Origin of the sequence: Sphingomonas sp. Root710 (genome assembly GCF_001429065.1) — a bacterium.
Classification (GTDB): Bacteria; Pseudomonadota; Alphaproteobacteria; order Sphingomonadales; family Sphingomonadaceae; genus Rhizorhabdus.
Genome location: NZ_LMIB01000001.1, coordinates 1 through 56,401, shown reverse-complemented (window position 1 = coordinate 56,401; position 56,401 = coordinate 1). Strand labels below are relative to the sequence as shown.

Here is a 56,401-nt window from a genome sequence, read left to right as displayed (position 1 = left end):
CAAGGCGATCAACAGCGACACTGTGAGCCGGCTGGTCCCCGCCTTTTCCGCGTCGCTCGGCGGGGAGAAGCAGCGCGGCCAGGAAGCGCAGCCGATCGTCTATGACGGCACCATCTACGTCACAGGCAGCTACTCGCGCGTCTTTGCATTCGATGCCCGCACCGGGGAAGAAAAATGGCAATATGATGCGCGCCTTCCCGAAGGGATCATGCCGTGCTGCGATGTCGTCAATCGCGGCGCCGCGATCTATGGCGACAAGATCATCTTTGCGACGCTCGACGCCCATCTGGTCGCGTTGAACCGCGAGACCGGCAAGGTCATCTGGAACAAGAAGGTCGCCGACTATCAGGCCGGCTACAGCGCCACCGCAGCTCCGATCATCGTGAAGGGCAAGGTGATCTACGGCAATTCGGGTGGTGAGTTCGGCATCGTCGGGGCTGTCGAAGCCCGCGACGTCGAAACCGGCGAACTGGTCTGGCGGCGTCCGACGATCGAGGGCCACATGGGCTCGCTCAACGGCAAGGACAATGGCATCACCGGCAAGACCAATGCGAGCTGGCAGGGGGACCTGTGGAAGACCGGCGGCGGCGCGACGTGGCTTGGCGGCACCTATGACCCGGAAACCAACCTGCTCTATTTCGGCACCGGCAACCCGGCGCCTTGGAACAGCCATCTGCGTCCGGGCGACAACCTCTACACGTCCTCCACGCTGGCGATCGATCCCGATACGGGCGTCATCAAGTGGCATTTCCAGACCACGCCGCACGATGGCTGGGACTTTGACGGCGTCAACGAGTTCATTCCGTTCGATGCAGTGATGAACGGCAAGCCGATGAAGCTCGGCGCAAAGGCCGATCGCAATGGCTATTTCTTCGTGCTCGACCGCACCAACGGCAAGTTCATCGGCGCGCACAAGTTCGTCATGCAGACGACCTGGGCCAACGGCTTCAACGCCAAGACCGGCCGGCCAAATTATATCGACGCCAACCGCCCCGGCGCGCCGACCGCCGAAAAGGGCAGCTCCGTTTTCGCATCGCCGAGCTTCCTGGGCGGCAAGAACTGGATGCCGATGGCCTACAGCCAGGACACTGGCCTGTTCTACATCCCCTCCAACGACTGGGGCATGGATATCTGGAACGAGCCGATCGCCTATAAGAAGGGCGCCGCCTATCTGGGCGCCGGCTTCACGATCAAGCCGATCGCCGAGGACCATATCGGCGCGCTGCGGGCGATGGACCCGAAGACCGGCAAGATCGTGTGGGAGTATAAGAACAAGGCTCCGCTGTGGGGCGGCGTCCTCACGACCGCGGGCAACCTCGTCTTCACCGGCACGCCCGAGGGCTATCTGAAGGCTTTCGACGCCAAGACCGGTCAGGAGCTGTGGAAGTTCCAGACGGGCTCGGGCGTGGTCGGCTCCCCCGTCACCTGGGAGCAGGACGGCGAGCAATATGTCGCGGTCATGTCGGGCTGGGGCGGCGCGGTGCCGCTGTGGGGCGGCGAAGTCGCGAAATCCTTCAAGGACATCAATCAGGGCGGCTCGCTCTGGGTGTTCAAGCTGCCCAAGTGAGGAGCGCGGAACGATGATCCATTGGGGGCGCGGCGGGCCCGGCCATCAGCCGGGAGCAGGAGAGCGGCTTGCCGCGCCCCCGATTATGTCGGATCATCGATTACAGGGTAGGCCTATGCAGGACGACATGGTCGCCGAAGCGACAATGGAACGGATATTGATCATCGACGATCACCCGCTGGTCCGCGACGGCCTGCGCAGCGTGATCGCGGTATCGTTCGACGCCTGCGAGATTTTCGAGGCGGCATCGATGGACGAGGCGCTCGCCACCCTGGAGAAACAGAGCAACTTCGACCTGATCCTGCTCGATCTCAACATTCCCGACGTGAGGCGGCTCGACGGTCTCCGCCTGATCCGGTCGCGCTATCCTATCCTGCCGGTCGTCATGGTCTCGGGTGCTTTCGACCGCGCGATCATCCAGGAGGCGCTGAGCGCCGGCGCCGCGGGCTTCATTCCGAAGTCGCTGAAGCGCAGCCTGATCGTCGATGCGCTGCACCGCATCGTCTCCGGCGAGATATATCTCCCCGCCGCGATCGGCGAACCCGCCGAAATCGCCTCGGAGGAAGCGGACATATTGCAGCGCATCGAAAGCCTGACGCCACAGCAGAAGACCGTGCTGGTCCAGCTGGTCAACGGCCGCCTCAACAAGCAGATCGCGCACGATCTCGGCGTCTCGATGACCACCGTCAAGGCGCATGTCTCCGCGATCCTGCAGAAGATGGGCGTGTTCAGCCGCACCCAGGCGGTGATCAAGGCCAACCGGGTGCACTTCACCGGCGAGGAATTCTGACGCTTTCCGCTAGGTCAGCATCGTGCGCAGCAGCGCGCGCAGCTGTGCGGGTTTCACCGGCTTGCTGAGCAGCGGTATCCCAAGGCCCGCCATCCTCGCCTTCAACTCCTCTCCCCGGTCGGCGGAAATCATGATGGCCGGAACGGCGCTGCCGAGATGGTCCTGCAGCCGGGCGACGGTGGCGTCCCCCGTTTCCCCGTCCTTGAGGTGATAATCGACCAGAATGACGTCCGGACGGTGCCCGCCATCCATCTCGGCGACCGCCTCGATATAGCCGTCCGCGGTGGAAACCTCACAGCCCCAGCCCCCCAGAAGCGTGCGCATGCCGCTCTGGATGCTGCGCTCATTGTCTATGATCAGGATTTTCAGGCCGGTCATCGATCGCCCGCGCGCTGCCCCCGCCTCGATCTCCTCGGTCTCGCTGCGTTCGGTGCCGCGCGGCACGACGACGGTGAAGCAGGCCCCCTCTCCCGGCGCCGACTGGAGCAGGACATCGTGCCCCAGCATGTCGGCTGCGCGGCGGACAATGGCGAGGCCCAGCCCCTTGCCGGTCGGACGAACGTCCAGCCGGCGGAACTCCTCGAAAATATACAGCTGCTTGTCGGCCGGGATGCCCGGTCCGGTATCGATCACGTCGATCGCTATCCGATCGCCCTCCTCCCGGCACAGCAGCGTGACCGACCCGGCCGATGTGTAGCGGATCGCGTTCGAGAGCAGGTTCTGCAGCATGCGGCGCAGCAGGCGGATATCGGAGCGCACCCATAGCGGTTGCGCGCCGATTTGCAGATCCAGACCGGTCGACAAGGCGAGAGGCGCGAATTCGACCTGCAGCGTCGCGAGCAGGCGATCGAGCCGGAAATCGCTGATCTCGGGCTGGATCGCTCCCGCGTCGAGGCGGCTGATCTCCAGCAACGCCTCCAGCAGATCTTCCACCGAGTCGAGCGCGGTCGAGGTCTGGCTGACGAGCGCGCGCGTCGGCAAGGCCAGCCGCCGGTCTCCGAGCGCGGCGACGAACAGGCGCGCGGCGTTGAGCGGCTGGAGCAGGTCATGGCTCGCCGCGGCCAGGAAACGTGTCTTGGAAAGATTGGCCTTTTCGGCGACGGTCTTGGCCTCGAGCAGCGCCGCCTCGATAGCGCGGCGTTCCGCGACCTCGCCCTCGAGCCGATGATTGACCTCGACGAGCTCGGCCGTACGCTCGGAGACGCGCCGCTCGAGCGTGTCGGCGGTTTCGCGCAGCGTCGCCTGGGCGTGCAGCATGTCGGTGACGTCGGTGAAGCCGATCACCTGCCCGCCCCGTTCCATCGCCGTGCTGCGCACTTCGAAACGGCGCGCACCTGCGGGGCAGAGGCGACTGATCCGCCCCGCATTTCGGGCATCACCGCGCCAGTCGAGGCACCCCTTGTCGCGCATGCCAAGCCGGGTGCGGCACCAGGCCACCAGTTCGGCATGGGTCGACATGCGCTGGCTCCACCCGTCGGGCAGATCGAGAAGCCGCTGGAGCGCATCGTTCCAGGCGCTGAGACGTCCCTCGTCATCGAACACGCAGACGCCCTCAGAAAGATTGTCCAGCGTTGCCTGCAGGATCAGGTTGCGTTCGGCCAGTTCGCGCGCGCGCTCACGGGCATCTTCGGCCTTCGCCTCGGTAATGTCGGTGTAAATGCCGACGATTCCGCCTTCGCTGGTGCGCAGCTCGTTGATCTGTACCCATCGGCCGTCCGCGAGCGCCTGGACATGCCCGCCATCGGCGACGCCATGGCGCGCCAATCGGTCCGACACCCATCGATCCGGGGCGATCAGCGAGCCGCCCGGCTTTTCGTGCAGGGCGACGAGCCGGACCATGTCCGCGAAACTCATGCCTTCGTGGATCTGGCCGACGATACCCGGCCAGAAACTGAGATAGGCCTCGTTGAACAGCACCAGTCTGTCATCCGCGTCGAACAAAGCGAAGCCTTCGTTGATCGACTCGATCGCATCCCGCAGGCGCATCCGGGCAGCATCCGCCAGCCCATGCGCCTGGGCGAGATCGACATTGGCCTGCGCCAGCTTGCCCAGCGCATCCTCAAGCTCCGAAGTGCGGTCCCGGACCATCGCTTCGAGCGAGATGGCCGTCTCGAACATCGAGAAGGCGTTGCCGGCCATGTCGGAAGATCGCTCGACCCGATCCATCAGCGCCGCGTTGATCTTGCGCAGCTTGCGCACCTCGTTCCGCAGCGCGTCGATATCCGTTTCGTCAGGATCGGGCCTGCTCATCGGCCGATCGCGAGCCCGCTGAAGGTCTGGTTCACGTGCAGCGCGTGATATTGCTCGCCATAGGTGTTGAAGCCGATCACCCCATTGGCACCATAGAGCGCGGACACCTCCCGACTGACCTGCCGCTGCTCCGCATCGATGCGGTTGAGCACGCAATCGAAGGCGATGATCCGGTCGATCTCGCCTATCTTTTCCCGGATGTCGCCGAACAATGCTTCCATGCCGGCGATACGGTCGACCGGCTCGCCCACGGTGAGCACGATGCCCTCGTCGATGGCGCAATAGAAGGTCAGGCTGCCGTCGGGATTGGCACTCTGGATCGAGCGGACATGATATTCACCGCCCGCGCGGACCATCGGCGGATGCGCCGCGAAAAAAGACACGCCCAGCGCCTCGCCGGCATGGCCCGCCAGCCGCAGATATTCCTCGGCCGCGGGCTCGGCGTTGATCTCGGTGACGATGCGCGACTGGGGAATCGCGCCGGTGATCACCATCTTGGCGGCCCCGGGGCGATAATGTTGCGCCTTGAAGACGTGCATCGGGCGGGCCGATGAGAGGATCGCGACCACCGCGGCACGGCCATGAAAGCGGCCGCCATGAAAGACCGCTGTTTCGCGGAAGGCGAGGCCATCGCCCGACGAACCGCCGATCAGCGGAATGTCGCCGAGCGCTTCCTGGATCGTCATGGTGAGCAGCTCTTCACGATGCGACAACCCGTCGACGAGAAACAGCGCGACATGATTGACATCGACTCCCAGCCGCCGGCTGTCGCGTTCCGCCACGGCGGCGAGCTTGCGGACCGCCTCGCGCGCCTCGATCGGGTCGAACGCCTCGAGATCGTCGAAGCAATGGGTGACGAAGTGGAAGGCCCGGCGCGGGAAGCCGATGAAGGTCAGGCTGCCTTCGTCATAGCCGTTGCGGGTCAGCTCGCCCGAACTCGTACAGCCGATCACCGGCACTCCGTCATTGGCGAGATTGATCGCGCGGGCCAGGGCGGCGCGATCATAACGGTGCGAGCAGAAGACAACCGCTCCGGCCAGCGCCTCGTCACCAATCGCCGCGCTGATCTCGCGCATGGCGCCATCGGGCGCTTCAGCATGACTGGCAGCGAAAGAGATCGCCTGTGCCATTATCCTCGTCTCCCCACCCCCATTTACTCTGGGATTCTGTTTTTCTCTGGGATTCTTATGTATCGCCGGAATGGCGTCTGTCATCCGACATCGATGCCTGCCCGGCCATCAGCCGGTGGCGCATCCGGCGAAGCGTCAGGAACACCAGCAGGAGAATGGCCGGCGCGAAAATCCCGAGCAGCGACGTGGCCGAAAAGCCGGGCCGCCATTTTTCGGCGGCCTTGACCGGATAGGCCACCAACCCCAGCAGATAATAGCTGATCGCCACTGCCGAGAGACCTTCCACCAGATGCTGCAGGCGCAGTTGCAGCCGGGCACTTCGATCCATCGACGCGAGCAATCGCGCATTCTGATTTTCGATATGGGTTTCGATCCTGGTGCGCAGCAATGCGGTGAGCTGAGCGGCGCGCTGGTTCAGCAGGGCGACCCGCTCCGTCAGCGCGGCGCAGGTGCGCATCGCGGGATCAAAGCGCCGGATCGTGAACTCGTCGAGCGACTGGAAGCCGGGAATCGGCGTCGCGCGAAGCTCCGCCAGCCGGTCGGCGACGATCAGCGCGTAGGCCTGGGTCGCCTTCATGCGATAATCGCAGGCGGCGGCGAGCGACAGAAGATCCGCCGCCTGCTGGGCGAGATCAGCCAACAGCTCGTCGTCGGTACGGTCGCGCCCCTGCAGCGATCGGCCGGAGGCCGCCAGCGCGCGCTCGATCCGGTCGACATCGCCCCACGCGGCCTGGGCTGCGGGCAGACCCAGCAGCGCGAGGTTGCGGTAATTGCCGAGCTCTTGCACCCTCTGAACCACCCGGATCAGATCTGCCGTCGCCATCCCGTTCGCGGCGACCACGAGGCGGCCGTAGCCGTCGGCGTGGATGCGAAAGTCGCTCCAAAGCCGTGCTCCGCCGGCGATGTGGCACGATACCAGATGCGACGCGCTGAACTCTGCCGCCGCCAACACCGGCTCGGCCGCACAATCATCGGCGACGATGAACAATTGCGACGCGCGGACCGCGCCGCCAGGCAAGCTTTCCGCCCAATCGATCGCAGCAGCTGCAGGGCCCTTGTCCGGACGCGTCCACGGCGCCGCCCCAAGACTGGATCCGGTGAGCGCCACCGTGACGGTACTTGCCTCGCTATGCCTTTCCCAGGCGGTACGGACCTCTGCAGACCAGCGCTGCTCGCGATGCCGCGCGCCGGCCGGCGCGGTCACGCCATCGCGATCCACCGCTGCGATCTCTGCCTCGCGCTGCTCTGGTTCGACCAGCCGGAAAAGCTGGAATATCTGCGCCGGGATGCTGAACGACGGGAAACGGCGCAAGTGCATTTCGCCGACCACCTGACGGCGTAGCGGATGCTCCCGAAAGGCTATCGTCATCGCGGTCCGTCACCGCGCGCCGGTTCGCCCGCGGCCTCGAGCGCGCTGCTCTCCTCGTCGCTGAACACGCGCGAACGAACGATGAAGCGCATGCCCTCCGGGCTTTCGAGCGACATCCCCGCGCCGCGCCCCGGCACGACGTCGATCGTCACCTGGGTATGGCGCCAATATTCGAACTGCGCCGCGCCGATCCAGACGGGCACGTCATCGGCGACATGGCCAAGCAACACGTCCTGCCCGCCGGTCTTGAACTCGCCGAGCGGAAAGCACATCGGGGCCGAACCATCGCAACAGCCGCCGGATTGATGGAACATCAGCGGACCATGGAGCGCGGTGAGCCGCGCGATCAGCGCGTCAGCTTCTGCGGTAGTCATTATGCGCGGCGGGGTGGCCATGCGCCTCTCCTTGAACGAAAAATCGACGGGCACCCGAGAAGGTGCCCGTCGTCAGGAACGCGGCGCGACAGGATCAGGGGAACGTAAAGCGACGCGCCGCCCAGCGACCTCAGAAGAAACCTAGCGCCTTGGGACTGTAGCTGACCAGCAGATTCTTGGTCTGCTGATAATGGTCGAGCATCATCTTGTGGGTCTCGCGCCCGATGCCCGACTGCTTGTAGCCGCCGAACGCCGCGTGCGCGGGATAGGCGTGGTAGCAGTTGGTCCACACGCGGCCGGCATGAATGGCGCGGCCCATGCGATAAGCGGTGGTGCCGTTGCGGCTCCAGACGCCGGCGCCCAGCCCGTAGAGTGTGTCGTTGGCGATGGCGAGAGCCTCCGCTTCGTCCTTAAAGGTCGTGACCGAAAGGACCGGGCCGAAGATCTCCTCCTGGAAGATCCGCATCTTGTTGTGGCCTTCGAGCACCGTCGGGGCGACATAATAGCCCTGTTCCAGCTCGCCGCCGAGATGCGCCCGGCTGCCGCCCGTCAGCACCTTCGCGCCCTCGTCCTTGCCGATGTCGATATAGGACAGGATCTTCTCCAGCTGGTCGTTCGACGCCTGGGCCCCGATCATCGTCGCGGGATCGAGCGGGCTGCCCTGCCGAATCTTCTCCACCCGGGCGACTGCGCGTTCGATGAACCTGTCATAGATCGATTCCTGGATCAGCGCGCGGCTCGGGCAGGTGCAGACCTCGCCCTGGTTCAGCGCGAACATTGCGAAGCCTTCGAGGCATTTGTCGAAGAAGTCGTCGTCTGCCTCCATCACATCGGCGAAGAAGATGTTCGGGCTCTTGCCGCCCAGCTCCAGCGTCACCGGGATCAGATTCTCGGACGCATATTGCATGATGAGGCGGCCGGTCGTGGTCTCGCCGGTGAAGGCGATCTTGCTGATCCGCTTGTTGGTGGCGAGCGGCTTGCCCGCCTCGACGCCGAAACCGTTGACGACATTCAGCACGCCTTCGGGAATCAGGTCGCCGACCAGGTCCATCAGCACCATGATCGACATCGGCGTCTGCTCGGCGGGCTTCAGCACCACGCAATTGCCCGCCGCGAGCGCGGGAGCGAGCTTCCACGCCGCCATCAGGATCGGGAAGTTCCAGGGAATGATCTGCCCGACGACGCCCAGCGGCTCATGGAAATGATAGGCAACGGTATCGTGGTCGATCTCGGCGATCGAGCCTTCCTGAGCGCGGACGCATGCTGCGAAATAGCGGAAATGGTCGACAGCCAGAGGGATATCGGCGGCGGTCGTCTCGCGGATCGGCTTGCCGTTGTCGATCGTCTCGGCCATCGCCAGCAGGTCGAGATTGTCCTCCATCCGCTGGGCGATGCGGTTGAGGATATTGGCGCGCTCGGTCGACGACCGTTGCGCCCAGCCATCCTTCGCCTTGTGGGCGGCATCGAGCGCCAGCTCGATATCCTCCGCAGTGGAGCGGGCGATCTTGCAGACCGGCTGGCCGGTGATTGGCGAGATATTGTCGAAATAGTCACCGCGGACGGGTTTGACCCACTGGCCGCCGATGAAATTGTCATATCGATCGCGGATAAGCGCATTACCGGCGAACCGCGCCATAGCTTCCTGAAGCATCACTTTCTCCCGGGTGAGTTTGTCGACGCGCATCAAGCGCCAATCGGGGAAAGCGGGCAATTGGACCTTAGGTCGGAAAGTCGTCAACGCGTCGGCGATTCGGTCATCGCCCGTAGAATGAAGCCTTGGAGTATTTTCCGCTATCGCTCCGGTCGCGATTTCGCCCTTGCATGGTATCCACCGTCAACCATCGGGACTGGCCAGCTAAAGCGCAGGATCGACCAGCGCTTGATATATCAGCGTACGCGACAGCGAGCGGAGCTCCGGAACCGGATAAGCGACGCCGCCAAAGGGTGCGCTGGCGCCGAGTTGCTGGACCATCCCCACGACAACGACGTCATAGGTCGGATCGACCCAGAACCATGTGCCGTACAGCCCTCCCCAATAGTAGGAGCCTTTGCCGATCGTCCCACCATGATATTGTGCGCGCGCGGGATCGAGCAGCACGCCGACGCCCATCCCATAGCCCACGCCCTCGATCGGCGTCAGCAGCCTTAGCGGCACGCCATCGGGCAGCAGGTTGCCGGTCATCAACGCGACGCTGAGAGGCGACAATATCCGCGCTCCGTCGAGTTCACCCCCATTTGCCAGCATCTGCGCAAAACGCATGAAGTCCCTGGCCGTCGAATAGAGACCGCCGACCGCCAGCAGGAATTTGGGCTTCTCTCCAGCCGCGACTCCGATCAAACACGGAAAGGATGACTGGTTCTCGGCGAGTCTGAGCTCGAGATTGCCGTCGATGACATAGGTCGGAGGGAGCCGTTCGAGCTTGTTCGGCGCGACGTCGAATCCGGTGTCCCGCATATCCAGAGGCTGGAAGATCCGGCTTTCCATGAAGCTATCGAGCCCTTGGCCGGTGATACGCTTGATGATTTCGCCCTGGATCTCCTGCTGGAGGCCGTAGCGAAAACATGTGCCCGGCTGGGCTTCGAGCGGCAGCTTCGCGAGTTTGGAGATCATGTCGTCCAATGTGCTGTCCCAAAGCCGGGCGGCGGCGTACATGGCATCGACCTTCGGATTGTACGCCCCCGCGCCCGACCCCGTCGCGAAACCCGCGGTGGTCCGCATCAGGTCGCGCATGGTGATCGGCCCCCGGAGGGGGACCAATTCGTCGCCTTCCATCACGCGAAGGTCGGCGAACTCCGGAATGAACCGGGTGATCGGATCATCGAGTTGCCACTTGCCCTCTTCATAGAGGATCATCATCGCCACACCGACGACCGGCTTGGTCATCGAGGCGATACGAAAGATCGCGTCCTCCCGCAGCGGGGCGCGCGTCTCCAGGCTTTGAAAGCCATAGCTCTGCGACTTCACCGGCTTGCCATGACGAGCGACCGTCAGGCTGACACCGGCATAGTGGCCCGCGTCGATCTCCGCCTGAAACGCGGCATCGATCAGCTTCAGCCGCTCGGTCGAAAAGCCAACGGTTTCGGGCGACATCATGCATGGCCCCCTGGCAAGGAGAGAGAGTTTCGAGTCCGGGCTCCGGACGATGACGCTCGCGCCCGTCCTTCAGCGGTCACGGCTGCCGCGAGTGTCGATTGCCCGATGGCGTGACGGCCTGTGAACTTCGTCAAGAAAGCCCCTCTCGTCGGCGACGATTCTGGGATGCCGCTGTGGATGACGATGACCGACTACCATCCATATTGAATATTACAATGGACCGCTCGGGCTGCCTTCATCTCACACAGACAATGGCCGCATCGATAGCAAATCTCATAATATATAGAGATAACGGTGTCTTAGACAGGTTCGAAATCATCATTCAAATGACGGAATGCCGAAAACGAATATTGTCTATGATTAAGTAGTAAGGGAAATTATCGGATTCAGTGCTGATCGCCCTGGCAACCCAGCCTCAACTCAATGGACAAAAACCATCGGGTCAGACTTGCGAGAAACCACCGTCCATGACGAATTCGGAGCAGGTTACGAAACTTGCGGCGTCCGAGCACAGATACACCACCCCGCCACTCATCTCGTCGGGACGTCCGAGGCGACCGATCGGATGGGCGGCGATCACCGCCTGTTCGGCGGTCGCGCGTGACGGGGCCGCGCCCAGTTCGACATAGCGATCCATGATTCCGCCTAGCATGGACGTTTCGATGCCGCCGGGGTGAACGCTGTTGCACCGGATATTGTAGCCGAGCGCCGCGAACTCGGCGCCAAGGCATTTTGACAGCATCTTCACCGCCGCCTTGCTGGTGCAATAGGCCGCATTGAAGGGCGCACCGCGAAGCCCGCCGACGCTCGAAAAATTGACGATCGAGGCGCCACCTGGCCGCGCCCGCCCGCCGGCGCGCAGCAAGGGAAGCATGGCCTGCGTGCCGATGATGACGCTGTCGACGTTGATCGCGTTCACGCGGTGAAACTCGGCGAGCGCAGTGTCCTCGAACTTGGTCACGATCGATATCGCCGCCAGATTGACGAGCGCGTCGAGCCGGTCATGGCGGCTTTCGACGAGCGCGGCGACGGCATCCCAGTCGGCGCGGCTGGTGACGTCGTGCCGGAGATATTCATCCTCTCCGGCGCCGGGCGCCCGATCGGTAAGATCGGTCGCGATGACGGTCGCGCCGGCAGCCTTCATCGCCTGGACGACGGCGCGGCCGATGCCGCCCGCCGCGCCGGTTACCACGGCCACCACATCGTTCAGGGCAATCGTCATGCGTCGATCCTCATTGCGCGGTCCAGCCGCCGTCGACGACGACCTCGGCCCCCGTCATGTAGCTGCTGTCGTCGCCGGCCAGGAAAAAGGCTGCACCGGCGAGTTCCGATGGATCTGCGAGGCGGCCGACCGGCGTGGTTGCCGCCATCGTTTCCATCAGATCCTCGGGCCGTTCGGCGAAACCCTTGTCCACCCAGCGCTGGAAGCCCGCCTGCATCAGCGGGGTGACGACGAAGCCGGGATGGATCGAATTGGCGCGGATAGGCATCTTCTTGGTCGCGAACTCGATCGCGATCGCCTTGGTGAAGAGCCGCACCGCCCCCTTGCTGGCATTATAGGCCGAGGTCTCGGCATAGCCGACCAGTCCCATGATCGAGCTGATGTTGATGATGCTCGATCCGCCGCGAACCTCCTTGCCGCTCTCCGCGAGCAACGGCACGAACTCGCGCGTGCCCAGGAAAACGCCGTCGACGTTGATGCCCATGATCCTGCGCCAGTCCGGCAGCGACAGGCTCTCGACCGGTCCGGTCAGGTCGGTGCCGGCATTGTTGACGAGGATGTGGAGCTTTCCATGGCGCTCGCGCACCATGTCGCTGGCGCGCTTCCAGTCGTCCTCGCCCGTGACGTTTGCGGCGATGTAGCTCGCATGATCGCCTAGCCGTTCGATCACCTCGCTCGCGATATTGCTATCGGGCTTGTCGAGGTCCGAGATGACCACCGAGGCACCCTCGGCGACATAACGCTCGACTATGGCGAGGCCGATGCCCCGCAAGCCGCCGGTGACGAACGCGACGCGGCCCTGCATTCGCCGATCATTAGCATTGCTCATACGCCCATGGTCCCTGCCGTGGTGGCGCCGTCGATCACATATTCGCCACCGGAGATGAATGCAGCCTCGTCGGAGGCGAGGAAGGCGACGAGGCCGGTCACCTCCTCCACCTGCGCCATGCGCTTCATCGGCGCCATGCCTTCGAACTGCCTGCGGGCCGCCGCCGGGTCCGGCGCGCGATCGATCACGCCGCGGATCAGGTCGGTTTCAACCACGCCCGGCAGGATCGCGTTCACGCGAATGCGGTAGCCCTGGTTACCGCAATGGACCGCCGCCGATTTGGCGAGCGCGACCACCGCTGCCTTGGTCACCGAATAGGCGACGAAATTGCCCATCGCCCGGAGCGCGTTCATCGATGAATTGACGATGATCGATCCGGTCGGCCCCTCGGGATTGTCGCGCATCACCCGGATCGCATGTTGCAAGGTGAGCATGACGCCGGTCTGGTTGACCCCGACGATCGCGTTCCAGCCGTCGAGGCTGATGTCCTCGACGCTGCCGTCGCCCGCTTCCATCCCGGCATTGGCGAAGGCGATGTCCAGCCGGCCATGATCGCGCCGGATTTCCGCCATCAATTGCGTCCAACCCGCTTCGTCCTGCACACGATGCGGCTTGAAGATCGCACCGGGCGCCGACGCGCAGACATCGCCCGCGGCGCTCTCGTTCGATCCCGTAAAATAGACGATGGCGCCCTCGGCCGCGAGCCGCTTCACCGCGCCCGCCCCGATCCCGGTCGTTCCGCCGGTGACCAGCGCGACCTTGCCGTCCAGCCTCTTGCTCAAGGCGCTCTCCCGCATTGTTCTGGACCTAAGTTTGACCGAATATCGGCAAGCGGCAACCTATGCTTTCGGCAAGGTGACGCGGGCGGCGCGAGACGGCAGAACAGGTCAAAAGCTATATATCCGTGGATGAGGAAGACGATCATGGCAGACCGCGATCCGGGTGCAGGCCGCAGCCCGGGAATCAGCTGGACCGATCTGATGAAGCTCGACTCGCGGCCCGCGCCGGCGTCGCTGACCGAAGAACATTATGAATATCTCGGCTCCGACGCGCTGCCCGCCGAGCGCTACACCAGCGAGGATTTCGCCAGGGCCGAGCGCGAGAAGATGTGGCCGCATGTCTGGCAATTCGCCGCGCGCGAGGAGGACCTGCCCGAGCCCGGCGATTATGTCGTCTACGAAAATGCGGGCCGCTCCTATCTGATCAGCCGCCAGGAAGACGGCACGATCCGCGCCATGCACAATGTCTGTCTGCACCGCGGCCGCAAGCTGCGCACCGAAGATGGCGCTGCCGACCGGTTCGTCTGCCCGTTCCACGGCTTTGCCTGGCACAAGGACGGCAGCTTCGACTCGATGCCCTGCAAATGGGATTTCCCGCACCTGACCGCCGACAGGATGGAGCTGCCGCAGGCCGAGGTCGCCCAATGGCAGGGCTATGTCTTCATCCGCGAGGAAGCCGGCGGCCCGACCATCGAGGAGTTTCTCGCGCCGCTGCCCGAGCATTTCAAACGCTGGCGGCACGAGGAATGCACCACCGTCATCTGGGTCGGCAAGGAGGTTCCGGCCAATTGGAAGGTCACCGCCGAAGCCTTCATGGAGGCCTGGCACACCGTGGTCACCCACCCGCAGTTGCTGCCCTTCACCGGAGACTGCAACAGCGCCTACTGGACCTGGGGCGACAATGTGAACGTCAACCTCGTACCGTTCGGCATCATGTCGCCGCACATCGATGCCGAGGGGAAGACCCAGCAATGGATCGTCGATGAGTTCGTGAAATATAATGGCCGTTCGGCGGACAATTACGAGTCATCCGACAGCCCCTTCGCGGTGCAGGTGCCCGAAGGCATGACGGCGCGCGAGGCGCTCGGCGCGGCAATGCGCGCCGGCTATACCGCGCAGACCGGCTATGACCATGAGGACGCGACCGACTCCGAGCTGCTCGACGCGCTGGTCTATAACGTGTTTCCGAACTTCGCGCCCTGGGGCGGCTACATGCCGAACATCGTCTATCGCTGGCGGCCGGGCAAAACGCCCGACAGCTGCCTGATGGAGGTCCGCGTGCTGTCGCGGGTCAAGAAGGGAGAGCCCATTCCGCGCGGCGTGCCGATGCGCCATCTCGGCCGCGACGAGCCCTGGGCGACCGCTGCCGAACTCGGCATCCTCGGCGACGTGCTCGACCAGGACATGGCCAATCTCCAATTCGTGCAGGAGGGCCTGCACTGCTCGAAGAATGGCAAGGTCCAGCTGGCCGACTATCAGGAGATCCGTATCCGCCAGTTTCACCGGACCCTGGACAAATATCTCGATGGCACGGCGGGCCCTTCCGCATGAGCGACGCGTCTGGGGAGAAGCTTCGCCCGCCGCGGGTCAACTGCGTGCTGATCTGCGGCGGCGTATGGCACGACATGGATTTCGCACGGTTGGAACTGCTCAAGCTCCTCGCCGAAGATCCGGCGATCCGCACGCGGGTGTTCGAGGATTATGAGAATGTCGCCGCCATTGCGGAGGCCGACATCCTCATCACCTACACCTGCGACGTCACCCCGTCGCTAAGGGCGCAGGAAGCACTGCGCGACTGGCTGGCGAAGGGAGGCCGCTGGTACGCTCTGCACGGCACCAACTCGGTCCTGCGCTTGCTGGAGAACGGCCTGTGGGATGCTCCGCGCTGGGCGCCGCTGATGATGGACATGCTCGGTAGCCAGTTCCTGTCGCACCCGCCGATCGCGCCCTACTGCGTCACCGTCGCCGATCCGGCGCATCCGCTAGTCGCGGGTGTCGAGCCGTTCGACACGACCGACGAACTCTATCATCTCGAGACGCACGGGAAGCTTCACGTCCTGCTCGAAACCGAATGCACCGAGCCCGGCACCGGCTTCGTCGAAGCCGCCGGCGCGCCCGGCACCCAACCGGTCTTCTACATCAAGCAGCACGGCAAGGGCGCGGTGCTTTACCTGACCCTGGGCCATTGCCGTGGCCATTATGACCTCCAGCCGATGCTCGAATGGTGGCCGACGGTCGACCGCTGCGCCTGGGACCTGCCAGTGTTCTACGACCTGTTGCGGCGTGGGATCGGCTGGATGCGCGAGCGCGAACCCGCGGCATAGCTGTCCTCCTTAGCGTTCGATACCAGCGAAGCGATCGAGCGCCACGCCCGGATCCTCGGGCCAGCGCGACAGCACCAGCAGCCTTTTATGGCCATGCGCGATCGACAGTTCGTCGGTGACGCCCATGCCGCCATGAAACTGGATCATCTCATGACCCAGTTCGATCGACACGTCGGCGACATAGGCGCGCAGCCCCTTCACCGCAGCGTCGAAATCATCGCTCTCGAAGCAGACCAGTGCGTGATTGAGCAGGCCACGGCTCTGCTCAATCGCAGCATATTGCGCGACCATGCGATGCTGGATTGCCTGGAATGTCGCGAGCGGTGCCCCGAATTGCTGACGGGTCCGCAAATATTCGAGGGTTTCGGCGAAGATGCGCTCCATGATGCCGATCGCTTCCGCAGACCGGGCGAGCGAGGCGAGCGTTTCGACCGAGGCGATCGCCTCCGCGCCGCCATCGAGCGGCTCCGCCGCCACATCGTCCAACGTCAACGACACCGCGGCGCCGCCATCGGCCATCCGCCAGCTGCGGACGCTCAAACCCGCCGCATCGGCGGCGACGAAGTACAGACCCAGGCCATCGGCAGAATTCGGCGCCCCCGCGCTCCGCGCGCTGACGATATAACCGTCGACGCTCGCTCCGGCCGGGACATAAGCCTTCGCGCCCGCGATACGACCGTCGGCATCGGCCGTGGTCTCGACCCAGATTCGGCCCGCACGGCCATTTTCTTCGGCATGCGCGAAGGCGATGCGCCGTTCCCCCGTCACCAGGGCAGGCAGCCAGTCCTCGCGCAAGCGTCCCCGCGCCGCCGCCGCGAACAGGCGTCCGGCCAGAAGAACATTCTCGATCAGCGGCTCGACGACGAGCCCGCGGCCGAGCGCTTCGAAAATAGTGGCTATGCCGGTCGCGTCGAGCGCCAGTCCGCCCGCTGCCTCATCGAACGGCGCGGCGATCAGGCCGAGTTCGCCGAGCAGCGTCCAATTCTCGGCCGAAAAGCCCTGCGGCTCGGCAAGAAACAGACGGCGACGGTCGATATCATAATTGTCCGCGACGAACCGCTCGGCCAGCGCCTTCAACAGCTCTTCATCTTCGCTCAGATCGAAATTCACCGGCAGCCCCTCTCACGCTCTCGTTGTAGCACCAAGCTGCGCGCAGCCACGCTGGGCAAAAGAATAGTCTTTGGTCGAACCGGCTTTTTCGTGGCTGAAATTACTGTACTCTGATGTCGAAGCGAGAGGGACGGAGACAAAGTTGACGATATTGTCTCAGGAGAGAATCGACGCGGTGCGGATAACTGCCGCGGCCGATATCCGCAGCGCCGCGGAGACGCTGCACGTCATCGCCACCGAAGCGGGGATGCGCGCCGCGCCCCAGCACGACATCGCCGACAAGCGTACGCCCGTTGATGCCGAGGGCAACATCCTGGCGCTCGACGTGTTCGGATGGAATGAGGAGCGCGCCTGGTGGCGCAACTCCCGCATCGCGCTGGACTCGCCGCTCACCGCCGCCTGCCGCTTCGAAAGCCAGCCCTTCTGGGTGAGCGCGGAAGGCTTCCGCACCCGCCAGCCCAACGCCTATCTCGATTCGATCGAGATCAGCAATTTCGAGGCGCGCGCCATGACCCGCGCGGCGATCGTCGTTCCGGTCCATCTGCCTTTCGGCCAAATCGGCGTCGTCAGCTTCAACCCGCTCGATCGCGATCGCACCGATCTGGAGGAGGCGTTCCTGAAATTCGGGGACGCTCTGGGGCTCTACGCACGGACCTTCATCGCCACCTATGTCCAGCTGATGGGCTCGACCCAGGCGCTGCCGCCCGGATCGCGGCTGTCGAAGCGCGAAGTCGAGTGCCTCCGCTGGGCGGCCATCGGCAAGACCGATCTGGAAATCAGCATGATCATGTCGCGAAGCCGGGCGACGGTGCGCTTCCACATCCACAACGCGTCGATGAAGCTGAATGCGGTGAACCGCAGCCAGACCGTCTTCAAGGCAGCGCAGCTGGGCTATATCACGCTCCAGAACTAACGCCGGTCCTCCAGCACCATCGCGGCGCCGCGCAGGCCAACCGCCATGGCGGGCGCGTTGGTGTTGCCGGTGACATGGCCGGGCATGACCGAGCAATCGGCGACGCGGACATTCTCCACCCCGTTCACGCGCAGGCGCGGATCGACCACCGCGTCCGCATCGCTCCCCATTCGGCACGACCGGATGCCGTGCAGCCCGCTGCTCGACAGGCGGCGAAACGCGTCCAGCAATTCATCGTCGCTGGTTAGTTGCGATCCCGGCAATTCCTCGGCGCCGATCATGTCGCCGAGTGGCGGCGCGGCCATGAAGCTGCGCATATAGCGCATCAGCCCGATCGCAGAGATGCGATCATGCTCTGTGCTCAGCCAGTTCGGCAGGATCAGCGGCGCGTCGGCTGCCTGTGGACCGGTGATCCGGATGGAGCCCTCGCTCGTGGGACGCAACAATGAACCATAGATGGTGATGCCGGGCCGCGGATCGATCTTGTCGAGCGGGACCGGATTATTGTCGTCGCCGACCTGGAAGGTGTAGCCACCCAGATAGAGTTGCGTATCGGTCCGTCCGTCGGGATGGGCGACGTTGCAGAAGGCGCCTACCTCGAACGGTCCCGTCGCCATGATGCCGTTGCGGAGCGCGAAATAGCGCAACATCGATCCGAACAGGCCGATACCGAAGAACTTCCGGTTCGTGCCGCTGCCACGATCGAGCCGATAGGGCATGGAGATCGATAGATGCTCGATCATCCGTTCGCCGACATCGGGCGAATGGACGATCGGCTCCACCCCGGCCGCCTTCACGCGCGAACCGTCGCCGATGCCCGATCGTTGGAGCAGCAGCGGACTTTCCAGCGCGCCACCCGATAGGATGACCTCGCCGCGGCAATCAAAGCGGGTAAGCTTGCCGTTAACTGTCGCCTCGACGCCGACCGCGCGCTTGCCGTCGAACAGGATCCGCTCGGCGAGCGCGCCGGTCACGATCTTCACGTTGGGCCGCTTGCGGGCTGGCGCCAGGAACGTATGCGCTGCGCTCTGCCGCCGGCCCTTGCGGATATTGTGGCTGTAGAGCCCGACACGCGGCCCGGCTGCAGCGTTGAGATCGCCGACGCGCTCGAGGCCCATCGCCACGCCAGACTCGATCATCCGCTCGGCAAGCGGATAGCTGTAGATGGCGGGATCGACATGAACCCGGCCGCCCGCGCCGCGCATCGGCCCCGGCCCCGCGGCATGATCCTCCAGGGCCATGAAGGCCTCGGTCATCGCCGCGCCGTTCCAGCCGGTCGCTCCCGCCGCCTCCCAGCCGTCATAGTCGGCGGGCTCGCCCCGGCTCCAGATCATGCCGTTGACAGCGGATGAGCCGCCAAGCCCCTTGCCGCGGATCCACACTTCGTTGAGCGGGCCGCCTTCCTCGCGCGGCTGCGCGACCGGATAGGCCCAGATATGCGCCGGATTGGTGACGAGCTTCGCCACGCCTTTCGGCAGCGTGACCCAGAAGCTGCCGTTCTCGCCCCCGGCTTCGAGGACCAGCACCGTCGATCGCCCGTCCGCGCTCAGCCGTTCGGCCATTACGCATCCCGCCGATCCAGCGCCCACGACGATATAGTCCCAGCTTTCGGACATGGCTCTCTCCCTGCCCAGCTACCTCTCACAAGTGTCAGATTTGGCCACCCTAGCGTTTTGGTGAGTCGGAGATCGGCCGACGGCGAGCGTAAACGAAAGAACCGGAATCGAACCGGATTGGGAGTGAGATGCAACCGATCGCCGAGGGCCTGTTCACGCAAGAAGCGCAACCGCGCCTGATCGGCGGCCGCAGCCGCACGTCGGGCCGGATCGTCTTCCCCTGCCCGGCGGATGCCGATCACGAGCCCTATCCGCTCAGCCGCCGCGGCAAGCTCTGGTCCTATACCATCCAGCGCTATCGCCCCAAGACGCCCCCCTATGCGGGGCCGGAAGCCTTCGAGCCCTGGGCGGTCGCCTATGTCGAGCTGCCCGGCGAGGCGATCGTCGAGAGCCGGCTCACCGATGTCGCGTTCGACGACATCGAGATCGGCATGGAGCTGGAATTGACCCAGTTCGCGTTCGCGCGCAGCGGCGGCGGCGGGCCGGTACTGATCCATGCCTTTCGCCCGGTGGAGGCCGCGCAATGAGCGACGTCTGCATCGTCGGCATCGGCATCCACCCGTTCGGCCGCACCGACGGCGTCTCGGGCATCGACCAGGGGGTGTTCGCTGTACGTCAGGCGCTGGCCGACGCGAATGTCGACTGGGCCGACATGCAGTTCGCCTATGGCGGCTCGGATGCGGCGGGCAATCCGGACACGATGGTCGATCGGCTGGGGCTGACCGGCCTGCCCTTCATCAACGTGAAGAACGGCTGCGCCACGGGCGGGTCGGCACTGTCGTCGGCGGCGATGGGGATAGGCTCGGGCGCTTATGACCTTGGGATCGCGGTCGGCTTCGACAAGCATCCGCGCGGGGCCTTCAACGCGCTGCCCGCTGAATATGGCCTGCCCGACTGGTATGGCGAGGCCGGCTATATGATCACCACGCAATTCTTCGCGGTGAAGGCGATGCGCTACATGCACGAGCATGGCATCTCGCCGACGACGCTCGGCCGGGTGGCGGAAAAGGCGTTCCGCAATGCCGTCCACGCTCCCCATGCGTGGCGGCGCGAGGCCGTATCGCTGGATGCGATCATGGAAGCGCCGATCGTCAGCGATCCCTTCACCAAATATATGTTCTGCTCGCCCGCCGAAGGCGGGGTAGCGCTGATCCTTGCCAGCGAGAAGAAGGCGCGCGAGCTGGGCAAGCCGCTCATCCGGCTGAAGGCTGCCGCGATGCGCACCCGCCCGCCCGGTTCGTTCGAGGTCTTCGCCCCCTCGATCGACATCGAACGCGGCGGCACCGCGACGCGGATAGCCTCGACCGACGCCTTCAACATCGCCGGAATCGGCCCCGAGGATATCGACGTCGCCCAACTGCAGGATACCGAGACGGGTGCCGAGATCATGCACATGGCCGAGAACGGCTTCTGCCGCGACGGCGACCAGGAACAATGGCTGGCCGAGGGCCGGACGGAGATAGGCGGCCAGCTGCCGGTCAACACTGATGGCGGCTGCCTGGCCTGCGGCGAGCCGATCGGCGCGTCCGGGCTGCGTCAGGTTTATGAGAATGTCGTGCAGCTGCGCGGCGACGGCGGCGGCCGGCAGGTGCCGAACAATCCCAAGACCGCCTATACCCATGTCTATGGCGCACCCGGCGTGTCCGCGGTGACGATCCTGGAGCGCTGATGGACATCGAGCTCTCCCCCGAAGATGCCGCCTTCCGTGACGAGGTGCGCGCCTTCCTGCGCGACAAGCTGCCCGCCGACGTGAAGGCCGGTGCTACTGCAACCCCATCGGTCTTCGTCGAGCCCGACATCGGCCAGGCATGGAACGCCGTGCTCAACGCGCAGGGCTGGCTCGGCTATCAATGGCCGGCGGAACATGGCGGCACCGGCTGGCGGCCGATGCAGCGCTATATCTTCGAAAAGGAATGCGCGCTGGCCGGGGCGCCGAACCTTACCGTGCTCAGCCTGAAGCTCGTCGCGCCAGTCATTTACACCTTCGGCACCGACGCGCAGAAAGCCTTCTACCTGCCGCGCATCCTGTCGGGCGAGGATTATTGGTGCCAGGGCTTTTCGGAGCCGGGCGCCGGATCGGACCTAGCCTCGCTTCAGTGCCGGGCGGTGCGCGAGGGCGATCGATACATCCTCAACGGCTCGAAGATCTGGACCACCCACGCGCATCACGCCAACCGGATGTTCTGCCTCGTCCGCACCGATGCGAGCGGCCGCAAGCAGGCGGGCATCAGCTTCCTGCTGGTCGACATGGATCAGCCCGGCATCTCGGTTCGTCCGATCCTGACCGCCGCAGGCGATCATGAGGTCAACCAGGTCTTCCTCGAAGATGTGGTCGTGCCGATCGAGGATCTGGTGGGCGAGGAAGGCGACGGCTGGAAGATCGCCAAGTTCCTGCTTGAGAACGAGCGTGGCGGCTCCTGCCACTCGCCCAAGCTCGGCTATGATCTCGACCAGCTCGAAGCGGCGGCCAGGACGCAAACCGATGGCCGCGGCGGCACGATGGCACGGGATTCCGACTGGCGCCGCCGCATCGCACGGACCCGGCTGGAGGTGCAGGCGCTGGAGATGATCGAGATGAAGATCATGTCCGAAATCGCCAAGGGCCGCCCGCCAGGACCACAGACCTCGCTGACCAAGCTGCTCGCGTCGAACCTGCGCCAGCGCATCGACCTGCTCGCGGTGGACCTCTACGGCGCGGCCGGGCTCCAGCTCGAGACCGCCCGGCCGCTTTATGGCGATGGTGCTCCGCCCCCCGTACATTCGCGTGCTGCCCAACTGGCGGCGCCGCGCTATCTTAACAGCCGTGCGTGGACGATCTTCGGCGGCACCAACGAAGTACAAAGTACGATCATCGCACGGTCCGTGCTGGGCCTGTGAACGAGAGTGAGGGAGTAGGATGCAACTGAGCCGCGAAGCGCTGCTGCGCGCCTATCGCCAGATGAAGCTGATCCGCGAATTCGAGGAACGGCTGCATGTGGAGATCCAGACCGGCGAGATCGCCGGCTTCACCCACCTCTATTCCGGCCAGGAAGCGGTCGCCGTCGGTGTCTGTGAGCATCTGACGGTCGAGGACAAGATCGTCTCCACCCATCGCGGCCACGGCCATTGCCTAGCCAAGGGGTGCGACGTGAACGGGATGATGAAGGAAATCTGGGGCAGCCGTGAAGGGCTGTGCAAGGGCAAGGGCGGCTCGATGCACATCGCCGATGTCGAGCAGGGGATGCTCGGCGCGAACGGCATCGTCGGTGCGGGCGCGCCGATTGCGGTGGGTGCGGCGCTTTCGGCCAAGATCGATGGCAACGGCCGCGTCTCGATCGCCTTCTCGGGCGACGGCGCCTGCAACCAGGGCACGACCTTCGAAGCGATGAACCTGGCGGTCGTCACCCAGGCACCCGCAATCTTCGTCTTCGAGAACAACCATTATTCGGAGCATACCGGCGTCGACTATGCGGTCGGCACCGCCGGAGACATTGCGAGCCGGGCGGAAGCGTTCGGGATGAAGGTGTGGCGTGCCGACGGCACCGACTTCTTCGCGGTCCACGACACGATGCGCGAACTGCTCGACTATGTCCGCGCCGGCAACGGCCCTGCGGCGGTCGAATTCGATACCGAGCGCTTCTTCGGCCACTTCGAGGGTGATCCGCAGCGTTACCGCGGCCCCGGCGAGCTCGACCGCATCCGCGAGGAGCGGAATTGCCTCATGAAGTTCCGCGCCAGCGTCACCGGAGCCAAGCTGCTCGACCACGCCGATCTCGACGCGGTCGACGACGAGGTGATGGCCAGCATCGAGGCCGCCGTCGCCGCAGCCCGTGCGGCCGAACGCCCGACCCCCGAAGACGTCCTCGCCGACGTCTACATCTCCTACTGACGGCTGGAGCGGCAGATGGCCAAGATGATGTACCGTGAAGCTGTAGTCTCGACGATCGCCGAGGAGATGGAGCGCGACCCCAATGTGGTGGTGCTGGGCGAGGATGTGGTCGGCGGCATGGGCACCGCGGGCGGCCCCGAGGCGATCGGCGGCATCTGGTCGACCTCGACCGGACTGTTCGGCAAGTTCGGGAAGGACCGGGTGATCGACACGCCGATCTCCGAAAGCGCGATCATGGGCGCGGCCGCCGGCCTGGCCCTGGCTGGCAAGCGGCCGATCGCCGAGCTGATGTTCGCCGACTTCATCGGCGTCAGCCTCGACCAGATATGGAACCAGATCGCCAAGTTCCGCTACATGTTCGGCGGCAAGACCAAATGTCCGGCAGTGATCCGCATGGCCTATGGCGCGGGCTATAACGCCGCTGCGCAGCACAGCCAGTCGGTGCACCAGATCCTGACGGGCTTTCCCGGCCTGAAGGTGGTGATGCCGTCGACCCCGGCCGACGTGAAGGGGCTGCTGCGTACCGCGATCCGCGATGACGATCCCGTCATCTTCCTCGAGCACAAGGCGCTCTATGGCGTCAGCGGTGACGTGCCCGAAGGCGACTTCGCCATTCCCTTCGGCCACGCCCGGCTCGCCCGCGCGGGCGAGGACGTCACGATCGTCTCGTCGGGCATGTTGCTCGGCTTTTGCGAACGTGTCGCCGACAAGCTGGCTGCCGAAGGCATCGGCTGCGACGTGATCGACCTGCGCACCACCAGTCCGCTCGACGAGGAAGCGATATTGGACTCGGTCGAGGTGACCGGCCGCCTGGTCGTGGTGGACGAAGCGCCGCCGCGCTGCGGCCTCGCCGCCGACATCTGCGCGATGGTCGCCGCCAAGGCGTTCGCGAGCCTGAAGGCGCCGCCGATCGGCGTCACCCCACCCCACAGCCCGATCCCGTTCGCCCGCGAACTGGAAAGCGCCTATCTGCCTTCGGACGACAAGATCGAAGCGGCGGTGCGCAAGCTGCTGGCCTGGCGCTGAGGACGGCGACGATGGCCGATATCCGACCTTTCTGCATGCCCAAATGGGGCATCGAGATGACCGAGGGCACGATCGCCGAATGGATGATCAAGGAGGGCGACGCCTTCACCCGCGGCCAGACCATCTGTCTGATCGAGACCGCCAAGATCACCAATGAGGTCGAGGCGGAATATGACGCCGTCGCCCGGCGTATCCTGGTCGGTGCGGGCGGCGAGGCCGAGCCGGTCGGCGCGCTGCTCGCCGTCTTCGCCGAACCGGCGGCGACCGACGCCGAGATCGACGCCTTCATCGCCGCCTTCCGTCCTGCCGATACCTCGGTGGCCGCCAAGGCCGGCGATAGCGCGCCGGCTCCTAACCGGGCGGAGGCCGAGCCGACGCCGGGAAAGATCGTCACCAACCGGCCGATCAGCCCCGAGGCGCTGAAACTCGCCGAGGCCGAGGGCGTCGATATTTCCACTATTGAAGGGTCGGGCCGCGGCGGGCGGATCACCTATCAGGATGTGCATCAGGCGGTATGTCCCGAAGCATCGCCGGCGCTGCGCGGAACCGTGCCGCTCGATATCGAGGCCGCGAAGATCTTCGCCTCGCCGCTCGCCCGGCGGATCGCCGCACGGCACGGCATCGACCTGTCCGCTTTGAAGGGTACCGGCCCGCGCGGCCGCATCTCGAAGCATGACGTGCTCGCGCTGGTGCCCCAGCCTTCCTCGGTTGGCGCGGGGACGCCCGCCTTCGTGGCGGTCGATAACCGCCCGCAGATCGTCCCGTTCGACAAGATCCGCAAGATCGTCGCCCGGCGGCTCACCGACGCGAAGCGCGATATTCCCCATTTCTATCTGCGTGTCAGCGTCAGCGTCGACGCGTTGATTGAATTGCGCCGGACGGCCAATGTCGTGCTCGGCGCGAAGGCGAGCCTCAACGACTATATCGTCAAGGCGACCGCGATGGCGCTGGTCCGCCACCCCGACGTCAACGTCCAGGTCCATGGCGAGGCGGTCCATCGCTTTCCCCATGCCGACGTCGCGATCGCGGTGGCGAGTCCGAAGGGTCTGGTGACGCCGATCATCCGGCAAGCCGATCGCATGCGCATCGACCAGATCGCGGCGGCGACCCGCGCGTTGATCGACAAGGCCAATGCCAGCCGCCTCGCCTTTGAGGACATGGACGGCGGCACCTTTTCGGTTTCCAACCTCGGCATGTTCGGAATCGAGGAGTTCGACGCGATCATCAATCCGCCGCAGGGCGCGATCCTCGCGGTCGGCGGGATCGAGCGTGTCGCGGTAGAAGACGGCGACGGTTTCGCCTTCGAAAGCCGTATGCGTTTGACGCTGTCGGTCGACCATCGCGCAATCGATGGCGCCGCCGGTGCGCAGTTCCTGGCTACACTCAAGGGGCTGATCGAAGCGCCCGAGACATTGTTCGCCTGATCATCGAAAGGAGTCCCCATGCCCGGCATCGGCCCGATCAAGGCGCTCGGCGATATCGTCCAAATGGCCTATCTGCCATCGGACTTCGACGCGGCGTTGCGCCACTGGACCGAGACGGTGGGGGTCGGCCCCTTCTTCATTTTGGAGAATATCCGGCTCGGCGAGATGCGCTATCGCGGCCAGCCGACCGACGCGCGCTTCTCGATCGCGATCGGCTATTGGGGAGATATCCAGATCGAGCTGATCCGGCCCGACAATGACGCCCCGTCAATTTATAGCGGCGAATATGCGGTGAAGGACCGGCTCCACCACATCTGCATCTTCGTAAAGTCGATCGACGAGGCACGCCGCGCCTGTGCGGCGGTCGGCGCGGAAATCCTGGTCGAGGGCAAGGTCGGCGACAGCGGCGAGGTGATCTATGTCGACGCCGGGGGCGGCCCCGGCCATGTCGTCGAGCTGCTTCAGCCGATGGCCGGATCCGAGGGCCTGTTCGACATGATGCGGGAGGCCGCGCGAAATTGGGACGGATCGGAGCCGGTCCGGGTGCTCGGATGACGATCAGGCCGTGATCTCCGCCTTTTTCGCCTCGGCCGCTGCGATCATCGGCGCGGGATCGAAATAATAGGGCTTGATCTCGCACACCTTGCCGTCGCGAAAACGGAACAGTTCGCAAAGCTCGGCAGGCGCGAGGCTCGGATCGGCGAAGCGAAAGGCGACCACGGTGATCGCATAGTCGCCGCCGACGGTGGTCTGGATGCGGTCCAGCCCGGCGACGTCGACCATGCCCATCACCTTGGTGAACAGCTCGCGCAAAGCATTGCGGCCCCGATAGACGCCGGCCATCGGTAGGCCATCGGCCTCCGTGACGAAGAAATCGTCGGTCAGCATCGACGCCGCCTTGTCCCAGTCGCCGGTGCCCGTCGCGGTATAGAGATCGTCGATGAACTGTTCGATCTGCTCAGGGGTCATGCCCATGCGTCAGTCTCCTCTCCCTGCCGGTTCTCCTCCATTTGCCCCGAGGCGGAAGCTAGCGATATGAATAGCCCGGCAGATCAGAGGCCCGCGCTATAGTCGCCATGTGGGCCAAGAACCGAGAGGATAGGCGTGAAGGAAAGCTGGCAACCGCTGATCGCCCAGGATGAATTTCCCGAAGAGGGCAAAGTCGCTGCCAGGCTGGGCGGCTGGCACGTGCTGGTGGTACGCGACGACGACGGCTTCCATGCCGTCAACGATCGCTGCACCCACCAGGCCTCGCGCCTGTCGGGCGGCAAGATCCGGCGCGGCGCGGTGATGTGCCCGCTCCACGGCGCGCGCTTCGAGGTCGCGACAGGGCATTGCATCGGTGGCGCGTACAAGGACCTGCGGCGCTTTCCGGTGCGTGTCGAGGGCGGCATGATCGAAATCGCCGTGCCCGACGCGCCCCCGGCGATGGACGAGATACCGGTCACCGTCTGAACCCCCTCGCCATTCCCACAGGTTCGCATCGACGGCCGCGCGGCTAATCTCCTTGCCATATAGAGGAGAGATGCCATGCCCTTCACCGGCCCCGCCGAGGACCGGCTCGCGATCCGCGAGCTGATCGAGACCTATGCCGACGCGGTGACGCGCAACGACGCCGAAGCCTGGGGCGCGACCTGGGCCGAGGATGGCCAATGGTCGCTGCCCGATTATCCCGAGCTCGGCACCACCCGTGGCCGCCCCGCCATCGTCGCGATGTGGATCGAGGCGATGAAAGGTTATCCGGGCATCCTGTTCCAGGCGTGGCCGGGATCGATCGAGGTCGATGGCGATCGCGCGGTGGTGCGCAGCTACACCTCCGAAGTCTATGATCAGGATGGCGCGACCAAGCGTGACCGTGGCCGCTATGAGGATGTCTGCGTCAAACGCGATGGCCAATGGCTGTTCAAAAGCCGCAGCTTCCGCAACATGCACCGGCAGGGCTGATCGAGCGATGGTCACCAACCGGTTCTGGCGGCTGGACAGCCGTCCGCAAGGCCAGGATTTCGCCGCGGCGCTGAGCCTTCAGCAGGAGGAGTTGCCGCCGCTGGCGGATGGCGAGGTGCGCATCCGCAACCATTATCTGTCGATGGACGCCGGGACCCGCATGTGGATGAGCGCGCGCACCGACGGCTATAATCCGCCGCTGCCGCTCGGCACCAAGATGGTCGGGCTCGGCGTCGGCCGGGTGACGGAGACGCGCGACCCGCACTTTGCCGAAGGCGCGCTGGTGCGCTGTTTCGGGCAATGGGCCGATTACACCACCATCGCCGGCGACGGTTTCGGCATGGCGCTGCTTGACGAGACCGTCGATGACGAGCGCGAGCATATCGGCGCGCTGGGCCTCAACGGCTGGACCGCGCTGCTCGGCATATCCGAGACCGCCGCCGTCCGCCGCGGCGAGTGGGTCGCGGTGTCGGCAGCGGCGGGCGCGACGGGCAGCCTTGCCTGCCAGATCGCCCGCAACCTCGGCGCGCGGGTGATCGGCATCGCCGGCGGCCCCGAGAAGAAGCGCTATCTGGCGGAGGCGCTCGGCGTCGATGTCGCGATCGACTATCGCAATCAGGATGTCTCGGCCGAACTGGCGCGCATCGATGGCGGCGTGGACGTCTATTTCGACAATGTCGGCATGCCCCTGCTCGACCAGGTGATCCCGCACATGGCGCTGCGCGGCCGGATCGCCGTGTGCGGCCTCGTCGCGACTTATGACAGCGAGACGCCGCTGCCCGGCCCCGCCGCCTTCGATCAGGTCCTGATGAAGCGGCTTCGCATCGAGGGTTTCTTCCTGCCGGACTATCTTGATCGCGCCGGGGATTTCTACGCCACGCTGCGCGCCTGGGCCGATGAGGGCCGCCTGTCGCTGCCGTTCGACCAGACCGACGGGCTTGAGAATGTGCTCCTTGCCTATGGGCGGATGCTGAGCGGCAAGAATATCGGCAAGGTCATCGTCAAGCTGGACCACTGATGCAGGTCGTAAGCTGGTGGCATATCGAAAGATGGAGGAAAGCTTGACGGCAGGGCGACCGCGGGTGGCGGCCATGACGCTGGCCTCGATGGCCATCATGGGCAGTGTCGGCGCGGCCGCGATCCAGGATGACGCGGTCTCCGATCCGAATAATTGGGCGGCATTCGGCCGGACGGCTGGCGAACAGCATTTCTCGCCGCTCACCGGGATAAGCGACGCGAATGTGAACCGGCTCGGCCTGGCCTGGTCGATGGACCTGCCGCCGCAGAACTCGGTGTCGACCCCGCTCGCGGTCGATGGCGTCCTCTACACTGCGACCGGCTATAGCGTCGTCCGCGCGATCGACGCGGCGACCGGCAAGCTGATCTGGGAATATGATTCCAGGGCTGCCGAGCTGGCCGGGCGCAAGCTCCGCCAGGGCTGGGGGATACGCGGTCTCGCTTATGGCCAGGGCCGGATCTTCGTCGGCACGCATGACGGACGGCTCGTCGCGCTTGACCGCCGCACTGGCGATGTCGCCTGGGAAGCGCGCACGCTGCCCCTCGACAACGCCAGCTTCATCAGCGGCCCGCCGCGCTATTTCGACGGCAAGGTGATCATCGGCTTCGGCGGCGGCGACGTCAGCGCGGTGCGCGGCTATGTCACGACCTATGACGCGGCGACCGGCCGCCAGCTGTGGCGCTTCCACACCGTACCCGGCAATCCCGCAGACGGCTTCGAGAACGATGCCATGAAGATGGCCGCGAAGACCTGGGCTGGCGAATGGTGGAAATATGGCGGCGGCGGCACGGTGTGGAACGCCATGACCTATGATCGCTCGACCAACTCGATCATCCTGGGCGTCGGCAACGGATCGCCCTGGAACCACAAGATCCGCAGCATGGGCCAGGGGGACAATCTGTTCCTCGCTTCGGTGGTCGCGCTTGATGCCGACAGCGGCGCGTACAAGTGGCACTATCAGGTCAATCCGGGCGAAAGCTGGGACTATAACGCGTCGATGGACATGGAGCTTGCCGATCTGACGATCGACGGCAAGCCGCGTCAGGTGCTTATGACCGCGCCGAAGAACGGCTTCTTCTACGTCATCGACCGCACCAACGGTGAACTGATCTCCGCAGAGCCGTTCGTGAAGGTGAGCTGGGCCAGCCGCATCGACAGGGCGACTGGCCGGCCGATCGAGCATCCCGACGCACGCTATCCCGACGGCAAGACCTTCACCATGTGGCCTTCGCCGGTAGGCGCACACACCTGGCTGCCGATGGCGTTCAGCCCGCAGCATCGCCTCGCCTATATTCCGGCGATCGAGATGGCGACCAGTTACAACGATGTCGGCATCACCCGGCAGAATTGGGTGCGGACCCCCGGCAACGCCGTCGATGGCGCGGCGATTCCCAACTTCGTCGTGAAGGACGCCGGTCCGCTCAACGGTACCAGCTCGCTGCTCGCCTGGGACCCCGTGGCGCAGCGCCCGGCCTGGAAGGTGCCGACGCCGGGACCGTGGAACGGCGGCGTGATGGCGACCGCGGGCAACCTCGTCTTCCAGGGCCGGATCGACGGGACGTTAAACGCCTATGCGGCAGACAGCGGCAAGCGGCTGTGGAGTTTCGCCGCGCAGGCCCCGGTCACCGCGGCGCCAATCAGCTATGGGGTGAAAGGCGTCCAATATGTGACTGTGCTGACCGGCATGGGAACCAGCGGATCGGCCTTTGGCCCCCTCCTCCCGGTCAACATCGATTATCGCACCCAGGCGCGGCGGATCCTGACCTTCCGGATCGGTGGCCGCGCCACCCTGCCCGCCACGCGGCCTGCGCCGATCGCCCCGGCCGAAGACGTTTCGTTCGCCTCGGCGCCTGCCGTCGAGGGCCAGGGAGCGATCGCCTATGCGCAACATTGCGCGGTCTGCCATGGCGTCGATGTGGTGGCGGCGGGCCATGCGCCCGATCTGCGCGCCTCGACGATTCCGCTCGACGACGCGGCGTTCGCCACGGTCGTGCGCGACGGAGTTCTCCAGGCCAACGGCATGCCGCGCTTCGAAGAGTTCGACGACGCGAAGCTCGGCGCGATCCGCCAATATATCCGCAGCATGGGCGCGGCATGGCGTGCCCGGCTGGCCGCCAAACACTGAACTCGAAGGACACGAGATGCGGATCATCGTCGCGGGATGGCTGAGGTTCGATGGCTGCGATTGCGCGGAGATCATCCGCGGCGGCGGCCGCCATATCGCCGAGAGCCGGGCGGAAGAAGGCTGTATCGCCTATGACTGGGCGGTCGACCCGCTTGAGCCGTCGAAGATCAACGTCTTCGAGGCGTGGGGTTCGCCACAGGCGCTGGGCGGTCATTTCCGCCATGCATCCTACCGGGCGATGCGCGCTCATCTCGAGACCTTCCCGATGACCGGCTTCGACGTGAAGCTGTACAGCGTCGCGGGCGTCGAACCCGTCTACACCGCCGAAGGTCAGCCACGCGACGCCATCTTCGGAATATCGATAGCGGCCGGCTAGCGACAAGCCACCTTGCCTACCATTCAGCGGCTCTTCGCTTCGGTCTTTGGCCCGGAGCCTTTTGTCACGCCGGTCGCCAAACAAAAAAAGGGGCGTGTCCGGGAAGGACACGCCCCTCGGGAAATCACCTAAAGGAGGGTGATCAGAAGCGTACACCCAGCGTCGCGCCATAGGTGCGCGGTTCGCGGGCCGAGGCGAAGGAGAAGAGCCCCGCCACCGTGAAGGCCGCGGTGGTGCCGCGATCGTCGAGCAGGTTGCGCCCGAACACGGTGAAATAGGCTTCGGTATTCGCCAGGGTGAAGTTGGCGGTGAGGCTGGCGTCGAGCAGGTTCTGCGTGTCCGTGCGGACGCGCGGATCGTTGCGGCTGACGATGACCGGACCGGTGTTGAAGTTGCCGGTCAGCCCGACCGCCGAGATCTGCTGATCATAGGGGCTGATATGGCGAAGGTTGGTCGACGCCACCACGCTGCCGAAACCGGTCGGCATCTTATATTCGGCACCGAGCGATCCGCTGAACTTTGGCGAGTAGATCGGACGGTTGCGCGAATAGTCGAACGGTACCAGCACGCCGGTCGGCGAGATGTTGCCGGCCAGGAAGGTCTTGAAGTTCGCGTCGAGCAGACCGAGCGTTCCGGTGAGGCGCAGCCCCTCGGTCGGCCGGACCGTCATGTCGACTTCGATGCCCTTGATCGTAGCGCGGCCGACATTCGACGTGATCGTCTGGTTGCCGGTCGGCCCGCCAGGGATCGTCGTGTTCTGCTGCAGATCCTTGTACTTCGACAAGAAGGCGGCGAAGTTGAACTGCACCACGCGGTCGAACAGGTCGAGCTTGGTGCCGACTTCGTAGCTGTCGACCGTCTCCGGGCCGAACGGCGTGCTCGCCGTCGCCGCGGTGGCCGCGCGGGGGCTGAAGCCGCCCGAACGATAGCCGCGCGACCAGCTCGCATAGAGCATCGTGTCGTCATTCGGCCGGAAGTCGACGCCGATCTTGGGCGTGAACTTCTTGAAGCTGCCGCTGCCCGAACCGACGAGGCCGGTGGTGGCGAAGCTGTTCGAGAGCTTCTTATGGTCGTGCGTAAAGCGCCCGCCGAACGACAGGCGCCAGCGGTCGGCGAAGGCCCAGTTGAAGTCACCGAACGCCGCATAGGACTCGACATTGCCGCGGACCGTCTGGGCGTTGGTGTCGAACACGCGCGGGTCGATCGTCGGATTGAGGCCGAAGACGCGGGTCCACTGGGTCAGGCTGTACCGTGAATTGAAGTAAAAGCCGCCGACAACATAGTCGAAGCGATCGCCGATATCGCCCGAGAAGCGGAGCTCCTGGCTCCACTGCCGGTAACGCTGCCCGCGATAGACATAGTAGAGATCGGTCGACGAGCCGTCGAAATCCTGGGTCTGCGCCTCGCGCGACTTGCGCCATCCGGTGATCGAAGTGACCTTTACCGCACCGAGATCATAGTTGAGCTCGAGGGTGGCTGCCGGCGCGCTGTAGCGGCTGGTCGCCGGGCTGCCGAACACGGTGTAGAGGTCGCCGCGGGTGTTGCGATTGCACTCGTTGGCCGGTTCGAAGCCGCAGAACAGTTCGCCCGTCTGGGTGATGTTCGAATTGACGACGTCGAACTTCTGCTTCTGCTTTTCGACGGTCAGCAGCGCGCTGAAATCGCTTTCCGCGGGCTTCAGCAGCACGGAGACGCCGAAATTGTCGTTGTTGACGCCGCCGGCGCGCTTGCCGGTGATGCCGTGGCGGTGGAACCCGTCGGACTCATTGTGGAAGAAGAAGCCCTTGACGCCGAAGGTCTCGCCATTGCCGGCGTTGACAACGGCGCGCGTCGACCATGTGTTGTATTTACCATAGGAGATTTCGGCCTTGCCGCCGAATTCCATGGTCGGCCGGGTGCGGGTGATGTTGATAACGCCACCGATCGTGTTGCGCCCGAACAGCGTGCCTTGCGGACCGCGCAGCACCTCGATCTGTTCGATGTCGAAGAAATCGAGCAGCTGGCCCGTGTTGGTGCCGATGAAAACGCCGTCGATGACGACGCCGACGGTCGGTTCCTGGGACTTTTCGATGTCCGCATAGGTCAGGCCGCGGATCGACAGGTTGGCGGCCTGCGCGCCCGAGTTCTGCTGGGTGATCAGCAGGTTCGGTGCGGCACCCTGAAGATCGCCGATCGTCGTAGAGGCCTTGTTCTCCAGCATCGCCGCGTTGATCGCGGTGATGGCGACCGGTGTTTCCTGAAGCGTTTCCGAACGGCGGCGGGCCGACACGATGATGTCGTTGCCGTCGGTCGTCGCGGCGGCTTCATCGGCTGCCGCGGGCGCAGTAACTTGCGCGAAGGCGGGCATGATCAGCCCGCTCAAAGAAGTCGTAAAAAAAGCAGCCGACATGGCTCGACGCATGGCAGTTCGCCGCATCTTATCCTCCCCATGTATAGGGCATCGCATCTGTGTCGATCCCTCGCAAATCACTCTATACTTTCGGGATAGGAACCATACTGCGACTTTTCACAGGTGCTTTGATTAGGTGCCGCCGCGAGCATGGGATGATTTTGGAGAGGACCATGACAATGAATCGCCGGTACCTGCTCATGCGCCGCCCGCACGGGAACCCCGTGCCCGAAGATTTCAGCCTCGTGGAGGAGCCCGTCCCCGCCCCGCCAGCCGGGGGCTTCGTGGTCCGCAACCATTATGCGTCGCTCGATCCGGCCCAGCGCGGCTGGATGGACGATGCGCCGAGCTACATGCCACCGATCCCGCTCGGCGGTCCGGTGCGCGCGACGACGGTCGGTCAGGTCCATGCTTCGGACAACCCCGATTTCAAGCCCGGCGACTGGGTGCTGGGCATGAACGGGCTGGAGGATTATTCCCCGGTCATGCCCGGCGGCTTCACCGCGCATATCGACATCGCGCTGGCGGATTCGCCGTCGAAATTCCTCTCGGCGATGGGTGCCGTTGGCCTGACCGGCTATTTCGGTTTGCTCGAGGCCGGCAAGCCCAAAGCGGGCGAGACGCTGCTCGTCTCCGGCGCGGCCGGCGCGGTCGGATCGGTGGTCGGCCAGATCGGAAAGATCGTCGGCTGCCGGGTGATCGGCATCGCGGGCGGCGCCGGCAAATGCCGCCGGCTCATCGATGATTACGGCTTCGATGTCGCAATCGATTATAAGGGGAAGACGGTCGAGCAGCTCGCCGGCGAGATCCGCGCCGCCGCCCCCGGCGGTGTCGACATCATCTTCGAAAATGTCGGCGGCGACGTAATGGACGCCGAACTTCTCAATCTCGCCAAGCGCGCGCGCATCGTGCTGTGCGGCCTCATCAGCGAATATAATGCGCCGCAGAAGCTAGGCATCCGCAATCTGTGGCAGGTGCTGGTCCAGGAAGCGACGATCATCGGCTTTCTCGTCATGGACTATGTGCCCCGCTTCGCCGAAGGCGGCGCACAGATCGCCCGCTGGATGGCTGAAGGCAAGCTGCGGATCGACGAGGACGTGCAGGTCGGGCTGGAGAACGCCTATGACGCCTTCATGCGTCTGTTCGCCGGCGCGAACACCGGCAAGCTGGTGCTGAAGATCGCCTGACGGACGCCGTTCGAAAGCCCGCGATCAGATCGGCTTGAGCGCGTCGTTCGGATGGATTTCGATCAGCTCGAACACATTGCCGAACCAGTCGCGGCAATAGGTGGCTGAATAGCCGCTCTTGTTGCCGTCGGCGTCGATTGCGATCGTATTCAGATCGGGCGGTGCATGGAAGGATATGCCCTCGGCAGACAGCCGCTCATAGGTCGCCTGGATGTCGTCTACCTGCAGCGCGAAATGGGTATAGCCGAAATTGTGAACGCCACGCTGCGGGTCTTGCGGCGCAGACCGCGGGGCATGATATTCGAACACCTCGATCTGGACGTTGCCGAGCCGGCAGATGAATTGATCGGCAATACTGTCTTCGAGCCCGATCACCGAGTCGATGAAGGGGTTGTCGCGCCAGCTCAGCGGCGCGACCTCCTCCACCCCGCCGAGCAGGTCGATATAGAAACGCCGCGCCTTGGCAAGGTCGGGTACCGACACTGCAATATGGTGGACGCCCCGGATGCCGCCGATCGCCATTGGCCGGGTCAGAACTGGACGCGCTTGGTGTAGCCACCGTCGACCACGACATTGGTGCCGGTTGTATAGGACGAGGCGGGGCTCGCGAGAAACACGATCGTCTTCGCCACCTCCTCCGGCCCGCCCCAGCGGCCGAGCGCGAACTGCGCCTCGGTGGCATCGTACAGTTCGGGCATCGCGCCCTTGATCGCTTCCCAATTGCCGCCCGGAAAGGCGATCGGGCCCGGCGAGACCGAATTGACGCGGATGCCCTTCGGCCCGAGCGCCTGGCCGAGCTGCTTGGCGTAGACCAGCAGCGCGCCCTTGATGGCGTTATAGGCCTGCGGCACGATGAAGGTCTCGAGGGCCGCGGTGCTCGACATGAACAGGATCGACGCGGCGTCCGACTTCTCCAGATAGGGCTGGAGCGTCTCGCAGCCGATCACGCTGCCCTTCACATCGGCATTGAAGCAGATGTCCCAGTCGCCGGTCGCGCCCGAGCCCGACGAACTGGCACCCGGAATGAAGATATCGCAGCCGCCCAGCCGGTCCGCCGCGGAGGTCAGCCATGCGGGATAGGCGGCGAGATCGGTCATGTCGAAGGCTTCGCCGATCACCTTGCCGCCATGCCTCGACAGCGATTCCACCGTCGCCGCAACCTGATCGGCGTTGCGCGAGAAGAAGGCGACGTCACAGCCCTCCGCCGCGAAGATTTCCAGCGCCGCGCGCCCGATGCCGCGGCTACCGCCGGTCAGGATGACCTTCTTGCCCTTGAGCCCGAGATCCATCGTCATTCCTCTCCAACTTTTTGCCGCCATAGTTTCGCGCGCGGGCCGGGGCAGCGGCCACTCGTCTTTTGAACAGGATTGGCGACGCGCCGGCGGTGCTAGCCAGATGCCGGGACGAGGAGAGTATCATGGCGCGTCTAGCGAACAAGAAGGCCGTCATCCTGGGCGCGAGCAGCCCCGACAATATGGGCCAGCACATCGCCCGCCGCTTCATGGCCGAAGGCGCGTCGGTGCTGGCTGCCGGCCGCAAAGCCGAAGTGCTGGCTGATTTCGCCGCTGAAACCGGCTGCGCCTGGGCGACATGCGACCTGACCGACCCCGCGAGTATCGATGCGCTTGCCGACACCGCCGCGACCGAATTGGGCGGCATAGACATAGCCCTCAACGCCACTGGCTGGGGACTGCTCAAGCCGTTTCTCGAAACGACCCGCGAGGAGATCGAGGCGATCACCGCGCTCCAGTTCATCGGCCCGTTCCAATTCTATCAGGCGATGATCCGCAAGATGGGCACCGAGCATGGCGGCCGCGGCGGATCGATCATCCAGATCAGCTCGGCGACCGCCACGATAATGCTCAACGATCACGCCGCCTATATGGGCACCAAGGCGGGCACCAATCACGTCATCCGCTGCATCGCCCATGAATTCGGCCGGGAAGGCATCAGGGCGAACTCGATCTCGCCCGGGCTGACCGAAACCCCGATGACGTCCGACGCGATGGCCGTTCCCGGACTGAACGAGGCCTTTCTCGCCGGTTATCCGCTCGGCCGGATCGGCACCCCCGCCGACATCGCCGCCGCCGCCGTTTTCCTGGCAAGCGACGAATGCTTCATGACGGGCGAGGACCTGCAGGTGAATGGCGGCCTGACGCTGCGCCGCAATCCCACCAATGACGAGATAGCCGCCAGCATCGCCCGCGCCGCCGCATAAGGTCGGTCAGATCACGGTCGCGTCCGCGCGCTGCTTTGCCTCCTCGCGGAGCTGGTCCTTGCGGACCTTGCCCGAGGCGGTGCGCGGGAAATCGTCGACGAACAGAAACAGCTCGGGAATCTTCTGCCTGGCGAGCCCGCTCGCGGCGACATGTGCGGCCAGCGCCTCGGCGGTCGGCGGCAGCCCATTCGCGATGATGAAGGCGCATACGCCCTCGCCCAGCCGCTCGTGCGGCATGGCAACGACGCTCGCCTCGCGCACCGCGTCATGGGCGTGGAGGACGTCCTCGATCTCCTTGGCGCTGATGTTCTCGCCGCCGCGGATGATCAGGTCCTTCTTGCGGCCGGTGATCGTGATGGCGCCATCGGGCGAAACCACGCCGAGATCGCCGGTGCGGAAATAGCCGTCGGGCGTGATCGCTTCGCGCGTCTGGGCCTCATCGGCATAGCCGAGCAGCATGGCCGGGCCCCGCGCCAATATCTCGCCCTCCTGCCCGGCGGGCAGATCGCGGTCCTCGGCATCGACGATGCGCACGTCATAGTCGACGACCTTGCCGTCGGTGGTCGCGGCGAGCGCGGGATCGTGCGGCCAGCCGAAGGAGACGAGCGGCACTTCGGACGCCCCGAACACGCGGAACGGCTGGCACCGGGCGAAGGCCGCACTCGCCGCCGGGATGAGGTCGGCGGGCACCGCCGCGCCGCCGCAGGCAAAGAAACGGAAGGATGGCAGCCTCGTTCCAGCCGCCCGCGCGGCGTCGGCCAGCTCGACGAGGAACGGAGTAGCGGCGACGGTGCCGATCAGCTGATGGCGATCGATCAGCGTCAATGCGGTGTTCGCGTCCCAGCTTTCCATCAGCACGGTGCGCGTACCCCACACGAGCGGCATCTCCAGCCCGTTGGCATAGCCCGACACATGGGTGACCGGTGACGGCATCAGCGTTGCCTCGGCATGGCCGATCCCCCAAAATTCGGCGCTCCTGCGCAGGATATGCTGGAGGGTGACATGGCTGTGCAGCACGCCCTTGGGGCGGCCCGTCGTGCCCGACGTATAGAGCACCATCTTGACCCCGAGCGGATCGACCCGGGGCCGTGTAAACGCTACTCTGCGGCCCTCCGCGACCAGCGCGGCATAATCGTCATCGCCCTGCCCTCGCACCGTGAAGACATGGGCGAGATCGGGGAGCGCCGGGCGGATGCGGCCGGCCATCGCCGCGAAGTCGTAGTTGCGGAAGCTGGCCGCGACGAAGAGGGCCCGCGCGCGGCAATCGGCGAGCATCAGCGAGACTTCATGATCGCGGTAGATCGGCACGATCGGGTTGACGACCAGCCCAGACAAGGCTGCGGCCAGATTGATCACCGCCGCCTCCCGCCAGTTCGGCACCTGGAAGGCAATGACGTCGCCCGGACGGAGCCCGCGAGCACATAGCGCCACCGACAGCGCCTCGGCATCGGCGAGCAGTTGCTCGCGTGTCATCGTCACGTCGCCGTCTACGACGGCGACGAAGCCGGGATCGGCATAGGTCAGCTCGATAGCCTGATCGGCGATGGTGCGTTCGTCCCACACGCCGCTATTCACGAACGCGTGCTGATGCGAAGCGGGGATTCTCAGCCAGGACCAGGGCGGATCGCGTCTGTCGTTCATCGCGAGAGGGTGCCGTGAGCGAGCCGCCCGGCCAATTGGTCAAAAGGCGAGGAACCTGTCACCTGTCGCAGCTTGCCGCCTCCCCGCCGCTTTGCTCAAATCCGGGCACAATATCTCGGGAGATGGGCCTTGGACCGCGTGCAAAATATCGGCGATGTCGCCGAAACCATGCTCGACTATGTCGAGAACAACAAGACCTACCTTACCGAGAAGACGCTCGCCGTTCCGACGCGCAGCTATACCGATACCGACCAGTGGCGCGCGGAAATGGAGCTGGTGTTCATGCGTGTCCCGCTGATGCTCGCCTTCACCGCCGAGCTGCCCAACCCAGGCGACTACAAGGCGATGGACGCGGTTGGAAAGCCGGTGCTGATCAATCGCGACAAGTCGGGCATTGTGCGCGCCTTCCTCAACGTCTGCTCGCACCGCGGCGCGCCCGTCGCGGCCGAAGGCCATGGCAATTGCCCGCGCTTCACCTGCAAATATCATGGCTGGACCTTCGGGCAGGACGGCAAGCTTCTGGCGGTCGCCGAAGCGAGCAAGTTCGGCGAGGTGAACAAGGCCGAGCGCGGGCTGCGCGAGCTGCCCTGCGAGGAACGGGCGGGCATGATCTTCGTCTGCCTCACCCCGAATGCCCCGATCGATCTCGACGATTTCTTCCGCGGCTATCTGGCCGACTTCGAAGCGCTCGAGTTCGACAAATGGTCGTTCCTAGGCTCGCGCGTGATCGAAGGGGCGAACTGGAAGATCGCGTTCGACGGCTATCTCGAAGGCTATCATTTTGCATCGCTGCACCCGCAGACGATCTTTCCGCGTACCCCGTCCAACTGTACCCATTATGAAGGCTTCGGCCCCAATATCCGCATCGGCTTCCCGCAGCGGCGCATCGCCGAAGCGCTCAGGGACGTGCCGCGCGAGCAGTGGGGAACGCAGGAGAATAACGGCTTCGACTTCGTGCGGATCTTCTTCCCGAACGTGTCGGTCTTCATCGCACCCGAGATAACGCAGGTCGCTCAGCTGTTTCCCGGGCCGACGCCCGATCGCAACCGTACCGTCCTCAACTATCTCCGCCGCGACGCGCCGAAGGACGACGCCGACCGCGAAAGTCTCGAGGCGATGATCAACTTCTTCCGCGATGTGACCTATCAGGAGGATTATGTGATCGGGCTGGAGATCCAGAAGGGTCTGGAAACCGCCGCGCATGACGATCTCGTCTTCGGGCGCAACGAGCGCGGCAATCAATATTTCCACGAATGGCTGAACTGGTATCTGCAGGACGATCCGGATCTTCCTGAACCGACGATGTGAGGCGCGGCGATGAATCCGATCTCGCTGGCGTCGGGCGTGGTGCCGGAATTCGGCCCTGTCGCCACCATTCAGGCTGCGCAGACCGGCGGCTTTGATGCCGTGGGGCTATGGATCGAAAATCGCGACTGGAACGGCGCGCTTCTGCGCGACGCCCGCGCCGCGCTGGCCGACAGCGGGCTGCCGCTGCTCGACGTCGAGGTGATCTGGCTCAAGCCGGACAACGCGATGGACGATCATCGCCGCACGCTCGATATCGGCATCGAGCTGGGTGCCGCCAACGTCCTGTGCGTTTCGTCCGATCCCGACCATGGTGCGACGGCGGCGCGGCTGGCCGAGCTCTGCCGTCATGTCGAGGGCAGCGGGATGCGCGTCGCGCTTGAGTTCGGCATCTTCACCGAGGTCAAGGATCTGGCCTCCGCCTTGGCCATACTCGATCGCGTCGGCCATCCGAACCGCGCCCTGCTGCTCGACCCGATCCATATCGACCGCTCCGGCAGCACTTTGGCGGGCTTGGCGGACATCGATCCCGGCCTGCTGCCATATGCGCAGATCTGCGATGCCCCTGCGGCGCGGCCCGACCCGGCCGATTTCGAAGCCGTCATCATCGACGCGATCGACCTGCGCGAGCAATGCGGCGACGGCGCGCTGCCGCTTCGCACCTTCCATGCCGCGCTGCCGCCGGGCACACCGCTCAGCGTCGAACTACGCTCGAAGAAGCTCCGCGATGCTTATCCCGATGCCGGCGCGCGGGCGCGGGAGGTTGCCGAGGCCACCCGCCGCTGGCTCGGATCGCTTTAGGCGCGACCGATAGCCGCCTCACCAGGCGTGCGGTCGGCCGTCCCAATTGTAGAAATCGCCCGACTGTTCGAGCATCCAGCCCTCGGCGAGTTTGCGGATGCCGCTCGCGCTCTGCTCCGCGGTGATGTCGGCGCCGGCGCCGCCCATGTCGGTCTGTACCCAGCCCGGATGGACGAGCCCGATCACGATCCCGCGCTCCTTCAGGTCGATCGCGACCGAGCGCATCAGCCGGCCCAGCGCGGCCTTGGTCGCGGCATAGGCATAGTGCCCGCCATAGGGCCAGGTCGACGCGCCAAGCTGGCTGGAGAAATTGATCACCCGGGCTCCCCTGCCGAGCTGGGGCAGGAACGCCTGCAGCACCCGCATCGGGCCTTTGACGTTGACGTTCACGGTCTCGTCGAAAGCGTCCCAGTCGGCGCTTTCCAGTTCCGGGCCGGCGACGCCCGAGACGCCTGCGACATTGTAGAGAATGTCGATCGGCGCGCCGCCGGTAGACGCCGCACCCGACCTGATCGATTCGCCATCGGAAACATCCATGCGGTGAACCGTCAGCTTGCCGTCACTATCCGCCGCCATCCGCTCGAGCGATCCCGGATCGCGGACCAGCGCGAAGACGCGGTCGCCCGCCGCCAGATGCTGCCGGGTCAATTCCAGTCCGATGCCGCGGCCAGCGCCGGTTATCGCGATATTCGCCATGTCCTCATCCTTCTCTCATGATCTTCGCGCCGTTCAGGGCGCGTCGTGCAGCCGCCGATTGACCTCACGCACGAGCCGGCGAACCCGCTCGACACGTTCCTCGCCAAAGGCCGGGCGCTGGAGCAGCAGCCCGAGATGCGCCGCGATGGTGAAATCATTGGCGATCTGCATCGCCTCCCAATCGCGTTCCCATTGCGGGAAAAAGCGCATCATCTCCTGCCGCCATAGCGCGTCATACCGCGCCAGTGCCGGCTCCAGAAGCTGGGCCAGCTCGGGATCGGTCCGCGCCGCGACGGTCAGTTCCAGATAGGCGGCATATTCGCGTGTCTCGACGCTCCGCCAATGGAGGTCGCTTCCGATCTCGATCAGCCCGTCTTCGCCATGCTCGGCCACCGCGCGGGCATATCCGTCGAGGAAATCGGCGAGGCGCTTGTGGAAGACATGGTCGACCAGCCCGGCGACCAGCTCCAGCCGCGTCGCGAAATGATGGTGCATCGCGCCACGCGACACCCCGGCGCGCTCGGCCACGAGGCTGGCCGACAGGCCGCCATAGCCGCGCTCGACCAGGCAATCGATGCCCGCGTCGAGCATCGCCAGCCGCGTGCGCGCGCTCTTCTGCTGCTGCCAGCGGATCGGGACGTCTTGCTTCCCGTTCCAGCCGGGCGCGCGGATCGCGGTGGCATTCTTCATATCGTCGCTTCGCCGAAAATGGGGGCCGGACTCGCCTGTCGCGAGCCGCATCCATCGTCCGGTAGGCAAGGGCACTTCCGAAACTAGTGATTGCGACAGGTGCGAAAGACATGCCCAATCCATAAAACCGGCGCAACCGCCTGTTTTCATGAACGGGCCGAAAAATCGGGGAGAGGACCCGCACAATGACCGCCGAGCCGATGCTGTCGCGCTATTCCGCCGAATATGATCTGCCGGTGCGCGGCGACCCGATAACCGCCGAGCGCTATACCAGCGCCGAATGGATGAAGGCCGAGGACGACCATCTGTGGCCGCGGGTCTGGCATCTGGGCGGCGTCCTTGCCGATCTCGAAGAAGAAGGCGACCTCATCCGCCACAATTTCGGACGCGAGTCGGTCATCATGGTCCGGCAGGCCGACGGATCGATCAAGGCGTTCTACAACAGCTGCCCGCATCGCGGTAACCGGCTGGTGCTCGGCGATGTCGGCAGCACCCCGCGCATCACCTGCGGCTATCATGGCTGGCAATTCGATCTCGACGGCACGCTCGCCAGGGTTCAGGATCCGGACGATTTTCCGGGCGGCAATCCGTGCGGGAAGGTCCACCTGACCGAACTACGCTGCGAAAGTTTCGGCCCCTTCGTCTTCTGGTGCATGGACCCCGACGCGAAGCCGCTGCTCGAATGGCTCGATCCTTTCCCCGCCCGGCTCGCCGGCTATGGCCTCGACAACTGGGTGCGGGTGCTGAACCTGTCGGCGGACTGCGACTTCAACTGGAAGATCATCCGCGACAATTTCAACGAGAGCTATCACCTCCCGACGATCCACCCCGAATTGTCGACCTTCATCAACGATGGCCTGTCGGACACATTGTTCGAGATGTATCCGAGCGGCCATAATTCGATGTGGATGAAGGGCCATCAGGCCACGACCCGCGCCGATCATGTCAGCGGCGAGGTTCCCGCCCCGCTCGATGAGATCGCCGCCGCCTGGGGCATCGATCCGGCCGACTATAAGGGCCGGACCGCAGACATCCGCCAGGCCGTGATCGACGCCAAGCGCCGGCTGGGCGCGGAGCGCGGCTATGCCAACTATGCCGACATGACCGACCAGCAGCTGGTCGACTATTTCCACTGCACGCTGTTCCCCAACCTCACGATCACGATGTCGCCCGAGCAGTGCCAGATCCTGCGCACCGAGCCGCATCCGACCGATCCCGCCAAATGCGTGTTCCAGCATTGGGTGCTGGTGCCGCCGATCAAGGGCATGAAGGAGGTCATGACGCCGGTCGGCCCGGTGCCGTTGCGTCATGCCGAGCACCGCCACTCGGTCTACGGCGACGGCGTCTCGCTCGGTTTCGTCGCCGATCAGGATCTTTCGATCGGAACCAGCCAGCAGCAGGGCCTCAATTCGCGCGGCTTCAAGGGATGCATCCTCACCTATCAAGAGAAACGCATCCAGCGTTTCCACGAATTGCTCGACGACTATGTGAAGGGCCGGATCTGAACCCGCCATAACCCAGCCGCGGGCTAGCAATTTGGGAGGATGGCATGGCGCATTGCCCCGTCGAGGACAGGATGGCGATCGAGGATCTGATCGTCGCTTATGCGGCGGCGGTCGACAGCATGTCCGATCTCGACGGGATTTGTGCGATCTTCACCGGGGACGCCGAATTCGATCTCTCGGGTATCGGCATGACCAAGGTCGTCGGCCATGCCGCCATTCGCAGCTTCTATGAGGCTGTTTTCGCGGCCAACAGCCACCACGCCCATTATCTGAGCAACTTCGCCGTCAGCGGCTATGACGGCGATAGCGCGGTGGTGCGCTGCTACGTGCAAGGCATGGCGCAGGCGAAGGACGGCGGATCGCTGACCGTCCATGGCCGCTATCATTTCGCGGTCGTGCGGACGGCCGCCGGCTGGAAAGCCACTCGATATCATATGGATTTTCTCATGCCGCTGCCGGCCGTGCTGGCCGATGCGCGCGGCGAGCCATGACATAAGCGCAGGAGAGGATGATGAGCCCGAACGATATCACTCGCCGCCAGATTTTGGCAAGAGGCGGCGTAGCGGCTCTGGCTGCGACCGTCGCGGCGCCGGCAAGGGCGGCGGAAAACGCGGCCGATAGCTGGGATCATGAGTGCGACGTGCTGTGCGTCGGCAGCGGAGCAGCAGCCGGCACCGCCGCGGTGATCGCCGCATCCGAAGGCGCACGGGTGATCGTCGTCGAGAAGATGCCGATCCTCGGCGGGACCACGGCGAAATCTGGCGGGGTGGCCTGGATCTTCAATCATTTCGCGCTCCGCGCCCGCGGTGTCGACGACAGGAAGGAAGACGCGCTGCGCTATGCGGTGCGCTACGGCTTTTCGCGCGAATATAATCCCTCGAGCCCGACCCTCGGCCTCGACCAGACCCGCTATGGCGTGATCGAAGCCTTTTACGACAATGGGTCGAAGGCGATCGACCGGCTGCGCGAGCTCGACGTCGCGCAGTTCAAGGAATTCCGGATGTTCCACGTCGATCGTCCGGCACCCGACTATGCCGACCACCTGCCCGAGAACAAGGTGCCGGCGGGCCGTGCGCTGGAGCCCGCTGTCGGCTCCGGATCGGCCGAGGGCGGTGGCAGCCTCGCGAACCAGCTCGCCGCCTATCTGCGCAAGGCCAATGTGCCTATCATGACGTCGACCCGGGTCACCCGGATCGTGAAGGACGGCGACGGCCGGGTCGTCGGTGTCGAGGCGGTCCAGAAGGGCAAGACGATCCGCATCCGCGCGACGCGGGGCGTGATCTTCGGCACCGGCGGCTATTCGCACAATGTCGAGCTTTGCAATCTCCACCAGCCGTCGGTCTATGGCAGCTGCTCGCTGCCCGGATCGACCGGCGACTTCATCCCGCTCGCGCAGGCCGCCGGGGCCAAGATGGGCTCACTCGGCCTCGCCTGGCGCAGCCAGGTCGTGCTCGGCGAGGCCCTGAAGAGCCGTGGCGTGGGCTGGGGCGCCTTCGTCCTGCCGGGGGATTCGATGATCCTGGTCAACAAATATGGCAAGCGCGTCGTCAACGAGAAGCGCGACTATAACGACCGGACCCAGGCGCATTTCCACTATGACGCCGCGCATGAGGAATATGCCAACCATCTGCTGTTTATGCTGTTCGACGAGCGGTCGATCGACGCTTTCGGCGGCGCATTTCCTTTCCCCGCCAATAAGGGTGAACAGCCCCATTTGCTGGAAGGCGCGACCTGGGACGCGCTGTTCGCGAAGATCGATGCCCAGCTCGAAGGCTGGGCTGGAAGAACCGGCGGCGTCCGGCTCTCGCCCGACTTCGCCGCGACGGCCAAGGCGACCGTGGCGCGCTTCAACGCCTATGCGAAGAAGGGCGTGGATCCCGATTTCGGGCGCGGGCAATATCGCTACGACCGCGACTGGCACCTGCTCTTTTCCACGCGCCGCAAGGGCACGTCCTGGCCCGAAAATCCCTATCCCAAGCCGGTGATGCACCCCTTCACCGCCAAGGGCCCCTATTATGCGCTCGTCCTCGCGCCCGGCACGCTCGACACCGCAGGCGGGCCGCAGATCAACGCCAATGCCCAAATATTGGGTGCCGACGGCGTTCCCATCCCGGGGCTCTACGGCGCCGGGAACTGCATCTCCGCACCGACCGGCCAGGCCTATCTCGGGGCCGGTGGAACGATCGGCCCGGCGCTGACCTTCGGCTATATCGCTGCCCGGCACGCGCTGCGCGCATGATCGGCCGGATCATATCGTGCGCCACGGCGGCGCTGCTCGCGCTGAGCCCGAACGCTCGTGCCAACGGCGCATCGGCGCCCGCCGCGCCCTCGCCCTTTCAGGCGAAGATCGTCCCGCTGTTCGAAAGCAAATGCGCCATCTGCCATATGACCGGCGAGGAAGCGGGCGGTATGTCGCTGGTAGCCGACAATATCGTCAGCAGCGTGGTCGGTGTGGCGGCTGCCGGTGCACCGGGCCAGATCCGCGTCGTGCCGGGTACGCCGGACAAAAGCTACCTGCTGATGAAGCTGGAAGGCACCCACCTCCAACATGGCGGCGAAGGCGCGCAGATGCCCTTCGGCTCCCCGCCATTGTCAGCGGGCGAGATCGCCGCGATCCGCCAGTGGATCGCCGACGGTGCCAAACCCTGAACCATTATCCCGGCGTGATGGAGCGCGTCTTTACGCCGATCTGCCCCAGCCACGGCTGGACAGCGCCGACGATCAACGCGCTGTCATCATCGGGCGGATATGCGTCGGCGATCCGCCGTCATGACCTGGCTCCATAAGTGAAGGCGCAGCTGCCGATACCGCCAATGTGGATCCGCACATGATCCCCTTGTGCCAGCGTGACCATCGGTCCAAGCGCGCCTGACAGCAGGACGTCGCCCGCCCGCAGCGGTTCGCCGAGTTTCGCCAGCATCCGGGCAATCCAATGCACCGAATTATAGGGGTGGCCGAGGCACGCTGCGCCGGAACCCACCGACGCGACCGCCCCGTTGATTTCCGTCACCATGCCGCAGCTGTAAAGATCGAGTTCCGCGTGCGGAAGGAGCGTGGTTCCAAGCACGAAAAAGGCCGAAGACCCATTGTCCGCGACCGTATCTGCGAAGGTGATCTGCCAGTCCGCGATGCGGCTATCGACGATCTCGATAGCGGGAACCGCCTTGTCGATGGCGGCGATGACCGTCTCCAGCGATGCGTCGGGATCGTCGAGATCCCGGCCGATGGTGAACGCGATTTCCGCCTCGGCCTTGGGGTGGATGACCTGCGCCGGATCGAGCACGCCGCCGTCGGGAATTTCCATGTCCGCAAACAGCACGCCGAAATCGGGCTGGTCGACACCGAGCTGCCGGCGGACTGATTCGGCGGTCAGTCCGATCTTGCGGCCGACCAGCCTGCGTCCGGAAGACTGCCAGTAGCGGGTGTTTATGGCCTGTACAGCGTAGGCGCCTTCGGCATCGAGAGGGTCGAGGAAATCCCGCAAGGGCGCGATCGGGGGGCCGCGATACGCATCGCGCAGCATCTGTGCCACGAGGTCAAGGTTTGTGCTCATAGGAAGCCACTATGCAACAGAGCGCGGTCAGGGCAATCTCGCCTTGCTAAAACTTCCCATGATGTGGGATAAACTGGCATGGTTCGTGGCCGGACATCGCCGCCCTTATCCGTCGACAAGTCGCTGGCCCTGCTCGTCCATGTGCTCGAGGGCCACTTTGCATCGATGTCGGCGCTGGCGTCGGCTGCGGGACTGCCTCGCTCGACCGCGCATCGGCTTTTGACAGGCCTCCAACATGCGGGCTTCATCGTCCCGGTCAGCCGCGGCCGTTATATCGGCGGCCCGACATTGCGGCGGCTGGCTCGCCCCGAAAACGACACAAACCGGATTCTCGCGCAGATTGCCGCCCCGATCCTGGCCAAGCTGTCGCGTCGCACCGGTCGCGTCTGCCATCTGGGCGTGCTGGAAGATGGCATGATGACCTACCTGATCAAGGAAGGCGATGCCCAGGATCATACCTTGTCGCGTCAAGGCACGCAGTTCGAGGCCTATTGCACCGGCCTGGGAAAAGCACTGCTTGCCCACATGCCCGAGGCCCGGCGCCATGATTATCTTTCCTCAGGGACCTTCGTCCCACTCACCCCCGCCACGCTAACGAAGCCTGAGGCGCTCGCCGCCGAGTTCGAGCGCATCCGGCGAGACGGTTACGCGCTGGACGAACAGGAAATGGTCCAGGGCCTGGTGTGCATAGCCGTGCCGATCCAGCTGGGTCGCCGCGTGATCGCGGCGATCTCGCTGGTCGTGACGCGCGAAGGCGGCCTCGTGCGTCCCACGGCCTATCTCGCCCGGATACGTGCGGCGGCAACAGCGATAGAAGATAAGCTGCAGCCCTTTTCCGATATGCTGCAGGACAAGCGGGAGACTGCGAGCCCCCTCTAGCAGCTGCGCCAAATCATCAGCCGTTGGCTAGCCCGGGTGGGTTCACCGCGGCGGGACGGTCAGGCCGGGATCATCATGAAGCCGGCGATCACCGCCCGCCGCGCGCACCGACGAGCTTTGCGCGGCGGAAAGGTCGAGCAGCCCGCTCGGCGGTCGCCGGATCCGCCAGCGCGCCCATCAGGAACATGTCGGTGGGATTGATCGGCGCGGCGCACATCTCGACGATCAACTCGTCGGCATCGGGCTCCGGCATAATGAACATGATACCCCCGTTCCCTTCAGACGCCGGCGAAGACGGGTTCGCGCTTCTCGACGAACGCCGCTGCGGCTTCGCGATGATCGGCGGTGCTCATGCAGCGCACATGATGCGTGGCCTCCAGGTCCATGCATTCCCGCGCATCGCCGATCAGCGCGCGATTGAGATTTTCCTTCATGTAGCGATAGGCGACGCTCGGTCCCGCGGCCAGCCGCGCCGCGATGGCCGACGCGCGTTCAGCCAGCAGATCCGGCGCGCACTGCCAGTTCGCTAGCCCGAGCTCGACCGCACGGTCGGACGATATCGCGTCCGACAGGAACATCAGCTCGCGCGACCGGGCGGTACCGATCAGCAGCGTCATGAAATAGGCGATGCCGAAATCGCCGGGCAACCCGACGCGGCTGAAGGCGGTGCTCAGAACCGATGCGGACGACATGATCCGCACATCGCAGGCGAAGGCGAGCGAAAGGCCCGCGCCCGCCGCCGGCCCGTTGATCACCGCCAGGGTGGGCTTGGGCATGTCGAACAGCTTGCCCGCCGTGCCGCGCTGCGCCAGCCGCTGACGCAGCATATGATCGTCGGGCCTGTCGCCGGGGTGGTCGGGATGCGCTGGATCGATCATCGCCTTCACATCGCCGCCTGCGCAAAAGGCCTTGCCCGCCCCTGTCAGCACGACGCATCTAATGCCCGGATCGGTCTCTGCCTGCGCAAGCTGCCTCGCCATCGCCTCCATCATTTCCAGCGTCATGGCGTTGCGGGCTTCGGGGCGGTTCAGCGTCAGCGTCAGGATGCCGTCCGACAGCCGCGCCAACAGCTGCGATGTTCCGGTATCGATGTCGTGGCCTGGCATGGTTGGGTCCCATCTTCGAAAGACATGGATCGGCGGCGCGACGGCGCCGGCGTTTTGACGGACAAAGTCCGGTGGCGACGGCCCCGGCCGGCCGCCTGCTCGTCAGCCCTCCAGCTGCGCCTTCAGCTTGTGCTTCAGAACCTTGCCCGCCGCGTTGCGCGGCAATTCGGTGACGAGGACGATCTTCTCGGGAAATTTCTGCTTCGAAACCCTGTGGCTTTCGAGGAAGGAGACCATCTCGTCGAAGTCGAGCGAAGCGCCTTCGCGTGGCACGATGAACGCGCAGGGCGTCTCTCCCAGCCGCGGATGCGGCATGGCGACCACCGCCGCCTCCAGCACTGCCGGATGGCGATGAAGGACGTCCTCGATCTCCTTGGGCGCGATATTCTCGCCGCCGCGGATGATGATGTCCTTCATCCGCCCGGTGACCGTGATGTAGCTCTGGTGCGAGAGGAAACCGAGATCACCGGTGTGAAAGAAGCCCTCCGCGTCGAAGGACTCGCGGGTGGCTTCGGGGCTGGCATAGCCGATCATCACCTCCGGTCCCCGCGTGACGATTTCGCCCTCGCAGCCCTCGGACAATATCTCGCCGCTGCCCGGGGCGATGATACGCACCTCATGGTTGAGGATCGCGCCGTCGGTCGTGGCGCCCAGCTCGGCCGGATCGCCCGCCGCCACACCCGCGCTGACGGTCGGCGCTTCGGTGGCCCCATAAGCGCGCGACGTCAGGCAGTTGGGCAGAACGATCCGCGCCCGCTCGACCGTGTCGGGCGCCACAGGCGCGCCGCCGCAGCCAAAATAGGTGAGCGACGGAAGCTGCGCCTGGCGGCGTTCCAGCTCGGCCACCAGCTCGGCCAGGAAGGGGGTCGCTGCCGCCGTGAAGGTGGCGCCGTGGCGCGCTATGAGGTCGACCGCCTCCGCCGCGTTCCAGCGATCCATCAGCACCGTCGTCATGCCGCGGGTGAACAGCAGCTCCATGCCGTAGAGATAGCCGGCGATATGGGTCACCGGCGACGGCATGAAGACGATGTCCGCCGCCGTCAGCGAACGATAAGCGGCGAATGCGTCGATCTCCGCGCCCAGCGTATTGTGGCTGTGCAGGACGCCCTTCGGTACGCCGGTGGTGCCCGAGGTGTAGAGCACGAGCTTTATGGCGTTCGGATCGACCGCGGGAAAGCCGCTGTCGCCGTTGCCGCCGGGAACGCACCAATGTTCGAACGACGGATATCCGGGCCGCTCCGCCCGCACGAGAACGACATGCTCGAGATGGGGTAGCCCGGCACGCAGCCGTTCGACCATGTCGATATAGCTGATGCTGCGCAGCGCATCGGGGATGAAGAGGACGCGGGTGCGGGCGTCGTTGAGGATGAAGCCCACTTCGGCGTCGCGATAGATGGGGACGATCGGGTTGACGATGAGTCCGGTCAACGCCGCAGCGATGTTGATGATCACCGCCTCATGCCAGTTCGGCAGCTGGAAGCTGACGACCTCGCCGGGTTTGAGACCATGACCGACGAACGTCCGCGCCAGCGCCGCCGCCGCATCGAACAACTGGCCGAATGTCAGCGCGCTCTCGCCGCCGATCACCGCCGCCGCATCCGGAGCGCGGTGCGCCCAATCACGGGCACGGTCGGCTATGGTGAGGCCACGCCATTGCCCCGATGCGGTGTAACGCACAACCATCTCGTCGGTCAGGCGGGTGCGCCAGCCGCTGATATCCTGGCCGATTCCGGCCGATAGGGTCGAGGAGACGGGGGTCATCGAATGCAGTCCTCTCAGCGCACGCCGGCCATGTCCAGATCGTCGGACACCCCGGCGGCGAACAGCCGGAGATGATCGCGGCGGCGACCATAGATCTGCTCGTTCACCATCACGCGCTTCAAACATTGTCCGGCGACATGCTCGTCGGCCATGCCGATGCCGCCATGCATCTGGATCATCTCATGCGCCACTTTGCGCGCGCTCGCGTCGATGATCGCCTTCGCGGCATGGACATGGTGCGCGAAAATCGCACTTCCGACTGGCCCCGCATGCACCGCAGCGCTGATGACCGCGCGGGCTTCGGCGACGTACACATACATGTCGACGGCGCGATGCTGCAGCACCTGATTGGTACCGATCGGTCGGCCGAACTGGACCCGGGTCTTGAGATATTCGACCGTCACCTGAAGCGCCCTGTCCATCACGCCCAGCGAATCCGCCGCGGTAGCGAGCGCGCCTATTGCCAGAGCGTCATCGAGCGCCACGGAGGCATCGGCACTGCCGTCGCCCAGCCGCTCGGAGGCGACGCCGGTCAGCGTGATCCGCGCCGCGCCGCGTCCGTCCGCCAGCGGATAGCGGGCGATTTCGACCCCCGCCGACGCGGAATCCACGAGATGCACCTGCACCCCGCCCACGCCATCGGTCGCGCGGACCAGGATCGCATCGGCGATGTCTGCGCCTGCAACGAAAGGCAGCATACCGTTGAGCAGGCCCTGCCCGTCGATCGTTATCGGAGTAGCGGCGTCCGGCAGCCAGGCCGGGGGCTCCAGCGCCGTGGCGAGGCGCAGCGAGCCGCCCAGCAATTCAGGGAAATGATTCGATTGCTGCGCGTCACTGCCCAACGCGCCCAGCAGATAGGCACCGACGAAAGCGGTGTCGGAAAGCGGTTCGTTCATGAACATTGCCCCGGCCGCCTCGGCCAGCACCGCGATCGACGACATCCGCAGGCCCAGCCCGTCGCGATCCTCCGGCGTCGCCACGCTGAACCAGCCCATTTCGGCAAGCGACGCCCAGGCGTCGGCCGAGAAGCGGCGTGCCGCGGCGCCAAGGCGGTAGCGCTCTTCGAAACCATATTCGCTGACGGCGAACTTGCGCGCGACATCGTCGAGCGCGGCGTCGATTTCGTCTTCTATCATCGGCGACGTCATAGTCCGAGCTCAGCCTTGCTAATGATGTTTCGCTGGATTTCGTTGGAACCGCCGAAGATCGTCTTCGCCCGGCCATGGAGATATTCGCAGGTGATCCCCGGCGATGCGGCCGGACCGACCGGCGATTGGCCTTCCGGGCCCATGGCGCGTTCAGGATCATAGGCCGCCGCGCCCGGGCCGATCACCTCCACGGCGAGCTCCGCTATCGCCTGCTGCAATTCGGTCGCCCGGATCTTGATCATCGATCCCTCGCTGGGCGTCGGATGCCCGCGCAGCGCCGCCTCTATGCAGATCATCCGCAATCCATGCAGGCGCAGTTCCAGCTCGTCGAGCTGGTCGCGTACGTCCGCCTCATTGTCCGAACGCCATGCCTGGCCGCTGTCGAACAGATCGCGAAGGCGGAGGAGATGCCGTTTGGACATGCCCGTGTCGGCGACGACGAGGCGCTCCTCGCCGAGCAGGAACTTGCCGTACGACCAGCCCTGCCCCTCCGCGCCCACCAGATTTTCGACCGGGACCTCGACATTGTCGAGAAACACTTCGTTGCAATGATGATGGCCGTCGATGGTAATGACCGGGCGGACGGTGATGCCCGGAGTCTTCATGTCGATCAGTAGGAAGGAAATGCCCTCCTGCTTGCGCTCGCCATCGCCGGTGCGGACCAGCGCGAACATCCAGTCTGCCCAATGCGCGTTGGACGTCCACAGTTTCTGTCCGTTGACGATATATTTGTCGCCGACGCGGACCGCCCGGGTCTTCAGCGCTGCGAGGTCGGATCCCGCAGCGGGCTCCGAATAGCCCTGGGTCCACCAGTGCTCGCCGCTCAGGATCGGCGGCAGGAAGCGGCGCTTCTGCGCCTCATCGCCGAAATGGATGATGACGGGCGCGACATAGTTGATGGCCTGCGGGATGAGCCATGGCGCGCCGCGCAACTGCGACTCCTCCTCGAAAACGAAACGCTCCAGCGGGCTCCAGTCGCACCCGCCATATTCGGACGGCCAGTGGCCGGCGACCCACCCGCGCGTGCCCAAGGCTTTCACCTGGGCCCTGAAATCCTCAGCTTCGAGAAGCTGACCGTCGGCGACCTTGCGCTTGACCGATTCCGGGAAGTCGTTTTCGCAAAAGTCACGCAACTCCCTGCGGAAGCTCTCCGCGCGGTCGAGCAGCGCTTGCCTGTCGGTTGATTGTTCGCTCATCGTCGCTTCTCTTTATCGGGCGCCTTCAATGACGCAGTTCTACGGGCCGGCCCCATATACGGCTAGTGATATGGACCGTATTTCAGCTATGCCTCTCAGCGCATGACATGATGGCAGGCGGATAAAAGAACGGGGCCCGGAGAAGATGTCTCCGGGCCCCTTATTCGGCCAGCATTCGCGAGCAGGACGTCAGGACGCCGCCATGTTCATGAAGGCGTCGAGCTCGCGCGCGATATCGTCGACCGGCTGGAAGATCAGCTCGGTGACGCCGCGCGACTCATATTCCGCCAGCTTATCCTTCCACGCGCTGCGATCCATGGTGTTGCCGTACAGGCCCAACACCTCCGGCGTCAGGAAAGGCCGGTCGATCTCGTTGACCAGCGCGGCATGGCCGTCATGGACGTGCATATGGCGGCGTTCGGCGGGGATCGCCTCATAAGCGGCCTTCCAGGCCTTGCCGTTCGGCAGCGTCTCGGGGTCTTCGAACTCGAGCAGCATGTGCATCGCGACCGCCGCCATCGGCCCGCCGGCGCGCAGAGCGTGATCGGAGCTGAGCGGCTCGCCGTCGTCGAGGACAGTGCCGCTCATGATCGTCGCATTCCATTCGAACTCGGGTTCGGAATTGGTGACGGTGATGACGCCCTTGGCATATTTCTTGGCGGCGGCGATGCCCTTGGGGCCCTGGATGGCGAGCAGGAACGGCACGTCGATCGGCCGGGGCGGCGCCCAGGGTTCGTAGTGCATCATCTTCATGATCGCGCCTTCCCAGGTGGTTTCCTCGCCGCGCAGCAGCGCCTGGAGCACTTCCAGATATTCGCCGACATAGCTCCAGGTCAGCGGACGCTGGCCCATGGTGATGCGACCGGTAAAACCCGATCCCACCGCGATGACGACGCGGTCCTGGCCCGCGATCGAAGCCAGCGTGGCTATGGCCGACGCCGTCACCATCGGATGCCGCAGCGACGGCACCATCACGCCCGGACCGAGGCCGATCTTCGACGTGCGTTCGGCGGCGCGGCACAGCTGCACCCACACATCGGCATACATCGCCGGCGAGTCATAGAAGAAGGCGTGCTTGTAGCCGAGCTGGTCGGCGATCGCGGCATGTTCGTGGCTCTTCAGCGACGAGTTAAATCCGCAGGAAATGGTCAGTGACATCGCATTCGCCTCTCAGCTTCAGGTTATTCTCGGGAGTCCTCAGCTGCCGCTCGGCAGCGTGAGGCGGTACAGGGAAAGGGCCGTGTCGTGGAACATGAGCCGGCGTTCGGCCTCGGAAAACGGCGCGGTTATGCGCTTCGCGGTGTTCCAGAAGGTGCCGTAGGTGAACAGCGGCGCATCGACCGGAAAATCGCTTTCCATCACGCAGCGCTCGGGCGTGAAGGTCTCGATCGCGAACATCACCTCTGGCCGCCAATAGTCCGCCAGATATTCGGACGAGCGCGGCTCCGCCCAGACGTCGGGATGGATGGCCGGGGCGAGGCCCAGTCCGCCGATCTTGAAGAAAACATTGTCGAGTTCGGCAAGACGGGAGAGCCCCGCGCGCCACTCGGCAAGGACTTCGGGCCGCTTCTCCGCATAGGGACCTACCGCCAGCGGGCAGCCCATATGGTCGAGCACGAACCGCATATTAGGTTGCCGCGCGGCGAGCTGCCGGAAGTCGTCGAGCTGATGATGATAGACCCAGGCTTCGAAGATGAGATCCCGTCGGGCGAGCTCCGCCATCGCATCGGCAGCCGCATCGGTGAGGAGAATGCCGGGAATGATCTGGTACTTGCCGGGTGGAAAGGCGAAATTATCGTCCCATGCGGCCCGGTTTCGGATGCCCTTGAAGGTCTCCCCGCCCACTTCCTGATGCGCATCGAGAACCTCGCCGATCCGGGCGCCGAGCCGCAGATCGGCATGGGCGATGATCCCCGCCAGTTCGCCGCGATCGGGCCGGCGTTGCTTCGCTACCCATTCGGTCTCGCCGACCGGCGCAAGATGCTCGGGCACGTCGGTCCAATATTCGGCCGAACATTCGGCGAAGACCGTGGCGACGATATTATGTCCGCCGGTCGTGTCGCGGATCAGGTCCTCGAGCAGATAGGGCGGATAGGGCGCCGCCGGAATCGCGCTGTCGAACCAGATATGATGGTGCGTATCGATGATGGGAAGGTCGGGCTCGAGGGCCGCTTCCTGGAGCGTCGCTAACTGCATGACCTTAACTCTCCCGCATCCAACTGATCTTTCGCCCTATCGTCATCGTCCGGCGAAGACGGGCTGTCGTTTTTCGACGAAGGCGCGAATGGCTTCGGCGGCGTCTTCGGTGTCGCCGATCTGGAGGGTCATGTCCTGTTGAGCCGCCCGCCGATCAGCGGCAGCGCCGGGAATTGCGGACGATGGACGTCGAGTCATCGTCCGGCGAAGACGGGCTGTCGTTTTTCGACGAAGGCGCGAATGGCTTCGGCGGCGTCTTCGGTGTCGCCGATCTGGAGGGTCATGTCCTGTTCGTAGCGATAGCCGTCGCGCAAGCTCATATATTCGATGGTGTTGAGGGTGTGCTTGAAGAGCTGGGCGGCGAGCGGGCTCTTGGAGGCGATCTCGCGGGCGAGRCYCATGGCGGTGGGGATGAGGTCCTCGGGCGGGACGCAGGCTTCGACGATGCCGAGCCGGTAGAGTTCGGACGCCGGCACGCGGTAGCCGGTSAGCGCCATGCGCCGCAGGATCGAATGGCTGAACAGGCGCTGGGCATGGCGRCCGCCGCCCATCAGCCCGACATCGATCTCGGGCAGGCCGAGCGAGGCCTTTTCCGAGGCGACCAATATGTCGCAGGAGGCGGCGATGGTGAGGCCCGAGCCGAGTGCCGGGCCGTTGAGCGCSCCGATCACCGGCTTCCKGCACTCGACGATCGCATGGAAGCTCTCTCGCGCGCTGCGCAGATTGTCGCGGGTCACCGGGCCCTCGCGGTTGAGATCGGTGCCGGCGGAAAAGACCCGCCCCGCGCCCGTCAGCACCACCACCCGCACGCTGTCGTCGGTCGACAGCGCATCGAAGCAGGCCTTCACTTCCTCCTGGAAGGTGAAGTTCTGCGCGTTGACCGGCGGGCTGTCGAAGGTGACGAGCGCGATATGGTCCGCGATCTCCACGCGCATCTTGGTCAGCTCATACATCGACGCCGCTCTCCTCGACGCCGCTCTCC

Annotated in this window: 53 protein-coding genes (1 of these 53 cut by a window edge); 26 read left to right on the top strand and 27 right to left on the bottom strand. The window is 64.9% G+C overall.

All coding sequences use genetic code 11. From position 1 onward, the window contains the following. Both ASE00_RS00260 and ASE00_RS00255 read left to right on the top strand, forming a co-directional pair. On the top strand, positions 1-1,567 hold the 3' portion of the coding sequence (locus ASE00_RS00260; RefSeq protein WP_056376783.1) for a methanol/ethanol family PQQ-dependent dehydrogenase. It extends 176 nt beyond the left edge of the window; only the last 1,567 of its 1,743 coding nucleotides appear in the window; the start codon falls outside the window, past its left edge; its stop codon occupies positions 1,565-1,567. A 13-nt stretch (positions 1,568-1,580) separates the two neighbouring features. Further along, the gene (locus ASE00_RS00255; protein ID WP_056376781.1) at positions 1,581-2,357 is read left to right on the top strand and encodes a response regulator; all 777 of its coding nucleotides are present in this window, start codon (positions 1,581-1,583) and stop codon (positions 2,355-2,357) included. A gap of 9 nt (positions 2,358-2,366) precedes the next feature. On the opposite strand, the gene ASE00_RS00250 is transcribed toward ASE00_RS00255, so the two are convergent. From ASE00_RS00250 to ASE00_RS00210, 9 genes are all read right to left on the bottom strand, one after another. Then, positions 2,367-4,607, bottom strand: a complete 2,241-nt coding sequence (locus ASE00_RS00250) for a NahK/ErcS family hybrid sensor histidine kinase/response regulator (protein ID WP_056376780.1) — start codon at positions 4,605-4,607, stop codon at positions 2,367-2,369. Continuing rightward, positions 4,604-5,737: an FIST N-terminal domain-containing protein gene (locus ASE00_RS00245; protein ID WP_056376778.1), complete on the bottom strand. Its 1,134-nt coding sequence runs from the start codon at positions 5,735-5,737 to the stop codon at positions 4,604-4,606. Before ASE00_RS00245 ends, ASE00_RS00250 begins: the two co-directional genes overlap by 4 nt. A gap of 55 nt (positions 5,738-5,792) precedes the next feature. After that, the gene (locus ASE00_RS00240; protein ID WP_056376776.1) at positions 5,793-7,106 is read right to left on the bottom strand and encodes a DUF3422 domain-containing protein; all 1,314 of its coding nucleotides are present in this window, start codon (positions 7,104-7,106) and stop codon (positions 5,793-5,795) included. After that, on the bottom strand, positions 7,103-7,501 hold the full coding sequence (locus ASE00_RS00235; protein WP_056376774.1) for a DUF779 domain-containing protein: 399 nt from the start codon (positions 7,499-7,501) through the stop codon (positions 7,103-7,105). The genes ASE00_RS00240 and ASE00_RS00235 overlap by 4 nt, the downstream gene beginning before the upstream one ends. 109 nt (positions 7,502-7,610) lie before the next feature. Then, positions 7,611-9,131: an aldehyde dehydrogenase gene (adh, locus tag ASE00_RS00230; RefSeq protein WP_056379122.1), complete on the bottom strand. Its 1,521-nt coding sequence runs from the start codon at positions 9,129-9,131 to the stop codon at positions 7,611-7,613. Positions 9,132-9,335: 204 nt separating this feature from the next. Continuing rightward, positions 9,336-10,574, bottom strand: a complete 1,239-nt coding sequence (locus ASE00_RS00225; RefSeq protein WP_056376773.1) for a serine hydrolase domain-containing protein — start codon at positions 10,572-10,574, stop codon at positions 9,336-9,338. 442 nt (positions 10,575-11,016) lie between these two features. Continuing rightward, complete coding sequence (locus tag ASE00_RS00220) at positions 11,017-11,796, bottom strand: SDR family oxidoreductase (protein WP_056376771.1); 780 nt, start codon at positions 11,794-11,796, stop codon at positions 11,017-11,019. Positions 11,797-11,806: 10 nt separating this feature from the next. Then, complete coding sequence (locus ASE00_RS00215) at positions 11,807-12,601, bottom strand: SDR family NAD(P)-dependent oxidoreductase (RefSeq protein ID WP_235538476.1); 795 nt, start codon at positions 12,599-12,601, stop codon at positions 11,807-11,809. Positions 12,602-12,621: 20 nt separating this feature from the next. Further along, a complete protein-coding gene (locus ASE00_RS00210; RefSeq protein WP_235538475.1) occupies positions 12,622-13,407 on the bottom strand; it encodes an SDR family NAD(P)-dependent oxidoreductase in 786 nt (261 codons plus the stop codon). A gap of 141 nt (positions 13,408-13,548) precedes the next feature. On the opposite strand from ASE00_RS00210, the gene ASE00_RS00205 reads away from it, so the two are divergent. Beyond that, a complete protein-coding gene (locus ASE00_RS00205; protein ID WP_056376765.1) occupies positions 13,549-14,955 on the top strand; it encodes an aromatic ring-hydroxylating oxygenase subunit alpha in 1,407 nt (468 codons plus the stop codon). Next, positions 14,952-15,728 carry a ThuA domain-containing protein gene (locus ASE00_RS00200; protein ID WP_056376763.1) on the top strand — a complete coding sequence of 259 codons (777 nt, stop codon included), beginning with the start codon at positions 14,952-14,954 and terminating at the stop codon, positions 15,726-15,728. The genes ASE00_RS00205 and ASE00_RS00200 overlap by 4 nt, the downstream gene beginning before the upstream one ends. Before the next feature lie 9 nt (positions 15,729-15,737). Here ASE00_RS00200 and ASE00_RS00195 read toward each other — a convergent pair whose 3' ends face one another. After that, complete coding sequence (locus ASE00_RS00195) at positions 15,738-16,838, bottom strand: acyl-CoA dehydrogenase family protein (RefSeq protein WP_056376761.1); 1,101 nt, start codon at positions 16,836-16,838, stop codon at positions 15,738-15,740. A gap of 142 nt (positions 16,839-16,980) precedes the next feature. On the opposite strand from ASE00_RS00195, the gene ASE00_RS00190 reads away from it, so the two are divergent. Further along, entirely contained in the window at positions 16,981-17,751 is a 771-nt protein-coding gene (locus tag ASE00_RS00190) for a helix-turn-helix transcriptional regulator (RefSeq protein WP_056376759.1), read from the top strand. Here ASE00_RS00190 and ASE00_RS00185 read toward each other — a convergent pair. Further along, on the bottom strand, positions 17,748-19,367 hold the full coding sequence (locus ASE00_RS00185; protein ID WP_056376757.1) for a GMC family oxidoreductase: 1,620 nt from the start codon (positions 19,365-19,367) through the stop codon (positions 17,748-17,750). The two genes, ASE00_RS00190 and ASE00_RS00185, sit on opposite strands and share 4 nt — an antisense overlap. 128 nt (positions 19,368-19,495) lie before the next feature. On the opposite strand from ASE00_RS00185, the gene ASE00_RS00180 reads away from it, so the two are divergent. The 7 genes from ASE00_RS00180 to ASE00_RS00150 are packed head-to-tail and all read left to right on the top strand — an operon-like array spanning position 19,496 to position 26,240. Continuing rightward, on the top strand, positions 19,496-19,894 hold the full coding sequence (locus tag ASE00_RS00180; protein ID WP_056376755.1) for a Zn-ribbon domain-containing OB-fold protein: 399 nt from the start codon (positions 19,496-19,498) through the stop codon (positions 19,892-19,894). Beyond that, positions 19,891-21,036: a thiolase family protein gene (locus tag ASE00_RS00175; RefSeq protein ID WP_056376753.1), complete on the top strand. Its 1,146-nt coding sequence runs from the start codon at positions 19,891-19,893 to the stop codon at positions 21,034-21,036. Before ASE00_RS00180 ends, ASE00_RS00175 begins: the two co-directional genes overlap by 4 nt. Next, a complete protein-coding gene (locus tag ASE00_RS00170; protein ID WP_056376752.1) occupies positions 21,036-22,244 on the top strand; it encodes an acyl-CoA dehydrogenase family protein in 1,209 nt (402 codons plus the stop codon). Before ASE00_RS00175 ends, ASE00_RS00170 begins: the two co-directional genes overlap by 1 nt. Before the next feature lie 19 nt (positions 22,245-22,263). After that, positions 22,264-23,235, top strand: coding sequence for a thiamine pyrophosphate-dependent dehydrogenase E1 component subunit alpha (locus ASE00_RS00165; protein WP_056376749.1), 972 nt, complete (start codon positions 22,264-22,266; stop codon positions 23,233-23,235). Between the two features lie 15 nt (positions 23,236-23,250). Then, positions 23,251-24,261, top strand: a complete 1,011-nt coding sequence (locus ASE00_RS00160) for an alpha-ketoacid dehydrogenase subunit beta (protein WP_056376747.1) — start codon at positions 23,251-23,253, stop codon at positions 24,259-24,261. Between the two features lie 11 nt (positions 24,262-24,272). Continuing rightward, complete coding sequence (locus ASE00_RS00155; protein ID WP_056376745.1) at positions 24,273-25,685, top strand: 2-oxo acid dehydrogenase subunit E2; 1,413 nt, start codon at positions 24,273-24,275, stop codon at positions 25,683-25,685. Positions 25,686-25,703: 18 nt separating this feature from the next. Next, a complete protein-coding gene (locus tag ASE00_RS00150; RefSeq protein WP_056376744.1) occupies positions 25,704-26,240 on the top strand; it encodes a VOC family protein in 537 nt (178 codons plus the stop codon). Between the two features lie 3 nt (positions 26,241-26,243). Here ASE00_RS00150 and ASE00_RS00145 read toward each other — a convergent pair whose 3' ends face one another. Next, positions 26,244-26,660, bottom strand: a complete 417-nt coding sequence (locus ASE00_RS00145) for a nuclear transport factor 2 family protein (RefSeq protein WP_321163992.1) — start codon at positions 26,658-26,660, stop codon at positions 26,244-26,246. 129 nt (positions 26,661-26,789) lie between these two features. Between ASE00_RS00145 and ASE00_RS00140 the strand changes: the two genes are divergently transcribed. From ASE00_RS00140 to ASE00_RS00120, 5 genes are all read left to right on the top strand, one after another. Further along, on the top strand, positions 26,790-27,140 hold the full coding sequence (locus tag ASE00_RS00140) for a Rieske (2Fe-2S) protein (protein WP_056376743.1): 351 nt from the start codon (positions 26,790-26,792) through the stop codon (positions 27,138-27,140). 75 nt (positions 27,141-27,215) lie between these two features. Continuing rightward, positions 27,216-27,629: a nuclear transport factor 2 family protein gene (locus ASE00_RS00135; RefSeq protein ID WP_056376741.1), complete on the top strand. Its 414-nt coding sequence runs from the start codon at positions 27,216-27,218 to the stop codon at positions 27,627-27,629. Between the two features lie 7 nt (positions 27,630-27,636). Continuing rightward, positions 27,637-28,647: an NADP-dependent oxidoreductase gene (locus ASE00_RS00130; protein ID WP_056376740.1), complete on the top strand. Its 1,011-nt coding sequence runs from the start codon at positions 27,637-27,639 to the stop codon at positions 28,645-28,647. A 73-nt stretch (positions 28,648-28,720) separates the two neighbouring features. Further along, positions 28,721-30,772 carry a PQQ-dependent dehydrogenase, methanol/ethanol family gene (locus tag ASE00_RS00125; protein ID WP_235538474.1) on the top strand — a complete coding sequence of 684 codons (2,052 nt, stop codon included), beginning with the start codon at positions 28,721-28,723 and terminating at the stop codon, positions 30,770-30,772. Positions 30,773-30,788: 16 nt separating this feature from the next. Further along, a complete protein-coding gene (locus ASE00_RS00120; RefSeq protein ID WP_056379118.1) occupies positions 30,789-31,148 on the top strand; it encodes a putative quinol monooxygenase in 360 nt (119 codons plus the stop codon). A gap of 142 nt (positions 31,149-31,290) precedes the next feature. Here the strand turns inward: ASE00_RS00120 and ASE00_RS00115 are convergent, their stop codons facing one another. Next, positions 31,291-33,510, bottom strand: a complete 2,220-nt coding sequence (locus tag ASE00_RS00115) for a TonB-dependent receptor (protein WP_321163991.1) — start codon at positions 33,508-33,510, stop codon at positions 31,291-31,293. A 200-nt stretch (positions 33,511-33,710) separates the two neighbouring features. On the opposite strand from ASE00_RS00115, the gene ASE00_RS00110 reads away from it, so the two are divergent. After that, entirely contained in the window at positions 33,711-34,724 is a 1,014-nt protein-coding gene (locus tag ASE00_RS00110) for an NADP-dependent oxidoreductase (RefSeq protein WP_056376735.1), read from the top strand. A 24-nt stretch (positions 34,725-34,748) separates the two neighbouring features. On the opposite strand, the gene ASE00_RS00105 is transcribed toward ASE00_RS00110, so the two are convergent. Both ASE00_RS00105 and ASE00_RS00100 read right to left on the bottom strand, forming a co-directional pair. Beyond that, positions 34,749-35,246: a VOC family protein gene (locus ASE00_RS00105; RefSeq protein WP_056376733.1), complete on the bottom strand. Its 498-nt coding sequence runs from the start codon at positions 35,244-35,246 to the stop codon at positions 34,749-34,751. An 8-nt stretch (positions 35,247-35,254) separates the two neighbouring features. Beyond that, complete coding sequence (locus ASE00_RS00100; RefSeq protein WP_235538473.1) at positions 35,255-36,019, bottom strand: SDR family NAD(P)-dependent oxidoreductase; 765 nt, start codon at positions 36,017-36,019, stop codon at positions 35,255-35,257. Between the two features lie 122 nt (positions 36,020-36,141). Here ASE00_RS00100 and ASE00_RS00095 point away from each other — a divergent pair, with 122 nt between their 5' ends. Next, complete coding sequence (locus ASE00_RS00095; protein ID WP_056376731.1) at positions 36,142-36,942, top strand: SDR family NAD(P)-dependent oxidoreductase; 801 nt, start codon at positions 36,142-36,144, stop codon at positions 36,940-36,942. Between the two features lie 6 nt (positions 36,943-36,948). Here ASE00_RS00095 and ASE00_RS00090 read toward each other — a convergent pair whose 3' ends face one another. Next, entirely contained in the window at positions 36,949-38,583 is a 1,635-nt protein-coding gene (locus ASE00_RS00090) for an AMP-binding protein (RefSeq protein ID WP_056376729.1), read from the bottom strand. 129 nt (positions 38,584-38,712) lie between these two features. Here ASE00_RS00090 and ASE00_RS00085 point away from each other — a divergent pair, with 129 nt between their 5' ends. Both ASE00_RS00085 and ASE00_RS00080 read left to right on the top strand, forming a co-directional pair. After that, positions 38,713-39,891 carry an SRPBCC family protein gene (locus ASE00_RS00085; RefSeq protein WP_082594339.1) on the top strand — a complete coding sequence of 393 codons (1,179 nt, stop codon included), beginning with the start codon at positions 38,713-38,715 and terminating at the stop codon, positions 39,889-39,891. 9 nt (positions 39,892-39,900) lie between these two features. Beyond that, entirely contained in the window at positions 39,901-40,689 is a 789-nt protein-coding gene (locus ASE00_RS00080; RefSeq protein WP_056376726.1) for a sugar phosphate isomerase/epimerase family protein, read from the top strand. A gap of 18 nt (positions 40,690-40,707) precedes the next feature. On the opposite strand, the gene ASE00_RS00075 is transcribed toward ASE00_RS00080, so the two are convergent. Both ASE00_RS00075 and ASE00_RS00070 read right to left on the bottom strand, forming a co-directional pair. Continuing rightward, positions 40,708-41,385 carry an SDR family oxidoreductase gene (locus ASE00_RS00075; RefSeq protein ID WP_056376725.1) on the bottom strand — a complete coding sequence of 226 codons (678 nt, stop codon included), beginning with the start codon at positions 41,383-41,385 and terminating at the stop codon, positions 40,708-40,710. A 33-nt stretch (positions 41,386-41,418) separates the two neighbouring features. Then, a complete protein-coding gene (locus ASE00_RS00070; protein WP_056379113.1) occupies positions 41,419-42,075 on the bottom strand; it encodes a TetR/AcrR family transcriptional regulator in 657 nt (218 codons plus the stop codon). Between the two features lie 185 nt (positions 42,076-42,260). On the opposite strand from ASE00_RS00070, the gene ASE00_RS00065 reads away from it, so the two are divergent. Genes ASE00_RS00065 through ASE00_RS00050 form a run of 4 tightly spaced genes read left to right on the top strand, consistent with a single transcriptional unit; the run spans position 42,261 to position 46,229 of the window. Then, positions 42,261-43,580, top strand: coding sequence for an aromatic ring-hydroxylating oxygenase subunit alpha (locus ASE00_RS00065; RefSeq protein WP_056376723.1), 1,320 nt, complete (start codon positions 42,261-42,263; stop codon positions 43,578-43,580). 44 nt (positions 43,581-43,624) lie between these two features. Then, complete coding sequence (locus ASE00_RS00060; protein WP_056376721.1) at positions 43,625-44,071, top strand: nuclear transport factor 2 family protein; 447 nt, start codon at positions 43,625-43,627, stop codon at positions 44,069-44,071. Positions 44,072-44,091: 20 nt separating this feature from the next. Then, positions 44,092-45,819, top strand: a complete 1,728-nt coding sequence (locus ASE00_RS00055; protein ID WP_235538472.1) for an FAD-dependent oxidoreductase — start codon at positions 44,092-44,094, stop codon at positions 45,817-45,819. Next, entirely contained in the window at positions 45,816-46,229 is a 414-nt protein-coding gene (locus tag ASE00_RS00050) for a hypothetical protein (RefSeq protein ID WP_056376718.1), read from the top strand. Before ASE00_RS00055 ends, ASE00_RS00050 begins: the two co-directional genes overlap by 4 nt. A 118-nt stretch (positions 46,230-46,347) precedes the next feature. Here the strand turns inward: ASE00_RS00050 and ASE00_RS00045 are convergent, their stop codons facing one another. Further along, positions 46,348-47,133, bottom strand: a complete 786-nt coding sequence (locus tag ASE00_RS00045) for a 2-keto-4-pentenoate hydratase (protein ID WP_056376716.1) — start codon at positions 47,131-47,133, stop codon at positions 46,348-46,350. Between the two features lie 78 nt (positions 47,134-47,211). Between ASE00_RS00045 and ASE00_RS00040 the strand changes: the two genes are divergently transcribed. Next, entirely contained in the window at positions 47,212-48,012 is an 801-nt protein-coding gene (locus tag ASE00_RS00040) for an IclR family transcriptional regulator (RefSeq protein ID WP_056376714.1), read from the top strand. Positions 48,013-48,100: 88 nt separating this feature from the next. Here the strand turns inward: ASE00_RS00040 and ASE00_RS23225 are convergent, their stop codons facing one another. The 8 genes from ASE00_RS23225 to ASE00_RS00005 form a co-directional block, all read right to left on the bottom strand. After that, complete coding sequence (locus ASE00_RS23225) at positions 48,101-48,274, bottom strand: hypothetical protein (RefSeq protein WP_156405210.1); 174 nt, start codon at positions 48,272-48,274, stop codon at positions 48,101-48,103. A 16-nt stretch (positions 48,275-48,290) separates the two neighbouring features. After that, the gene (locus ASE00_RS00035; RefSeq protein ID WP_056376712.1) at positions 48,291-49,118 is read right to left on the bottom strand and encodes an enoyl-CoA hydratase; all 828 of its coding nucleotides are present in this window, start codon (positions 49,116-49,118) and stop codon (positions 48,291-48,293) included. Between the two features lie 102 nt (positions 49,119-49,220). Next, a complete protein-coding gene (locus ASE00_RS00030) occupies positions 49,221-50,879 on the bottom strand; it encodes an AMP-binding protein (RefSeq protein WP_235538470.1) in 1,659 nt (552 codons plus the stop codon). A 14-nt stretch (positions 50,880-50,893) separates the two neighbouring features. Then, on the bottom strand, positions 50,894-52,015 hold the full coding sequence (locus ASE00_RS00025) for an acyl-CoA dehydrogenase family protein (RefSeq protein ID WP_162256373.1): 1,122 nt from the start codon (positions 52,013-52,015) through the stop codon (positions 50,894-50,896). A gap of 8 nt (positions 52,016-52,023) precedes the next feature. Continuing rightward, the gene (locus ASE00_RS00020) at positions 52,024-53,223 is read right to left on the bottom strand and encodes an acyl-CoA dehydrogenase family protein (RefSeq protein WP_082594337.1); all 1,200 of its coding nucleotides are present in this window, start codon (positions 53,221-53,223) and stop codon (positions 52,024-52,026) included. A 189-nt stretch (positions 53,224-53,412) separates the two neighbouring features. After that, positions 53,413-54,381 (bottom strand): LLM class flavin-dependent oxidoreductase, encoded by a 969-nt coding sequence (locus ASE00_RS00015; protein ID WP_056376708.1) that lies wholly within the window; start codon positions 54,379-54,381, stop codon positions 53,413-53,415. A gap of 39 nt (positions 54,382-54,420) precedes the next feature. Next, on the bottom strand, positions 54,421-55,419 hold the full coding sequence (locus ASE00_RS00010; RefSeq protein WP_056376706.1) for an amidohydrolase family protein: 999 nt from the start codon (positions 55,417-55,419) through the stop codon (positions 54,421-54,423). Between the two features lie 194 nt (positions 55,420-55,613). Then, complete coding sequence (locus ASE00_RS00005) at positions 55,614-56,372, bottom strand: enoyl-CoA hydratase/isomerase family protein (RefSeq protein ID WP_056376705.1); 759 nt, start codon at positions 56,370-56,372, stop codon at positions 55,614-55,616. Positions 56,373-56,401: the final 29 nt, after the last annotated feature.

Coding starts and splice junctions, on each gene's coding strand:
- ASE00_RS00255 (WP_056376781.1), top strand. CDS start 1,581: ATGATCCATTGGGGGCGCGGCGGGCCCGGCCATCAGCCGGGAGCAGGA.
- ASE00_RS00145 (WP_321163992.1), bottom strand. CDS start 26,660: ATGGGCATGACCCCTGAGCAGATCGAACAGTTCATCGACGATCTCTAT.
- ASE00_RS00155 (WP_056376745.1), top strand. CDS start 24,273: ATGGCCGATATCCGACCTTTCTGCATGCCCAAATGGGGCATCGAGATG.
- ASE00_RS00015 (WP_056376708.1), bottom strand. CDS start 54,381: ATGTCACTGACCATTTCCTGCGGATTTAACTCGTCGCTGAAGAGCCAC.
- ASE00_RS00185 (WP_056376757.1), bottom strand. CDS start 19,367: ATGTCCGAAAGCTGGGACTATATCGTCGTGGGCGCTGGATCGGCGGGA.
- ASE00_RS00045 (WP_056376716.1), bottom strand. CDS start 47,133: ATGAGCACAAACCTTGACCTCGTGGCACAGATGCTGCGCGATGCGTAT.
- ASE00_RS00080 (WP_056376726.1), top strand. CDS start 39,901: ATGAATCCGATCTCGCTGGCGTCGGGCGTGGTGCCGGAATTCGGCCCT.
- ASE00_RS00200 (WP_056376763.1), top strand. CDS start 14,952: ATGAGCGACGCGTCTGGGGAGAAGCTTCGCCCGCCGCGGGTCAACTGC.
- ASE00_RS00100 (WP_235538473.1), bottom strand. CDS start 36,019: ATGACGATGGATCTCGGGCTCAAGGGCAAGAAGGTCATCCTGACCGGC.
- ASE00_RS00060 (WP_056376721.1), top strand. CDS start 43,625: ATGGCGCATTGCCCCGTCGAGGACAGGATGGCGATCGAGGATCTGATC.
- ASE00_RS00135 (WP_056376741.1), top strand. CDS start 27,216: ATGCCCTTCACCGGCCCCGCCGAGGACCGGCTCGCGATCCGCGAGCTG.
- ASE00_RS00125 (WP_235538474.1), top strand. CDS start 28,721: ATGACGCTGGCCTCGATGGCCATCATGGGCAGTGTCGGCGCGGCCGCG.
- ASE00_RS00050 (WP_056376718.1), top strand. CDS start 45,816: ATGATCGGCCGGATCATATCGTGCGCCACGGCGGCGCTGCTCGCGCTG.
- ASE00_RS00065 (WP_056376723.1), top strand. CDS start 42,261: ATGACCGCCGAGCCGATGCTGTCGCGCTATTCCGCCGAATATGATCTG.
- ASE00_RS00160 (WP_056376747.1), top strand. CDS start 23,251: ATGGCCAAGATGATGTACCGTGAAGCTGTAGTCTCGACGATCGCCGAG.
- ASE00_RS00240 (WP_056376776.1), bottom strand. CDS start 7,106: ATGACGATAGCCTTTCGGGAGCATCCGCTACGCCGTCAGGTGGTCGGC.
- ASE00_RS00070 (WP_056379113.1), bottom strand. CDS start 42,075: ATGAAGAATGCCACCGCGATCCGCGCGCCCGGCTGGAACGGGAAGCAA.
- ASE00_RS00175 (WP_056376753.1), top strand. CDS start 19,891: ATGAGCGACGTCTGCATCGTCGGCATCGGCATCCACCCGTTCGGCCGC.
- ASE00_RS00170 (WP_056376752.1), top strand. CDS start 21,036: ATGGACATCGAGCTCTCCCCCGAAGATGCCGCCTTCCGTGACGAGGTG.
- ASE00_RS00090 (WP_056376729.1), bottom strand. CDS start 38,583: ATGAACGACAGACGCGATCCGCCCTGGTCCTGGCTGAGAATCCCCGCT.
- ASE00_RS00130 (WP_056376740.1), top strand. CDS start 27,637: ATGGTCACCAACCGGTTCTGGCGGCTGGACAGCCGTCCGCAAGGCCAG.
- ASE00_RS00150 (WP_056376744.1), top strand. CDS start 25,704: ATGCCCGGCATCGGCCCGATCAAGGCGCTCGGCGATATCGTCCAAATG.
- ASE00_RS00075 (WP_056376725.1), bottom strand. CDS start 41,385: ATGGCGAATATCGCGATAACCGGCGCTGGCCGCGGCATCGGACTGGAA.
- ASE00_RS00165 (WP_056376749.1), top strand. CDS start 22,264: ATGCAACTGAGCCGCGAAGCGCTGCTGCGCGCCTATCGCCAGATGAAG.
- ASE00_RS00245 (WP_056376778.1), bottom strand. CDS start 5,737: ATGGCACAGGCGATCTCTTTCGCTGCCAGTCATGCTGAAGCGCCCGAT.
- ASE00_RS00120 (WP_056379118.1), top strand. CDS start 30,789: ATGCGGATCATCGTCGCGGGATGGCTGAGGTTCGATGGCTGCGATTGC.
- adh (WP_056379122.1), bottom strand. CDS start 9,131: ATGCTTCAGGAAGCTATGGCGCGGTTCGCCGGTAATGCGCTTATCCGC.
- ASE00_RS00225 (WP_056376773.1), bottom strand. CDS start 10,574: ATGATGTCGCCCGAAACCGTTGGCTTTTCGACCGAGCGGCTGAAGCTG.
- ASE00_RS23225 (WP_156405210.1), bottom strand. CDS start 48,274: ATGTTCATTATGCCGGAGCCCGATGCCGACGAGTTGATCGTCGAGATG.
- ASE00_RS00205 (WP_056376765.1), top strand. CDS start 13,549: ATGGCAGACCGCGATCCGGGTGCAGGCCGCAGCCCGGGAATCAGCTGG.
- ASE00_RS00110 (WP_056376735.1), top strand. CDS start 33,711: ATGACAATGAATCGCCGGTACCTGCTCATGCGCCGCCCGCACGGGAAC.
- ASE00_RS00235 (WP_056376774.1), bottom strand. CDS start 7,501: ATGGCCACCCCGCCGCGCATAATGACTACCGCAGAAGCTGACGCGCTG.
- ASE00_RS00035 (WP_056376712.1), bottom strand. CDS start 49,118: ATGCCAGGCCACGACATCGATACCGGAACATCGCAGCTGTTGGCGCGG.
- ASE00_RS00055 (WP_235538472.1), top strand. CDS start 44,092: ATGAGCCCGAACGATATCACTCGCCGCCAGATTTTGGCAAGAGGCGGC.
- ASE00_RS00040 (WP_056376714.1), top strand. CDS start 47,212: ATGGTTCGTGGCCGGACATCGCCGCCCTTATCCGTCGACAAGTCGCTG.
- ASE00_RS00220 (WP_056376771.1), bottom strand. CDS start 11,796: ATGACGATTGCCCTGAACGATGTGGTGGCCGTGGTAACCGGCGCGGCG.
- ASE00_RS00105 (WP_056376733.1), bottom strand. CDS start 35,246: ATGGCGATCGGCGGCATCCGGGGCGTCCACCATATTGCAGTGTCGGTA.
- ASE00_RS00180 (WP_056376755.1), top strand. CDS start 19,496: ATGCAACCGATCGCCGAGGGCCTGTTCACGCAAGAAGCGCAACCGCGC.
- ASE00_RS00250 (WP_056376780.1), bottom strand. CDS start 4,607: ATGAGCAGGCCCGATCCTGACGAAACGGATATCGACGCGCTGCGGAAC.
- ASE00_RS00025 (WP_162256373.1), bottom strand. CDS start 52,015: ATGATAGAAGACGAAATCGACGCCGCGCTCGACGATGTCGCGCGCAAG.
- ASE00_RS00095 (WP_056376731.1), top strand. CDS start 36,142: ATGGCGCGTCTAGCGAACAAGAAGGCCGTCATCCTGGGCGCGAGCAGC.
- ASE00_RS00215 (WP_235538476.1), bottom strand. CDS start 12,601: ATGCAGGGCCGCGTCGCGTTCGTCACCGGCGGCTTGCGGGGCATCGGC.
- ASE00_RS00030 (WP_235538470.1), bottom strand. CDS start 50,879: ATGACCCCCGTCTCCTCGACCCTATCGGCCGGAATCGGCCAGGATATC.
- ASE00_RS00020 (WP_082594337.1), bottom strand. CDS start 53,223: ATGAGCGAACAATCAACCGACAGGCAAGCGCTGCTCGACCGCGCGGAG.
- ASE00_RS00010 (WP_056376706.1), bottom strand. CDS start 55,419: ATGCAGTTAGCGACGCTCCAGGAAGCGGCCCTCGAGCCCGACCTTCCC.